The sequence below is a fragment of the Micromonospora andamanensis genome (genome assembly GCF_016863495.1).
Classification (GTDB): domain Bacteria; phylum Actinomycetota; class Actinomycetes; order Mycobacteriales; family Micromonosporaceae; genus Micromonospora; species Micromonospora andamanensis.
This window is the reverse complement of sequence record NZ_BOOZ01000011.1, coordinates 227181-270749: the sequence shown is the minus strand read 5'-3', so window position 1 is coordinate 270749 and position 43569 is coordinate 227181. Positions and strand designations below refer to the sequence as shown.

Sequence of the window (43569 nt, the reverse complement as noted above, 5' to 3'; positions counted from 1 at the left end):
GACCAGAAGTGCAAGATCGACGAGGCGAGGCGGGAGGCGGGTTAGAGGGTAGCGAGGTGGGCGGTTTCGTTTATCGAGCGGACGGCGACGCCGCCGTCGGGCCAGCGGTCCAGCACCGAGACACCTGCCGCGTCGAGGTAGAGGCGGTGCAGGAAGGTGTCGGTGGCGGCGAGCGCGTCGCGCAGCATCAGCTTGATCGGCGAGACGTGCGAGACCACCACGACGGCCTGTCCGGGGTACGCGTCGAGCAGCCGCCGGACCACCCGGTCGCACCGTTCGGCGACCGCGGCGAACGACTCGCCGTCCGGCGGGGCGACCCGGGTGGAGGCGAGCCAGGCGTCGAGTTCGCCGGCCCAGCCCTCGCGTACCTCGGCGAAGGTGCGTCCTTCCCAGGCGCCGAAGTCGCACTCGATGAGTTCGTCGTCGCGGCGTACCGGCAGGTCGTCGAGGGCGGCAGCGATCGCCTCGGCGGTCGCCGTACACCGGGACAGCGGTGAGCTGATCACGGCCACGGCGTCCGGGGCGAGCGCGGCCACCCGCGCGGCAGTGGCCCGTACCTGGGCCTGGCCCTTGCTGCTGAGGGGGATGTCGCCGCGACCGGAGTAGCGGCCCTGCTCGGTGTACTCGGTCTCGCCGTGCCGGACCAGGATCAGCCGGGTGGCGGTGAAGCTGGGTCGGGGCTCCCAGGACACCGGCGCGCTGGTCAGGTCGGCACCCGGTGACTCGGCGCGGGCGGCGACCTCGGCAGCTCCGCCACCGGCGGGCTCCGGGCCACCGAGGCGGCGCGGCGGCTCGACCATCCGGGGCGGCTCGACGGTAGGGGTGGCGACGCCGGACGCTGCCGCGGCGTCCATGGCGGCGTTGGCGAGCCCGTCGGCGTGGGTGTTGCGGTCCCGGGGGATCCAACTGAACCGTACGGCGGTGAACCGGCCGACAAGCTTGGCGGCCTCGGCGGCCAACGGGCGCAGCCCGGGGTGCTTGATCTGCCAGCGGCCGCACATCTGCTCGACGACAAGTTTGGAGTCCATCCGGACCTCGACCTCGTCGGCCCCCAGCTCGGCGGCGGCGGCCAGGCCGGCGATCAGTCCCCGGTACTCGGCGACGTTGTTGGTGGCGGTGCCGATCGCCTCGCTCCGCTCGGCCAGCACCTCTCCGGTCGCCGCGTCGCGGAGCACCGCTCCGTACCCGGCCGGACCGGGGTTGCCCCGGGATCCACCGTCTGCTTCGACCAGGACCGTACGCCTCGCCACCGGCTACAGCCCGGACTCGTTGGTGCGGACCATGATCCGGCGGCAGTCCTCGCAGCGGACCACGTCGTCCGGGTCGGCTTTGCGGATCCGGGCCAGGTCGGCGCCGGAGAGATCCAGCCGGCACCCGCCGCAGCGGCCGGCGGTCAGCAGTGCCGCGCCGAGCCCGGTGTCGGCGCGGATCCGGTCGTAGAGCTGCACCAGGTCGGCGGGCAGGTCGTTGGCGAGTGGCTGCCGGGCGGAGCGCTTGAATTCCTCCTCGCGACCGATCTCCGCGAGGTTGTCGTCGCGCCGCTGCTCGGTGGCGGCCCGCCGCTCCCGTACCTCGGTCAGCCGCTGTTCCACGCCGTCCAGCACCGCCTGGGCGGTCTCCCGCTGCTCCATCAGCTCCAGCTCGGCGTCCTCCAGGTCGCTCTGCCGGCGGTTGAGGGAGGCCAGCTCGTGCTGGAGCGCCTCCAGCTCGCGGGCTGGGCCGGTGCCGGCGGCCAGCCGGTCCTCGTCCTTGGTCTTGCGGGCCCGGACCTGGTCCACGTCCCGCTCCAGCCGGGCGATGTCCCGGTCCAGGTCGTCGACCGCCACCTGGGCGCGGACCCGTTCGTCCTCTAGGGCGGACAGCTCCCGGGCGAGGGCCTCCAACTCGGTGCGCTCGGGCAACGACCGACGCCTGTGGGCGAGCTGGGCGAGGGCGGTGTCGATCGCCTGGAGATCGAGCAGGCGGCGCTGGACCTGGGGGTCAGCCTTCACGGTCGGGCTCCTTGTCGTCCGCTGCGGGGTTCGTCCGGCGCGGGTTCGTCCGGGTGCGGTGAGGCGGCGTGCACGGTCCACGGGTCGGTGTCCAGGTCGGACACCAGGGTCTCGACGCCGGGTGCGGTCCGCAGCAGCGCCGCGAGGTCGTCCAGCCACGGCCGTTCGGTGGCCCAGTGGGTGGCGTCGAGCAACGCCGGCCCGCCGGTGGCGAGGTGCTCGCCGGTCGGGTGGTGGCGCAGGTCCGAGGTGAGGTAGGCGTCCACCCCGGCGGCGATGGCGTCGGCCAGGAAACTGTCCCCGGCGCCACCGCAGACCGCCAGGGTACGCACCGTGCGGTCCGGGTCGCCCGCGGCGCGCACGCCGACGGCGGTGGCCGGCAGTACGGCGGCGGCCCGGCGGGCCAGCTCGGCCAGGGTCAGCGGCTGCGGTAGCCGGCCGATCCGACCGGCCCCGCGCCCCTGCCCGGCGGCGGGGCTGTCGGGCCGGGCCGGGTGCAGTGGGCGCAGGTCGAGCAGACCGAGCCGGGCGGCGAGGGCGTCGGAGACGCCCGGGACGGCCACGTCGGCGTTCGTGTGCGCGACGTACAGCGCGACATCGGCCTTGATCAGTTGGTGGACGATGCGGCCCTTGTAGGTCGTCGGCGCCACCGACGACACCCCCCGCAGCAGCAGCGGGTGATGGGCGATGATCATGTCGGCGCCCACGTCGAGCGCCTCCGCGACCGTCTCGGGAACCACGTCCACGACGCAGAGGATCCGGCGGACGGAGGCGGACGGCTCGCCGAGCACCAGGCCGACCCGGTCCCACTCCTCGGCCCAGGCCGGCGGGTAGTGCCGCGCCACCTCGGCCACCACGTCGGCGACTGTCGGTACGGCTGCGGTTGTGCTCACGGCCGGTGAGCTTACCGGCGTCGGGGCCGCTACCGGACGTCACCCGGCCACACCTGGGCGGGCCGGCAGCCCGACCCGGGGCCGTGGACCGGCGTGGCCGGGTACCGGTCTACGGCCTGCGGACGCCGTGGGCCCGGCCACGGACCTTCGCCGCGGCCGGGCCGTGTCTGCTCCGGCTGCCGGAAACGCCTCCCGTACCCGGACCGGGGGCTTCGACTGTGGGATGCCGGTCAACCGGTCCGGCAGAGGCGGTCGCGGACGGCGGTCAGGGGCAGTGCCCACGGGAAGGCGTGCTGGTGCCGCTCTCCTGTCCCCGGCGGGTGCAGCGGGAAGACGTCATCGCCGAAGAGCACCCCCACCCCCCATTCGGAGAGCCGGGCCAGGCCGGCCCGGAAGGCCGGGTGAGCGGCCATCGCCGCGTTCGTGTACGGCACGGCCACCAGCGGTATCCCCCGGCCCTGGGCCTCCACCAGCAGCCCCAGGGCGAGGGTGTCCGCGATGCCGGCCACCCACTTGTTCACCGTGTTGACGGTGGCCGGGCAGACGATCATGGCGTCGGCGGTGGGCAGCACGTCGGGGTCGCCCGGGTTCTTGTAGTGGGTGCGTACCGGGTGGCCGGTCTGCCGGGCCAGCGCGGTGCGATCGACGAACTTGGCACCGTCGGGCGTGGTGATCACGCAGACGTCCCAGCCGTCCTGTTGGGCCAGGTCGACGAGCCGGCCCACGTCTCGGGCCAGTGGCGAGCCACAGGCGATGATGTAGAGCACCTGGCGGTGCCCGTCATGGCGGTGCGAACCGGTCATGCCGGCTCCGAGGTCATACTCCTACTCCCATGTGCTCAGCCAACTCCGCGATCGGAGAAGGCGGCGCACCACGTGTGCGACGAAGGACGTCCGACATCACCTCGTGGGCGATCGGACGGCAGCGGATCTCGGACGGGGCCAGGCGGTCACCGCGCAACAGCATCTCGCCGGCGTTGGCCACGTCACCGATCAACGCGAAGCCCCGGGCCAGGTCGAGCAGGTGGTGCGCCCGGCGTTCGGGCAGCATCGCGTCGAACGGCGCGGGCTGGATCTTCTGCCGGTGCACCTCGACGGCCCGGCCACCGTCGCCCAGCTCGACGGCGGCCGCCGCCCGGTGCAGCTCCACATTCGTCGGCCCGAACGAGGTCCAGTAGTGGTTGTGGTCGCCGCCCAGCTCGACAGCTGCCGCGTGGGCTCCGTTGAGCAGATCCTCCACGGTGGCGGTGTCACCGATGCGGGAGGCCGCCATCGCGCCCTGGAGCAGCAGCATCCCGTAGACGGAGAGGCGCTCTGGTCGGCTGTCGTTCCCGCCGCCCGGCGCGAGCTGGTTGGCGATCCGTACGTTCAGTTCCAGCGCCGGACGGGGCCGGCCCATCGCCACCAGGGCGTTGCAGACCCGGGTGGTGGCGACACCGGCGAGCAACTGGTCGTCGGCGCGTTGCGCCACGGCGATGGAACGGTCGGCGGCGAGCCAGGCGAGGTCGCACTCGCCCAGCTTGCGCAGCACCGAGGAGGCGAGCTGGTAGACCTGCCCGAGCAGGTGGGCGGCGCGCTGGGCCTGGTCGCCGCCGTACGCCGCGTCGGCCGCCTGGGCGTCGCGGAGCAGCTTCGGCAGAGCCCGGGTGAGCATCCCGTAGCGGCCGTACTGGTAGGTCAGCCAGGCGTGGGTGACCGCCTTGCTCATGTCGGCGAGCGGTGGTGGGCTCGGCGCCGCGTCGAAGTACGCGCTTATCGAGTCGTAGCGCTCCAGGGCGGCCCGGATCTCCTCGACCTCGAACTGGTCGATGCAGTTGAGCGCGTCGGTGCGTCGCTCCGGGTCCTTGCCGAGCAGCAGTTGCACGTCCATCTGGAGGATGTCGGCGATCTCGTAGAGCACGGAGAACTTGTCCAGTCGCCGCACGCCCCGCTCGACCTTGTCGACCCAGCTCTTCGACTTGCCCAACCGGTCGGCGAAAACCTGCTGCGACATCTTTCGTCGGCCACGCCAGTAGGCCACCCGCCGCCCGATGGGTAGCTCGTCCATCTCCCCAGTCCTCCCCTTGCTGGAGCCCTGGCCGGGGGCCGGGGGCCGTTCCGTGGGCGCGGCGATCCGTCCGTATCTCCAGGTTTCCGCTGGTCGCACAGGAGGTGCGTCAGCCTTACGGCCGAACCTCGTACTTTTCGTGCAAGTTGCATCAGCCACTTTGTCAAACAAACGATGACGGGCTACGGCAGTGACGGGTCTCGACGTACGAGCTGACGCCGGTCGGGCGCGGCGAGGGGAGATGGCACCAATGTGGGGGAATGTCGGACCGCACGTGGCGCGTCTGTCGCCGTTGGAACGGGTACGACTGCGCCGGGTCGCCGTGCGCTACGCCCTGCACGGCTGGACGGTGACCCCGGGCGCCTGCCTGGCGCGGAGCCGCTTCGTCTGCGGGCGGGCCGGCTGCCCGACTGTCGGTTGTCATCCGGCCCTGGAGGACTGGGAGCACGCGGCGAGCGCCGATCCGGCGCGAGTGGCCACCTGGTGGCGGTCCCGGCCGCACGGCGTCCTGCTGCCCACCGGGCGCTCCTTCGACGTGCTGGAGATCCCCGCCCACCTCGGAAGAATGGTCCTGGACGCGGTGAGCGCCCACCCGGCCGGTCCGGGGGTACGCGGCCCGGTGCTGGTCACCCCGACCGGTAGGTGGATGTTCCTGGTCCGCCCGGGCGACCCGCTGCGACCCGAGTTGGAGCACTGTTTCGACGTGGTCCTGCACGGTCGCGGGTCGTGGGTGCCCGCGCCACCGACCCGGCTGCCCGAGGGACAGGTCCGCTGGGCCGTCGCGCCGGAGCAGGCCCGCTGGCAGTTGCCGGACTCCTACCTCGTGCAGAACACGCTCGTGGAGGCGTTGCGCGCGACCGGAGTGACGCTCACCTCGGCACTGGTCCCGGGCCATCTGCCGCTGCCTCGACGAGGTCACTGACCGGATGGCGCGAGGTGCGTCGCGCCGGCAGCGAGACCCGGGAGGACCGGCGCTCGTTGGACCCTTCGACGGCGCGCCCGCGCCGGGAGCGGGGATGCGATGTCCACCGACGACACCAGACACCACCCGGGCGGGGCAGAGCCGCCCCGACGACACCGACCCGGGCACCGATGGGCGGCCACCCGTCCCCCGGGTGCCCGGCCCGGCCGTCCCCGGCCGGCCGGATCCCGCCCGGCGATCACCCACCGCCCGGCCCGCTGGCCCTGACCCCGAACCTTCCTGCCCCGAGGTGCCTGGCCCGGTCCCCGCGCAGCCGCGATCCGTGGCAGTGGAGGCGGTTCCTGGCCGGCGTGTCGGCCACCTTCGCTGCCACCGATCGAACCTGGTGGCCAGCGGTCGGCGGGGAGCGATGAGAGGCGGGGCATGGTCAGGGGCGAGGGCATGGTCAGGGGGCTGGGTCGGGGGCCAGCGGGAGGTCGGCGGAGTGCAGGCACCGCGCGTCGTCGGTGATCACCGCGTGCCGGTGCGCGGGCAGCCGGTCCAGCCAGCCGATGCCGGCCACGCCCATGGCCACGGCCGCTGTGGCGTACGCGTCGGCCAGTCCAAGGTCGTGCCCGATCACGGTCACCGACCGCAGCCCCCGCGCCGGTGCTCCACGCCGGGGATCCCGCACGTGGGGGCCGCGTTCGTAGACACCTGACGTGGCGACCGCCAGGTCCGTCCCGGTGAGCACCAGGCAGACCGCCGACGGGTTCCAGGGGTGCCGCACACCGATCCGCCACGGCAGCCCGGTCGACGAGTGGCCACGTACCCGGACGTCACCGCCGGCATTGAGGCAGTGGTTGTCGATGCCCGCGGCGCGCAGCCGGTCGGAGGCCACCTGGACGGCCCACCCCTTGACGTACCCGGACGGGTCCAGCCCGCCGGTGGCGTACGCGTCGAAGAAGCCGTCGGTGGCCCCCCAGAGGTCGGCACAGCGTTCCAGCACCCGACGCAGGTCGGCCGACGCCTCGGAGAGCAGCAGTTCGCCCCGGTCGAAGCGGCACACCTCGCTGTCCGGGCGGTACGTGCTGAACCTCGCGTCCACCTCCCGCAGCCAGGCGAACACCTCGTCGGCCCGCGCGGCCAGCACCGTCGGGGGCCGGTCGTCGGCGATGTCGAGGCTGACCGGGGTGCCCATCACGTGTTCGACGCGCCGCAGACCGGGCCGGATCAACGTGTCCACGCTCATCGTGCCTGGTCGATGGCGGCCTGCAACGACCCCCGGTAGGAGTCGCTCGTCGCGGTCGCGCCCGTGATGGTGTCCAGGTCGGCGCTCTGCCGTTCCACCACCATCCCGACCGTACCGCTGTAGCGGCTGTCGACCTGGTCGCTGCGCTGGTCGGACTGGGCCGTCCGGCGCGGCAGTCGCAGCGCCGCCGCGTTGACGATCCGGTCGCCGACCACAGTGATGCGGACCTGCACCTCGCCGAACTCGTTTGTCGCCACCGGCCCGACGATGGTGCTGGCGGAGGGTTGCGCGGCAGCCGTACCGGTCGGGGAGGCGGCCGGGCGCTTCGGAGCGGCACTCGACGCGGACCGGCTCGCCCCGGCGGCGCTGCGTGTCGGCTTCGGCGAGCCGCTTGGCGTTTTCCGGTCCGGGCCGGCTGCCGGTTCCGCCTTCCCGGCGGCGGTGGGTGCCGGGGCGGGCACCTCCCGGGCGAGCTGACCGGTGCCCGGTGCGGCCTTGAACACCACAAGCGCTGTGGTGCTGGCGGCCAGGCCGGTGATCGCGAGGAGCGCGCGACGCATGCGATGGACCCTCTCAGAGTTCGAAGGTGGCGAGGTGGATCTGGCGGCGACGGACGCCGGCCTGACGCAGCACCCGGCGGCACTGCTCGACCAGGCCGGGCGGGCCGCACAGGTAGACGTCGCGCCGGGCGACGTCCGGAACCAGTTGGCGTATTCCGTCCGGGGTCATCACCTGACGTGGGCCCGGGTCGCCGCGGGAGCCGAGGACGTACCAGACCCGCAGCCCACGATTGCGGGCCAGCCAGTCCAGTTCCTCCCGCAACAGCACGTCGGCCGAGGTGCGGGCCCGGTAGATCAGCGCGGCGTTCGGCGGCAGTTCCTCAAGCATCGCCCGCAGTGGGGTGATGCCGCTGCCGGCAGCGATCAGCAGCGCCCGCTCGCGCGTGCGGTGGGCGGCCGTGCAGGTGCCTGACGGGCCGGCCGCCCAGACCCGTACGCCCGGATCGAGGTTGCGCAGGTCCTGGGTGTGCCGGCCGACCACCTTGACGGTCAGCCGCAGCCAGCGGTCGTTGCCGGCGGCGGAGACCGAGAACGGGTGCGACTGCCACCAGCAGCCCCGGGTCAGGAAACGCCAGCGGAAGAACTGCCCACCCAGCAACTCCAGCCGATCGAGGCGTACTCCGGTCAGGTAGATCGAGACGGCGTCGGGACTTTCGGTGACCAGGTCGCTCACCCGCAGCCGGTGCCGCAGGTTGAACCGCAGTGGTTTGATCACCCGACCCCACAGCCACGCGGCGATCACCAGTACGTACAGGGCGATCCATCCGGTACGCGCCGGGCCGGGCCGGAACAGCTGGCTGCCGTTGCTGAACTGGTGGGCGTAGCCGAGCAGCAGCACGGCGTACGCGGCCAGGTGGGTGGCGTGCCACAGCTCGTACGGCAGCACCCGGCGGACCGCCCGCACACTTACCAGCCCGACCAGCACCAGCAGACCGGCGGCGGCGAACGCGGAGACCATGTCCTGGTACTCGCGCAGCATCACGCCCGCCTGGCGCAGCGGCGAACGGCCCTCCAGCCCGGCGTAACCGACCAGGATCAGGGCCGTGTGGGCGAGCACCGCGACCAGCAGGGTGGCGGCCACGTCGCGGTGCCACCGGGCGATCCGCTCTCCGCCGGCCCACAGCTCCAGCACCGGCAGGCGGCTCATCATCAGCACCTGGACCAGCAGCAGGTAGCCGGCGACCAGGCCGGTGATCTGCCCGGCGGCGGTGGTCATCGCAATGCCGCCGGTCAACGAGCCGGTCGGGGTGTCCAGCCACCACGGCAGCACGCTGGCGACCAGACCGCCGAGGAACAGCACGACAAGCAGTCGCCGGCCACCGGCACCGCGCCGCGGCACGGCCGGCGCCGGCTCGTGCGACCCCGCCCGAAGGGGCGGTCGGGGACCGGAGGCCGGACGGGGGTAGGTAGTCACGCCCGGCCGCCGCGCTCGTCGAGCTGATCGGCCATGCACCGTTTCCGATTCCTGCCGGGCGTCGACCCCAGGGCGTGGCAGGTCTCCCGAGGTACGACGACTGATGCCTGAGAGGTTTGCCCGGGCAAGGTAGTCAACTGTCGTCCGCCTCGACAAGGCCCGCCGGGGGCACTTAAAGGCGCGATCTCACCAGGAGCGAATCTCGGTCGGTCGACGGCTGATCGGGTAATGCACGTCGCAAGCAGGGCGTTCGTCGGCCCCCGGTGATCGGTGGGCGACATTCCCACGCACCACACCCGGCGCGGCAGCACCCACACGAGGAGGAAACTTAAGGTTCGGATAAGCGGTCGCTCAGCTGTCGCCGGCCCCTGCTCCTCGTCTGCCGGGCCAAAGTAGCAACAGGAAGGGCGCGTGAGCCGTCACCCCAGCGGGTATTCCGCCGCACCGTTGCTGAACGCGTGAGGGGAAGGCACATGCTCAGCAAAGAGGATCAACGCAGATTCGAACAGATCACCCGCCACCTGCGGGAAAGTGACCCGGCGTTCTTCGCCCGGCTCGACAACCGGGCCCGGGGGCGGCACGGCCGCTGGCTGCTGCTGTTGACAGTCGTGCTCTGGGCGGCGCTGCCAGCGACCACCGTGCTCGCCGGTCGGCTGGCCGGGGCGATCTTCGCGGTGGTGCTGTTGACGAACGCGGCGCTGATGTGGCGGTTTCGCCAACGTTGGCTGTGAGCGTCAGGGTCGCGCCCCGTCCAGGATCGAGTGACGCACGCAGCGGCGGACGTCGCTCGATCCAGGACCGAGCGTGACCGTGGCGACGGAACGAGGCCTATTCGCCGAGCTGGCGGTAGGCGTGCCGCAGGCGTTCGACGAGTCCCGGTCCACCGATGGCCGGCGCGGGTGCGCCCAGCTGTCGTAACAGCAGGTCGGGCCGGGCGGTCAGGCTCGGTGGGCGGTCCGGCAGTGGCACCGGCGGCAGCCAGAACCTGTCGACCGTCTCGGCCAGCGGCGTGACGGGCAGGTCGGCCAGCGCCCGGGCGGCACCGGCGGCGGGCACGTCAGCCTGGTGGTCGGGCGACCCGCCGACGGCCTCCCGGCCGCTGCCCGCCGGCCCGGTGTCCCGGGTACGGGAGCTGCCACGTCGACGGGTCGGCTCCGGTACCGCACCGTCGGCACCGGCCGCCGGCTCGCCGTCCCCGGTCTGCGCTGTCGTTGCCGGGCGCGCTTCGGCTCGACGGTGCCGCAGTCGGGTGAGCAGGTCGGCCCGGCTGCGGCCACGCCAGTGCAGCAGGGTGAACGGGTCCGCGTCGAACGCCTCGGCGAGCAGGTAGAAGGTGGCCGCGAGGTGCTTGCAGGGCACCGCGACGTCCGGACATGAACAACGCTGGTCCAGGTCGGTGATCGCCACCGGGAACAGCGGTGCCCCGGCCGCGACGAACAGCTGCTCCAACTCGGCAGGCAGGTCGCCGGCGAGCAACCGGGCGCTGAAGAACGCCTGGGCGGCGAGTTCCCCCTCGATCCGGGCCCACAGCGGCGCCGGGAAGGGTGGCAGCGCGACGCTCACCTGGTACGGCTTGGGCCGGGAGCCCTGCACCACTGCGGTCACCACGCCCGGAGCGACGTCAAGGCGGAGCACCTGGCCGGCGCGGGCGTACGACCGTCCCCGGGTCAGCCGGGTGCCGAGCGCGAAGGACTCCAGCACCTCCAGGAACCGGCGGGACCACCAGGAGATCCCTATCGCGCCGCGGGTGCTGCGGGCCCGCAGGCCGCCGTCGACCCGCCGTGGCGGGCCGTAGTCGGCGAACCGGCCTGCGCCGTCGACGCTCACTCGGCCACCGCCCCCGCCTCCAGCGCGAACAACTCCCGTAGCTGGGCGGTGGACAGCTCGGTGACCCACTGTTCACCGGTGCCGACCACCGAGGCGGCCAGGCCCCGCTTGTCGGCGATCAGCGCGGCGACCTTCTCCTCCACAGTGCCGGCGCAGACGAACTTGCGGACCTGCACCCGGCGACGCTGTCCGATCCGGAACGCCCGGTCGGTGGCCTGGTCCTCCACCGCCGGATTCCACCACCTGTCGACGTGCACCACGTGGTTGGCGGCGGTGAGCGTCAGGCCGGTCCCGCCGGCCTTGAGGGAGAGGACGAACAGCGCCGGTCCGCCGTCGGACTGGAAGCGGGCCACCATCGCATCGCGGTCCGCCTTGCCGACCCCGCCGTGCAGGAACAGCACCTCCCGGCCGAACCGGGCCGACAGGTGCCCGCGCAGCATCCCGCCGAACTCCGCGTACTGGGTGAACAGCAGGGCCTTCTCCCCCGCCGCGAGGACCTCGTCGAGGATCTCCTCCAGCCGGGCCAGTTTGCCCGACCGGCCGTCCAGCGGTGAACCGTCGCGCAGGAGCTGCGCGGGATGGTTGCAGACCTGCTTGAGGCGGGTCATCGTGGCCAGCACCAGCCCGCGCCGCTCGATGCCGTCGCTGGACTCGATCCGGGCCAGCATGTCGTCGACGACCACCCGGTAGAGCGCCGCCTGCTCGGCGGTGAGGTTGCAGAAGACCTCCATCTCGAGCTTCTCCGGCAGGTCCGAGATGATCGACGAGTCGGTCTTGAGCCGGCGCAGCACGAACGGGCCGGTGATGCGGCGAAGCCGTTCGGCGGTCTCGGTGTCCCCGTGCCGCTCGATCGGCTCGGCGAACCGCTTACGGAACGTCGCGGCCGGGCCGAGCAGGCCAGGGTTGGCGAACTGCATGATGGACCACAGGTCCGCCAGCCGGTTCTCCACGGGCGTACCGGTGACCGCGATGCGGTGTCGCGCGGGCAGTGCCCGTACCGCTTCGGCCTGCCGGGTGGCGGCGTTCTTGATGGCCTGGGCCTCGTCGACCACCACCCGGTGCCAGTCGACGCCGGCCAGGTCTCCGGCGTCCCGGGCGGCCACCGAGTACGTGGTGAGGACCAGGTCCGCGTCGTGCACGGTGGCGGTGAACTCCGTGCCCCGGGCCCGCTGGGCGCCGTGGTGCACGTGTACGCGCTTGTCCGGGGTGAACCGGGCGGCCTCCCGCTGCCAGTTGCCGACAAGCGACATCGGACAGATCAGCAGGGTCGGACCGGCCTGCGGCGGGTCGGCGGCCAGCAGCGCCAGCAGCTGCACCGTCTTGCCCAGCCCCATGTCGTCGGCGAGGACCCCGCCGAGCCCCAGCGACTGGAGGAACGCCAGCCAGGCCAGCCCCCGCCGCTGGTACGGCCGCAGCGTGCCGTGGAAGGACGGCGGCTCGTCGAGCGGGGCGAGCCGCCGCTCCACGGCCCCGGCGAGCAGCTCACCGAGCGCGCCGTCGGCGCTCACCTCGAGCACCGGCAACGCGTCTGGTTGCTCGGCGTCGGACAGGCCGAGCCGCAGCAGGTCGGCAACTGTCAGTTCGCCGCTGGACCGGAGCAGTCGCAGGCCGGCGGCGAGTCGCTTCGGGTCCAGTTCGACCCAGCGCCCGCGCAGCCGGACCAGCGGGGTCTTCAGCTCCGCCAGGCGGGTCAGCTCGTCGGAGGTCAACGGCTCGTCGCCGAGGGCCAGTTCCCAGCGGTAGTCGACGAGGGCGTCCAGTCCCACCCGGTCCGCCGGGCCGCTGACCGCACCGGGGGCGCTGCGGGAGCGGGCCCGCAGCCGGGCGCCGAGCCGCGACGCGGGTCGCCGCCACCACGACGGCAGCAGCACCGTGAAACCCGCCGCGTGCAGCGTCGGCGCGCCCTCGCGCAGGAACCGGTGCGCCCCCTCGGTGTCCAGCTCCAGCGCCTCCGGCCGGGCGGTACGCAGCGCCTCGTCCAGTTCCGGCCACAGTCGGCTGGCCCGGCCGAGCTCGGCAAGCAGAATCTCCTGAGGGTGGTCACCGCCGACGGTGTCGCCGTCGCCGCGCCACACCTGGCCGGCGTCGACGTGGAGGCCCGGCTCGTCGGTGGCGCGCAGCCCGAACTCGACCCGCCACCGGCCGTCGGCGGCGACGACGGCGTCGGGGTCGGTCGGCACCACAGTCACCGCTTCGGTCAGCTCGTCGGCGGTCGGCTCGACCAGCCGGAAGCTGGCCCGCACCGTGCCGCCGGCGGCGTCGCGCTGCCAGGTGTCCAGTTCGGAGCGCAGCGTACGCAGCACCGCCGGATCGGCGGTGAAGCCACGACGCGGTCCGGTCAACGCGCCCAGCCAGGCCGCCACCGCGCCGTTCGGTCGTACTCCCCGGGCCAGCGTCACCGGTGGCAGCGCGGCGCGGACGGCCGCGTCGGTGAGCGCGTCGAGCGCCTCGGCGACCAGTGGCCCGGGCGCGTCGACCGAGATGTCGGACGGACTCGACCGCCGGGACTGCCGACCGGGGCCGCCGGGTGCCGTCCCGGGCAGTTCCGCCTCGATGACGGCCCGGGTGGCGGGGGGCAGGGCCAGCGCCAGCGACCGGGCCCAGGCGGCGTCCGTGCCGGTCAGCAACGGCCGCCACACCGCCCAGGCGGGCGACTCGTCGGCCGGATCGGCCCGCTCCCGCTCGGTGGCGAGAGGCGGGTCGGCGAGGCTGGGCAGTACCCGACCCCGGGCGGCCAGGTCGGTCGCGAAGTCGGCCAGCTCGGCCAGGTGTCGCAGGCTCGCTCCGGGCGCGGCGGTCAGCCCGGCCACGCCACGCAGCAGCGACAGGGCGGCGTCCGGGGCGTACGCCAGGATCGGGACCTGCCACCCGGCGAGGGTGACCGGGCCACGGGCCGGTGCCACGACGGCGGTCCGCACCAGTTCCGGCGAGTCCAGCGGCGAGCCGGCCCGGGTGGGCAGGCGCAGCAGCGCCGTGCCGAGGTCGTCCGGTTCGGCGGCGTCGGCGAGCGCCGCGACGAGCGTGGCGGGTTCGGCGGCGAACGGGTGCGGGCGGGATCGCGGTGCCCGGCCGGGACGGCGCGGGGCATGGGGTGGCAGGGTGCTGTCCTCGGCCCACACCGCCAGCACCCGACCGGGCAGCCACATCCCATGGACGACAAGCACGCATTCCCCCTCGGACCGGACAGGCCCACCCGGCCCGCCCGTTCGGCACCCGGGCCAGGATAGGCGGCGCCGACCGGCTAGCGTCGCCGCCATGTGCGACCTCCTGGTGATCGGCGGCCTCGGTGTCGATGTGCGGGTGCGGGTGCCCCGGCTGCCGCTGCCGGTGGTCGACTCCGTCACCGTCGACCCGATCGAGTTGCGGGTGGGCAACACCGGAGCCGGTGTGGTGCTCGCCGCACACGCGCTCGGGCTGCGGGTGACGGTGGTCGACACGGTGGGCGTGGACCCGGCCGGTGCCGTCGTCCGGGCCGCGCTGGCTCGTACCGGTGTGCGGACGGTCCTGGCCGACGACCCGGCCGGCACCCGACGGTCGGTGAACCTGGTCGACCCCGACGGTCGACGGATGTCGCTGTACGACCCCCGGAGCTCGGACGGTCCGCCGCCGTTCGCGTCGACGCAGGTGGCGGAGCTGGCCCGGGACGCCACCCACGTGCACCTGTCGATCATGGGGTGGGTGCGGGACCTGTTGCCCGATCTCGGTGAGGTGCTGGGCGAGGGGGTGGGCACCTCGACCGACCTGCACGACTGGGACGGCCGCAACCCGTACCACCGCCCCTTCGCCGAGGTCGCCGAGCTGGTGCTGGTCAGCGGCGCGGCGCTCGACGACCGGGCGGCGGCGGTGGCCGGCACGCTGGCACCGCGCCCGGTGCTGGTGACCCGGGGCGCGGACGGCGCCGAGCTGTACCTGGGCGGTCGCGTCCAGCGGATTCCGGCGGCCGTGCCGCCCGGCCCGGTGATCGACAGCAACGGCGCCGGGGACGCCTTCGCGGCGGGGATCATCGCGGCCCGGTCGCGCGGCGCGACCTGGGCGGAGGCGGCCGGGTACGCGACCCGGGTCGCCGCCGCGGCCTGCACCCACGACGGCATGGAGTACCCGCCGGGGCTGCTGCCCCGCGACTGACCGAGTCTCCGCTTCGCCCTGCGGGTCACCCACGGTCGGGGCAGGATGGGCGCATGGCATCCACGGTTGAGATCCCACTGGTGGGCGGCACGGCCGACGGTGAGCACGTCACCGTCGAGCTGGACCCGAACGGTCGGCCCCCACTGACCCACCATCACCTGGGGCCAGCAGGTCTGGCGGCAGCCGAGATCTACGAGCTGGAGTCCGTCGACGCCGACCGCCAGCAGTGGCGCTACTGCTGGCGGGGGCCGGCGGTCTGAGCCCGACGCCCCCGCCGATCAGGCGCCGACCTCGACAAGGGACCGGTTGCGCAAGCTCTCCAGCACCGCCCGGGTGACCTGAGAGGTACCCCTTGCCTCGTCGCACACCCGAGCCACCCGCTGAGCGGTGACCTCGGCCCGCTGTTCGCGTTCATCCCACAGCTGGTCCACCTCGGCCAGCAGGGGACCTTCCACCTCGCGCTCCACCCCCCGCAACGCCGGCACCCCGAGTCGCTGGGCGAGGTCGAAGACCTTGCCGGCGTACGGCAGGGGCAGAAACGGCGTACCCATCATCGCGGCGAAGATCAGGAAGTGCAGGCGCATACCGACCGCCAGGTCGAAGTGCCGCATCAACCCGAGCACCTGCTGCGGGGAGTAGGTGCCGTGCAGGATCCGCCCCCGCTCGGCGGCGATCATGTGCGACAGCACGCCGTGGGAGTGCCGGATGTCGTCGCGTTCCATCGGCACGAACAGCACGTGCGCGTCGATCCGGTGCACCAGGAAGTCACCGATCTGCGCCAGCAGCCGGTGGTATCCGTCCACGTCGAGCCGTTCCGCGGCCCGACCCGGCTCCCGCACGCTCATCCCGACCAGCCGCTTACCGGCCGGCACGCCCTCCTCACGGAGGAACTGCGCGGGAAAGTCCTCAGGTTCCAGCAGGAACGCCGGGTCACCGGTCACCGTGATCGGATTGAGCAGTCCCGCCTCCTCCAGCACCATCCGCGACTCCTGGTCGCGTACGGTCACCTGGACCGCGCCGGCAAGCGTCTCCCGGACCATGCCGGTGTCCACCATCTCGTTGAGTGGCCCGACGCCGACGGCGTACGTCAGCAGCGGCAGACCCCGCTCCTGCGCCACCCGAACGACCCGCAGGTAGCGGCGGGCCTCCCGGTCGTAGAGGATGCCTCCACCGCCCAGGATGAGCAGGTCGAGTTGGGACAGGACGAGGGCGGAGTCGGTTCGGCTGACTCCCTCCCACGGCACCGCCTCCACGTCCGGGTGGGCGACCGCGGTGTGCGCGGGATTCCGCGAGAACACGATGATCCGCGCGTGCGGCTCCTGTTGACGCAGATCGGTCAGCAGCCCGGTGAGGATCGCCTCGTCGCCGAGGTTTCGCCCACCGTACGAGCCGAGCACGCCGATGGTCAGTCCGGCACGCGTCATCCGTCGCTCCTCCCCAGGTGCGTCCGCTCCGCCGTTTCCCCGCTGCGGTGGTGAACAGTCCTCGCGGGGCGGTCGGCGTACCCACGCCCACCGGAAACGGCTTGCCCGCCCAGGTGTCCGGCGGGCAGCGTGAACGCCATGCAGACGAATACGAGGAATCGGCTACGGTGGCGGGATCTGCCAGTGGATGTCCGATCCGCCGTCGAGAAGATCATCGGCGACCGGGTGGTCGACGCGGTGTCGCAGCCGGGCGGCTACTCCCCCGGCACCGCCGACCGGGTGCTCACCGCCAACGGGCGTCGCGCCTTCGTCAAGGCGGCCAGCCCGGCGCAGAACCCGGACACCCCGGACATGCACCGGGCCGAGGCGCGGATCACCGCCGCGCTGCCCGGGTACGCTCCGACGCCCCGACTGCTCGGCTGTCACGACGACGGCCACTGGGTGGCACTGGTGCTCAGCGACGTCGACGGGCGGCACCCGGTCACCCCGTGGCAGGCCGAGGAACTCGACGCGGTACTGGGCGCCCTGGAACGGATGGCGACAGCGCTCACGCCCAGCCCGGTGGCAGAGGTACCGGTCATCGCCGACCGGCTCGCCGACGAGTTCGCCGGCTGGCGGCGGGTCGTCGACGACCCGCCGCCGGAGCTGAACCCGTGGGCCCGCACGCACCTCGACCAACTCTGCTCCTGGTCGGATCATGGCCTCGCGTCGTTGACCGGCGACACCCTGTGTCACGTGGACGTCCGCGCGGACAACCTGCTCGTCGACCGGGCCGGCCGGGTCGCGGTGGTCGACTGGCCCTGGGCAGCGCGCGGCCCGGCCTGGCTGGACACCGCGATGCTGCTGCTCGACGTACGCCTGCAGGGCGGACACGACACCGAGGCACTGCTGCGTCGGCTGCCGCTCACCGCCGCAGTCGACCCCGACGTGGTGACCGGCCTCTACGCCGGTCTGGCCGGCTTCTTCACCGACCGGGCCCGCCTGCCTCCGCCGCCGGGCATCCCCACCCTCCGGGCGTTCCAGCATGCCCAGGCCGAGGTCCTGCTCACCTGGCTGGCCGAGCGCACCGGCAGCTGACGCTCGCCGCCCCCGCCCTCGCCCCGCACAAGCTTCGAGGCAGCAACAACCCCGAAACTGCTGCCTCCAGCGGCGGCGACCCCGCAACATCCCCGAGACTGCTGCCTCCGAGCAGCCGTGACCCAGCGGCACTCCCGAAGGTGCCGGGGGCGGGGCGTCAGGTGGGTGGGGTGGACGGGTGGGTGAGGAAGGGCAGGACCGTTGCGGGGAGGGCGGGTGAATCGACGATGTCGTAGTGGGTGAGTCCAGGCAGGACGGCCAGCCGGGCGGCCGGACGGTCGGTGCCGTCCCACCCGGCGTCCCGATGACCGCCACCGAGCAGGCCGAAGAACTCCACCATGTGTGCCGGGCGGACCGAGTCGGCGTCGGCGAAGACGAGCATCGTCGGCGTGGTGATCGCGGCGACCTCCGATGACCAGTCGTAGTCGCGGCGCAGCAGCTCACCGGTCCTGACCCAGAGCCGGGGCCAGTCCTCCGGGCGGGGCGCGACGCGCCGGTAGAGCTGCTCGGGCGGGGTGCCGCGCATCCGCTCGGCAGCCGCCTCGTCGGGCTCGGGCATGCCGGCGAGCACCTCGGGAAACCAACCCTGTCGACGACACGGCGCGGAGACCACCACCAGCCGGCGGAGCAACTGCCGGTGCTGAACCGCCAACCGCAGGGCGACCCCACCGCCGAGGGAGAAGCCGAGCACCTCGGCCTCGGCCAGACCGAGATGATCGATCAACGCCGCCACGTCGTCGGCCATCGACTCGTACCGCAGGGGACGGCCGGCGTCGGCGGTGCGGCCGTGGCCCGGCAGATCGACGCTCACCACCAGGCGACGCCGCGCCAGCGCCGGCCGGATCGCGGCGAAGGTCTCCACCGAGCCGAACCCGCCATGTAACAGCACAAGCGGTCGACCGTCGCCGTGCGTCTCGTACCAGAACCGAACGCCGTCGATCAGCGCGTAGCCCATCTGATTCCTTCCTTCGCCGACCCGACCCCGCCCGACCACGCCGCACCGGTTCCCGTCCGCGCGCAGCAGTGCCGACGTTGCCGACACCGATACGATCAGCGGGTCTCGATGCCCTCGGTGGGTGCCCACTCGGGTGAGGTGAGGTGCGGTGGCCGTCGTCGTCGACCTGCTCAACATCACGATCATCCTGCACGGGCTGCTGAAGGTGACCGCGATCACGAACGCGATCCGCTGGATCAGCGAACGTGGCCGGGACTACCGGCTCGCGTACGACCGGAGGCCACCCGCCGACGACGAGGCCAAGCTGCGCCTGCTGATCGAGTGCGGCGGCACCTTCTTCCCGTTCGGGGCCAAAGATCACCGAATCCGGCGACGGTACCTGCTGTGGCAGCGACGGTCCCGGCGGTGGCGGACGGCGGCCATGGCACTGCGATTCTGGGCCACTGTCTGCTTCACCGCTCCCGGGCTGGTCGCGCTCACCGTTTTCGGCACAGCCGGACCCGCCTTCTTCCTGTCCCGGCCGCCCGGTGCCCGCTGGCTCACCCTCGGTGCCGCACTTGTCGCCGCCGCCATCGTCATCGCGATGTTCTTCGAGGCACTTACCTGGTATCTGACCGTCCGTGGCTACGCCCGCCGGTTTCTCACCACGGGTTTTCACCGCACCCGGGTGGACTCCACCGGCGAGAATCTCGCGGAACTTCGGGTCTACATCTACCTCGCGGCCTCGATGGTGCTGGCCAACTCCATGCTCTGCCTGACGGCAGCCGTCTCCTTCGGCTCCTACCGATACCTCGACGGCAGCGAGGTCGGCTACGGTCCCAGCGCCATTGCCGCAGCCTGCCTGTACACCGCGTCGAGCATGTCCTTCCTGGGAGAGTCGCCCTTCACCACCCACAACTCGCTGGGCAGCCTGATCGGCGTGCTCGACCTCGGGTCGGGCGTGATGCTGATCCTGTTCGGGTTGACCCTGCTGCCCGCGATACTCAACCTCAGCGGACGTAACGAGTAGCTGGTGCGTGGTGGGCGCGGCAGGTTTCGAACCTGCGAGTCTCGGGACGTGCGTTACATGCCGGGCTAGATGACGTCTCGCGAGCGGGGCCGACAGCCGTGCGGGTTCGTGATAAACCGCCATGGTGTGCAGCCGTGATGAACCACGCCTCGGACGGAGATGGGCATGCCTGAACCCCGAGCCTTCTGGCTCGATGAGCAGTTCGACCGGGAGCACGGCGCAGAGGGGCGCGGTCGCTACGAGGCCGAGGCGCTGAGGCGTATCGATGAGTTTGCCGACACGTGGGGCGACATCGCGCCCGTTACCTTCGCTGCCACAGCGTGGCGGCTGGCTACCGAGCTGTCACCTGGCTACGTCCGCTGGAACAGGCGGATCATCTCCGCGACCTGTACGCCGCGCCGGTGGGACGGGAGTATGACCTGCGCCGTATCGGTGATCTCGCGGTGGCCCGCCGAACTGACGTGGACCAAGCAGTGGCAGCGTGACCGTGGTTGGCGTGACTGGCCGCAGTTGTTTGGCCAATACACGACACCCTCGGATCAGGACCTGACGCGCAGTCCCCATCTGCGCGCGATGCTGCAGGTGGAAGCCCCGGTCCCCCTTGATGATCTGCCTCCGGCTCCCGACGGTCCGGACAAGTCCGTAGCGCCCACTGCCCGTAGAGCCGTGATCGTGCTGGCTCGGGAACTCAACGAACTCCTCGCTCCGATGATCGGCCAACTGGAAGCCGGCGTACCAGCGGACTCCTGACCGTCACCCAGGTCCTGACACTGCCTCGATCGCTCGGACCCGGCGGATCAGCGCTCGGGAAGCTCGGCCGCCGGCTGTCGTGACCGCCGTTGCTGTCACGGCCCGGGGAATTGATCTCCGGGCCGTCGTCGGTGCTGGTGGTGCGGGGTGGGCGCGGCAGGTTTCGAACCTGCGACCCCTCGCTTGTAAGGCGAGTGCTCTCCCACTGAGCTACGCGCCCGGAACGCCGTACGGCGGGCCGGCGGTTGGCAAGCTTACCCTGCCACCCGCCGGCCCGGGCGGACGCCTCGCACCTGTCGACAGGTCAGGCCACGGCCTCCGCCAGGGCCTTGCGCCAACCCTGCTGGTCACGGGCTTCACCGGGCATGTTCATCTCGGCGAAGCGGACCACGCCGGCCCGGTCGATGACGAAGGTGCCCCGGTTGGCGATGCCGGCCACCTCGTTGAAGACGCCGTACGCCTGAGCGACGGCGCCGTGCGGCCAGAAGTCGGACAGCAGCGGGAACTTGTAGTCCTCCCGGTCCGCCCAGACCTTGTGGGCGAATACCGAGTCGACGCTGACGGTCAGCACCTGGACCTCGTCGTTGACGTACTCGTCGAGGTTGTCCCGTATCTCGGTCAGCTCACCCTGGCAGACCCCGGTGAACGCCAGCGGGTAGAAGACCAGCAGGACGGTGCGCCGGCCCCGGAAGTCGGAGAGCCGGACCTCCTGGTTGTTCTGGTCCTTCAACACGAAGTCGGGCGCCTCGGCGCCAACCTCGACGGGCATGCCAACTCCTCGGATCGGTTCGGGGACGGCCTCGGTCGCCGTGGGGACAGGGCTACTTCTTGCCCTTGGCACCGCGACGTAGCACGAGTCGGGCACCGCTCCAGTCCTTGCCGGCGTTGATCGTGGAAGTCTGCTGGAGGCCGGCGGTGGGTGCCGACTCGGCGACCTCGCTCGGCTCGACGTGGCCCTCGCGGCCGGCCTTGGGCGTCAGCAGCCACACGACCCCGTTGTCGGCCAGCGGGCCGAGGGCGTCGACGAGCAGCTCGAAAAGATCACCGTCGCCGTCCCGGTACCAGACCAGCACCGCGTCGACGACCTCGTCGGTGTCCTCGTCGACAAGATCTCCACAACGGTCGGTCAGGGCGTCCCGGAGATCGGAGTCGACGTCGTCGTCGTAGCCCATCTCCATGACGACCATCCCCGGCTCGATGCCGAACCGGTCCGCCAGGCTGCGTACCCCGTCAGCAGCCTGACCAGCGGTCGCGCTCACTGTCGCGTGCCTCCTCATCTCGTCCGAGCCGGCGTCTGCTCGACGCCGTCAGGCAAAGTCCACACAGTTGTGCCCTCCTGCGCAAGTGGCGCACCGGGTGGAACGAAATTTACCGTGCCAGCAGCGTACGGGCACCCTGGGTGATGGCCTCCTCGGACACCAGCACCTGCCGGGCAGCCGGACCCAGCGGCACGAAGGAGTCAACAGCCGCCACCCGGCGTGCCGCACCGACATATCCGGCATCCACCAGCGCGGCGATCACTCCCTCGCCCACTCCGCCGGACCGGCGGGTCTCGTCCACCACGAGCACCCGGCCGGTCGCGGCGGCCTCCCGGATGAGGTCGGCCACCGGCAGCGGCGCGAGCCAGCGCAGGTCCACGACCCGGGTCCCGATCCCCTCGTCGGCAAGTGCCGACGCGGCCCGCAGCGACATCCGGACACCGTTGCCGAAGGTGATGATCGTGACGTCGTCGGCCGAACCGACCCCGTACACCCGGGCCCGTCCCACCGGCACGTGGCCGCCGGCCCAGGCACCCGGCTCGGCATAACCGGCAAGCCACTCACCGTCACCGTCGGTGTAGAGGTCGCGGGTGTGGTAGAGCGCGATCGGCTCCAGGAACACGCAGACGCTGCCGTCCACCGCCGCGCTCGCCAGGCAGGTCCGCAGCATCGCCGCCGCGTCGTCGGGCCGGGCCGGTACGGCGATCACCAGACCCGGTACGTCCCGCAGCACGGCCACCGAGTTGTCGTTGTGGAAGTGGCCCCCGAAGCCCTCCTGGTACGCCAGCCCGGCCACCCGCACCACCATCGGGTTGCGCCACGCGCCCTGCGAGAAGAACCGCATGGTCGCCGCCTCGCCGCGCAGCTGGTCCTCGGCGTTGTGCAGGTACGCCAGATACTGGATCTCCGGCACCGGCAGCATCCCGGCCAGGCCCGCGCCGAGACCGAGGCCGAGGATCGAGGTCTCGTCGAGCAGCGTGTCGAACACCCGGGCGGCACCGAACCTGTCGCGCAGCCCCTTGGTCACCCCGTAGACCCCGCCCTTGGCGGCGACGTCCTCCCCGAAGACCGCCATCTGCGGATGGTTGAGCAGCCCGTCGGTGAGCGCCGCGTTGATGCTCTGCGCGAGGGTGAGCGGCCCGGCCAGTTCCGGCGGCTTGCCGCCGAACGCCTCGGCCCGTGTCGCGGCGTCGGTACCGGCGGCGCGGGCGCCCGCGTCGGCGACCGCCAGGGCGACCCGGACCGGGCGGCGCGGTGCCAGCGGGGCGATCACCTCGGCGGCGTCGGCCAGCTTCGGCTCGTCGAGCACCTCCTCGGCGATCCGTCGGACCTGCCAGCCGATCTCGTCGTAGCGGTCCAGCAGCTCCGGGCCGCTGGCCAGACCCGCGTCCACCAGCCGCCGCGCGGTGGCGACCACCGGATCGCGGGCCACGTCGGCGGCGATCTCCGAGGCGGGACGGTACGCGCTCTCGGCGTCCGCGCCGGCGTGGCCCATCAGCCGGACCGTGGTCAGGTGCAGCACCGCCGGGCGTCGCTGCCGGCGTACCCAGGCCGCCGCCTCGACCGCCACCTCGTACGTGCCGACCAGGTCGGCACCGTCGGCGGCGAAGTACCGGATGCCGGGCTTGGACCGCAGGGCCGTGGCCACCCACCCCTGCGGCGACCGGACACTGATGCCAAGCCCGTTGTCCTCGCAGACGAAGAGCACCGGGATGCGCAGGCCGGTGTGGTCGTACCAACCGGCGGTGTTGAACGCGGCCGTGGCGCTGGCATGGTTGATCGAGGCGTCCCCGAACGAACAGACCACGATGGCGTCGGCGGCCCCGGGCGCCGGTTCGGGTTCCGCGCCGGGTCGGTTCGCCTCCCCTCGGGCGTCCAGCCGGCGGAGCCGCTCCACGGCAAGGCCCATCCCGACGGCCCGGGGCAGGTGCGAGGCGATTGTCGAGGTCGTCGGAACCACCGCGAGGTCGGCCCGGCCGAAGACCTTGTGCCGGCCACCGGCGATCGGTTCCTGGCTGGAGGCCACCATGCCGCGCAGCACGTCCCGGGCCGCGTCGGTGTACGCCCGGGGCACCGGCCGCTTGACCCCCGTCATCCGAATCCCGCCGTCGCCGGCGGCGGGCCTGGTCGTGGTGACCGGCGCGGTCACGGTGGCCGGCCTTGAACCGGCAAGTGGTACCGCTGCCGCCGGGTCGTCGGCTGCGGGCACCTCCGCCGCCGGATTCACGCCGGGTTCGACAACACCCGCACCGTCGGTCGAGTCGCGTCCCGCCGCGACCGCGTTTGTCGCCGGCTGGTCCGACCCAGCGGGGGTCTCCCGTTCGAGGGTCCCCGCCCGGTCCGGGGCGACGGACAACCCGCCGGTGGGCCGGCCGGCCGGCCCGACCGCGGCGGAAGGCCCGGTCTCGGTGGAAGGGCCGGTCTCGGTGGAAGGGCCGGTCTCGGTGGCGTCGGCAGCCTCGCCGGCCCGGGCGACCTGAACGGCACTGCCGTCCGGCGGCGTGGGCGGGACAGCCGGCGCGGACGATTCAGCCGACCCGACCGACGGAGACGACGACGATGAGGCAGCCGGCGGCACAGCGGTCGGTGGCACGAGGGACGGCGCGGACGGGTCGGCCTGGGCGGCGCGGACGCAGTAGAAGGCGCCGGAGCGGTAGTGCAGCAGGGCCGGGTCGGTGGGCCGCAGGGCCGCCGCCACCGCCGCGTTGCCCTCGTGACCGGCGGAGCCGATCGTGTAGTAGCCCTCGCCGAAGCTGCGCAGCCAGCGGCCGGCCAGGTCGAGTTGCCGGCTGGTGACCTGGGCGTCGAAGAGGTCCAGCAGTTGGGCACCGGTCAGCGCACCGCCCTCGGTCACCTGCCTTGCCGGGTCGGTGCGGTGCGGCGGTGTCGCGAGGGCGGCCAGGGACTCGCGGAACCGGTCGTCGAGATCCTGCGGGGTGGTCACGTCCGACAGCATTACCGACAGGCGCACGCCTCGCACAGTCGAGGACGTTTCACGCCGGCCCCGTCGGGCCGCAGTCCTCTGGGCAGCCACCGTCGGAGACCTTCCACACGAGGTCTCGCAGCGCGGCGAGTTCCTCGTTGTTGAGCGGGGTGAGCAGCCGGGAGTCGGAGAGCACGAGATGGACCCGGTCGCGCATCCGTCGGCCGGCATCGGTCACCACCAGCGTCTTCTGCCGTCGGTCGGTCGGCGCGACCCGGCGCTCGACCAGCCCCGCCTGCTCCAGCTTGTCGACGAGGGCTGTGACGTTGGACCTGTCACAGCGCAGCTGGTCGGCCAGCTCGCGGGCGGGCAGCGGCCGGTCCGGGTCGAGCTGGTACAGCGCGCGGGCCACGGCCGGCGTCAGGCCGAGCGCGGCGATGTCGAGATCCTGGTGGTGTCGCAGGGCGGAGGCGACGTGCATGATCCGGCGGACCGCGTCACCGGCCAGCCCGGCGCGGTCGGCCGGTTCCGGGCCGACCGGGGCGATGATCGGCCGTGACATGGTCACATCCTAGGCTCGCGGACCGCCGTCGACCGCGCCTGCGAGGGCGGCCGGGAGTACTTCTACCGGTTCCGCGTCCAACGGCACCTGTCGCCTGTCGGTCGGACCCGCACCGCTCCCGCACCGTGGAGCCTGCCCGCGACGCTGGCCATGGCGTTCGCGTCCTGCTCGCAGTACGAGCACGGGTACTTCACGGCGTACCGGCGGCTGGCCGAGTCCGAGCCGGAGATCGTCCTGCACCTGGGCGACTACCAGTACGAGTACGCCCGTGACACGTACACCGCACCGGGTGGGAACCCGCGTGACCACGAGGGTCCGGAGACCCGGACGCTCGCCAACTACCGGCAGCGGCACGCCCAGTACAAGACCGACCGGGATCTTCAGGCGGCCCATGCCGTCGCGCCGTGGGCGGTCCACCGGGGCGACGCGGTCACCGGCGGCGGCGTGACGGAAGGCGGGCGAGCCGTTACCGGGTGACGGGTGGGACGGACGGGAGCGGTCAGCCCGCCAGGAAGGAGAAGCGGACCTGCCGGGTCGGGTTGTCGCCGTTGGTGTCGACCAGGCAGATCGACTGCCAGGTGCCCAGGGCAAGTCGCCCACCGAGCACGGGCAGCGTCGCGTACGGCGCGACGAAGGCCGGCAGCACGTGATCGCGGCCGTGTCCGGGCGAGCCGTGCCGGTGCCGCCACCGCTCGTCGGTGGGCAGCACCGCGTCCAGCGCGGTGAGCAGGTCGTCGTCCGAGCCTGATCCGGTCTCGATGATCGCCACGCCGGCGGTGGCGTGGGGCACGAACACGTGCAGCAGCCCGTCGCCGCTGCCGGCGACGAACTGCTCGGCCTCGGCCGTGATGTCCCGGACGGTCGGCCGGGAACCGGTCCGGACGGTGATCAGCTCACTGCGCACCCTCGCATTCTTCCCCACCCGGCCGGGGCCCGCCGCGACCGCCGCCGACCGGCATAGTTACTGGTGGGTACGTGTGTCGCGCGTCGCCCTTCGGCCGGGTGGACGTGACGCCGAGTGCCGCGACGGGGCAGGATGGCGCTAGAGACCTATCCCACAACACAACCGAGGGAACGCCTGTGGCTACGGAACGCAAGCGCCCGGTGATCACGGCCGGCCTGCCGAGCCAGCTTCCGGACATCGACCCCGAAGAAACCAGCGAGTGGGTCGAGTCGCTCGACGGTGTCATCGACGACCGTGGCACCAAGCGAGCCCGCTACGTCATGCTGCGGCTGCTGGAGCGCGCCCGGGAGCGTCAGGTCGGCGTGCCGTCGCTGACCACCACCGACTACATCAACACCATTCCGCCGGAGCGCGAACCGTGGTTCCCCGGCGACGAGCACGTCGAGCGCCGGATCCGGGCGTACGTGCGGTGGAACGCGGCGATGCTCGTGCACCGCGCGCAGCGGCCGGAGATCGGCGTCGGTGGCCACATCTCGACCTTCGCCAGCTCGGCGTCGCTCTACGAGGTCGGCTTCAACCACTTCTTCCGGGGCAAGGAACACCCGGGTGGCGGCGATCACATCTTCTACCAGGGGCACGCCTCGCCCGGCATGTACGCGCGGGCGTTCCTGGAGGGCCGGCTCAGCGAGAACCAGCTCGACGGTTTCCGGCAGGAGCTGTCCCACCCCGGCGGCGGTCTTCCCTCGTACCCGCACCCCCGGCTCATGCCGGACTTCTGGGAGTTCCCCACGGTCTCCATGGGTCTTGGTGGCCTGAACGCCATCTACCAGGCCCGGTTCAACAGGTACCTCCAGCACCGGGGCATCAAGGACACCTCCGACCAGCACGTATGGGCGTTCCTGGGCGACGGCGAGATGGACGAGCCGGAGACCCTCGGCGCGATCGGGGTGGCCGCCCGCGAGGAGCTGGACAACCTCACCTTCGTGATCAACTGCAACCTGCAACGGCTGGACGGGCCGGTACGCGGCAACGGCAAGGTCATGCAGGAGCTGGAGGCGTTCTTCCGGGGGGCCGGCTGGAACGTCATCAAGGTGGTCTGGGGCCGGGAGTGGGATCCGCTGCTCGCCGCCGACACCGACGGCGCGCTCGTCAACCTGATGAACACCACGCCTGACGGCGACTACCAGACCTACAAGGCGGAGTCCGGGGCGTACGTGCGGGAGCACTTCTTCGGCCGCGACCCGCGTACCCGCAAGATGGTCGAGGGGCTCACCGACGACGAGATCTGGAACCTCAAGCGCGGTGGGCACGACTACCGCAAGCTGTACGCGGCCTACAAGGCGGCGACCGAGCACACCGGCCAGCCGACGGTGATCCTGGCCAAGACGATCAAGGGCTGGACGCTCGGCTCGCACTTCGAGGGCCGCAACGCCACGCACCAGATGAAGAAGCTGACGCTTGAGGACCTGAAGACCTTCCGCGACCGGCTCTACCTGGACATCCCGGACTCGGCGCTGGAGGAGAACCCCTACCTGCCGCCGTACCTGCGGCCGGACGACAAGTCCGACGAGATGCAGTACCTGCACGAGCGGCGCAAGCAGCTCGGCGGTTACCTGCCGACCCGGCGGACCAGCGCCAAGAAGCTGGCCATCCCCGGCGCGGAGCGCTTCGCCGACGTCAAGCGCGGCTCGGGCAAGCAGAAGGTGGCCACCACGATGGCCTTCGTCCGGCTGCTCAAGGACCTGATGAAGGACAAGGAGTTCGGCAAGCGCTGGGTGCCGATCATCCCGGACGAGGCGCGCACCTTCGGCCTGGACTCCATCTTCCCGACCGCCAAGATCTACTCGCCGCACGGCCAGCGGTACACCTCTGTCGACCGGGAGCTGTTCCTGTCGTACAAGGAGTCGACAGTCGGGCAGATCCTGCACGAGGGGATCAACGAGGCCGGCTCCGTCGCCTCGTTCACCGCGGCCGGCACGTCGTACGCCACCCACGACGAGCCGATGATCCCGATGTACATCTTCTACTCGATGTTCGGGTTCCAGCGCACCGGTGACGGCTTCTGGGCCGCCGCGGACCAGATGACCCGGGGCTTCGTGCTCGGCGCCACCGCCGGACGCACCACGCTCAACGGTGAAGGGCTCCAACACGAGGACGGGCACTCGCTGCTGCTGGCCGCCACCAACCCGGCGGTCGTCGCGTACGATCCGGCGTTCGCGTTCGAGATCGCGCACATCATGGAGAACGGCCTGCACCGCATGTACGGCGAGAAGCAGGAGAACGTCTTCTACTACCTCACCGTCTACAACGAGCCGATCCACCAGCCGGCGGAGCCGGAGGGAGTGGACGTCGAGGGCATCGTCAAGGGCATCCACCGCTACTCCCCCGCCCCCTCGCTGGACGGGGACGCTCCCCGGGCGAACGTGCTGGCCTCCGGCACCGGGATGCAGTGGGCACTCAAGGCGCAGCAGTTGCTGGCGCAGGACTGGGGGGTCGCCGCCGACGTCTGGTCGGTGACCTCCTGGACGGAGCTGCGCCGCGACGCGGTCGAGTGCGAGGCGTACAACCTCCTGCACCCGGGCGCGGAGCAGCGGGTGCCGTACATCCAGCACAAGCTGGCCGACGCGGACGGCCCGAAGATCGCGGTGAGCGACTGGATGCGCGCGGTGCCGGACCTGATCTCCCGGTGGGTGCCGGGCGACTGGACCTCGCTGGGCACCGACGGGTTCGGCCTGTCCGACACCCGCCACGCCCTGCGCCGGCACTTCCACGTCGACGCCGAGTCGGTGGCGGTGGCGACCCTGCGCCAGCTCGCGCTACGCGGGGCGGTACCGGCCCACGTGCCGGCCGAGGCGGCCAAGAAGTACGCCATCGACGACGTCAACGCTGCCCCGGTCGGCGAAACCGGCGGCGACAGCTGAACCTGGGACGACGTCCCCGGCCGAGGGGCCCGGCGCGGTACGACACCGCCGCCGGGCCCCTTCGCGTGCGGCGTTCGTCTCCGGTCGCGAGCCCGCAGGTATGACTCTTCCGGTATCGACGCATGTCTTTTTCGTGTAACACAGCGCATCCACAATTGCCGATAGGTGTTTCAGCTCTACCCCGGGACACCAGGCCGGCCGGTGGATCCACCCCGTCGCGCCCGTCCGCCGCCGGCCGGGACGTCACCGCCGCCTCCGCGCGCGACGGGAGGGAGCCTTCATGCGAATCGTTCGGATCGGTCTGTCCCTGGCCGTCGGCGTCCTGGTGGTGTCGATGGTCCCGGCGGGCTCGCCCTCGGTGGCGCACGACCCGGCCACCCCGGCCGGGCGCGCGTCGGCACAGGAGTTCATGGCGCAACGCGAACCCACCCAGCAGCTTGTCGCAGCCGCCGCCGCGACCTGCACCAACGGCCAGGCGGCGGGCTATCCCTGTCGCAACGTGGACCTGCTGTCGTTCATGCCGCTGTCCAGCATCGGCGGCAGCCAGGCCAACGACATCTGGGGTTGGACCGACCCGCAGACCGGCAAGGAGTACGCGCTCGTCGGACGCCGCAACGGCACCTCGTTCGTGGACGTCTCCAACCCGACCGCCCCGGTCTACCTGGGTAACCTGCCCGCCTACCAGAACCGCACCGCGATCTGGCGCGACATCAAGGTCTACCGGGACCACGCGTACGTGGTGGCGGACGTCTCCGGGCACGGCATGCAGGTGTTCGACCTGACCCGGTTGCGTGGCGTCACCGCGCCGCAGACCTGGACGGCGAACGTGCACTACAGCCAGTTCGGCAACTCGCACAACATCGCCATCAACGAGCAGACCGGGTACGCCTACGCGGTCGGCACCAACACGTGCAGCGGCGGTCTGCACATGGTGGACATCCGCACCCCGAAGTCCCCGGTGTACGCGGGCTGTGTCAGCAACGACGGCTACACCCACGACACCCAGTGCGTGGTCTACCGGGGTCCGGACACCACCTACACCGGGCGGGAGATCTGCGTCAGCTCCAACGAGGACACGGTGACGGTTGTCGACGTGACCACCAAGTCGGCTCCCCGGCAGCTGTCCCGCATCGGCTACACCGGGCGGGCGTACACCCACCAGGGCTGGTTCACCGACAACCAGCGGTACTTCCTGCTCGACGACGAGCTGGACGAGACCCGGCGCGGGGTGCGGACGCAGACCTACATCTGGGACCTGGCCGACCTGGACGCGCCCCGGCACATCGGCACCTACAGCGCGCCGTCCGGGGTACAGGCCACCGACCACAACCAGTACGTCAAGGGCAACTACAGCTACCAGGCCAACTACCGGGCCGGGTTGCGCATCCTGGACCTGCGCAACGTGGCAAGCGGGCAGGCCACCGAGGCCGGCTTCTTCGACATCTACCCGTCGAGCAACAGCGCCTCGATGAACGGGGCGTGGAGCACCTACCCGTACTACCCGAGCGGCATCGTGGTGGTCAGCGGCATCGAGCAGGGGCTGTTCGTGCTCCAGCCCCGCTTGTCATGACCACCATCGACCGTCGGGCGGCGACGTCCGCCAGCCAGGTCGAGGGGGCGTCCCGGCCGGGGCGCCCCCGCCCCGACCCGGTGCTGCCACCACCGGCCGGCGGGGCTGTGTGGCGGTACGCCGCCGCCGCGCTGGTGCTCGGCCTGACCCTCACCGTCGGGTTCTTCGCCGGGCGCGCCGGTGCCCCGGCGCCCGCTCCGGTTCGACCGGCGACCGCCGACCCACATGCCGGCCACGGCCCGGGTGGGCTGGAGGTGTCCCGCGACGGCTGGACGTTGGCCCTGGACACCCCGGCGCTGACCGCCGGCCGGCCCGGCGAACTGGCCTTCCGGATCACCGACCCGACCGGGGCCGCGCTCACCACGTTCCAGGAGAGCCACGAGCGCAGGATGCACCTGATCCTGGTCGGCCGGGACCTCTCCGGTTACCAGCACGTGCACCCGGAGATGTCGGCCGACGGCACCTGGCGGGTCACTGTCACGCCGAGCTCACCCGGCCCGCTACGGGCCATCGCGGACTTCTGGCCGCAGGGTGCGGCGGCCGGCGTCACGCTCGGGGTCGACGTGCCGGTTCCCGGCCGGTACGCCGCCGGTCCGCTCGCGCCACCCGAGGAGACGATCCTGGTGGACGGCTACACGGTGACCCTCGACGGTGGGCTGCGCGCGGGCGAGTCCAACCAGGTGCTCGTCTGGCTCGGCCACGACGGGCGGCCGGTGAACGACCTGCAACGCCACCTGGGCGCGTACGGGCACCTGGTGGCGCTGCGCCAGGGCGACCTGGCGTACCTGCACGTGCATCCGGCGGCGGCCAGCCAGCCCAGCTCGGTGGTGGCGTTCGGCGTCACCGTGCCGTCGGCCGGCACCTACCGGCTGTTCTTCGAGTTCCGGCACCTCGACGAGGTGCGCGTCGCCGCGTTCACCGTGATCGTGTGAGCCGCCGCCCGCGCCCGGGCGCGACGAGCGGTGGCGGCCCTGGTGCCTCTGGAAGGGACACCGGGGCCGCCACCGTCGCGGGTGACGCCGGGACGCGGCCCGTCAGCCGACGGCGGCCAGATCGGTCAACCGGGCCAGCGAGTCCTCCAGGTCGGCGCCGACCCGACGCAGGCCGAGCCGGAGCAGGGCGGCCTTGACCGGGCCGGCCGGCCAGCGCACGACGATGAGCCGTACGACCGTCCCGCCCTCCTGTTCGTCGGGCGTGAGCTGGACGTATATCTCGGTGCGCGCCTCCGCTCGGGCACCGGCGCCCTTGGCGCGTTCGCGCCAGCCGATAAGTGTCGGTTCCTGATAGGCGATCACCTCGGCCTCATGCGCGGCGCCGCGTCCAGCCTGGACCAGCTGCCGCCGACCGAAGCCCTCCCCCGAGAGGACCTCGGCCGCACGGACCCCGGCCAACCAGGCCGGCAACTGCTCGGCCCGCTGCACCACGTCCCAGACCGCTTCCACCGGCGCCGCCACGTGCGCGCTGCGTTCCACGAGGATCATTTCCGTCTTCCTCCAGTGAGGACATCCCACGATATTCGGCACTCTATGCGCAAAAACGGACGTATATGGACGGGTTCGTAAAAGACACGCCGAAAGGTATTGCGCTACGCGGACCGGCAGCCTATGGCGTCCGGCCGTCGCGCCCCCTAAAGTTCCGAACACATTTCGCGTTCACCGGGAGGGCGCATGCCGACCGCTCCGATGCCCGAGTTCCCCACCGGCTTCCGCTGGGGCGTCTCCACCTCCGCGTACCAGATCGAGGGCGCCGCCGGCACCGACGGACGCGGACCGTCCATCTGGGACACCTTCGCCCACACCCCCGGCCGGATCATTGACGGCAGCAGCGGCGACGTGGCCTGCGACCACTACCACAGGTACGCCGAGGACGTCGCCCTGATGGCCGGGCTGGGCGTCACCGCGTACCGCTTCTCGATCTCCTGGCCCCGGGTGCTGCCCAGCGGAACCGGCCAGGTCAACCCCGCCGGGCTGGACTTCTACGAACGGCTCGTCGACGAACTGCTCGCGCACGGCATCGACCCGGTCGCCACCCTCTTCCACTGGGACCTGCCCCAGCCGCTCGAGGACGCCGGAGGCTGGCTGAACCGGGACACCGCGCACCGCTTCGCCGAGTACGCCGACCTGGTCGCCGCCCGCCTCGGCGACCGGGTCCGGCTCTGGATCACCCTCAACGAACCGTTCATCCACCTGAGCCTCGGGCACGCCACAGGCGTCCACGCCCCGGGCCGGATGCTGCTCTTCGACGCCTTCCCGGTCGCCCACCACCAGTTGCTCGGCCACGGTCTCGCGGTCGCCGCGCTCCGCGCCCGCAGCACCAGCCCGGTGGCCATCGCCAACAACTACTCCCCGGTGCGCGTCGTCGGTGGCAGCGAGGCCGACGTCGCCGCGGCGGCGACCTACGAGGCGCTGCACAACCGGCTCTTCACCGACCCGCTGTTCGGTCGCGGGTACCCGACCGAGCTGGGTTTCGACACCACAGCGGTACGCGACGGCGACCTGGACGTGATCGCCGCACCGATCGACGTGCTCGGCGTCAACTACTACAACCCCACAGCGGTACGCGCGCCCGAGGAGGGCTCACCCCTGCCCTTCGAGCTGGTTCCCCTCACCGGCTACCCGCGAACCGCCTTCGACTGGCCGGTGGATCCGGCCGGACTGCGTGAGCTGCTCGGCTGGCTGCACGACCGCTACCGGACGACGCTGCCCCCGATCCAGATCACCGAGAGCGGATGCGCCTACGACGACGCGCCCGACGCCGACGGGTGGGTCCCCGACCCGGACCGGATCGCCTACCTGGACGGCCACCTACGGGCGGTACGCGCCGCGATCGACGACGGGGTGGACGTCACCGGTTACTTCGTCTGGTCGCTGCTGGACAACTGGGAGTGGGCCGAGGGCTTCACCAAGCGGTTCGGCCTGGTGCACGTCGACTTCGAGACCGGGCAGCGCACGCCCAAGTCGTCGTACGCCTGGCTGCGCGAGGTGATCGCGACCACCCGGCGGGAACCACGGCGGTGACCACCGTCGACCCCACCCCGGCCTCGCTGCCGGCCGCGCTCGCCGAACCGACGGTCCCGGTACGCCGAGGGTGGATCGCGCTGCTCTTCGCCGCCAACCTCGGCGTCTGGATGGCCTTCTTCACGCCGATCCAGGTGCTGCTGCCCCAGCAGCTCGGGCAGATCGCACCGGCCGACAAGGAGACGATGCTGGCGGTGGTCACCGGGATCGGCGCCCTCGCGGCGGTGATCGCCAACCCGCTGGCCGGGGCGCTGTCCGACCGGACCTGCCTGCGGATCGGCCGACGGCAGTTCGGCCGGCGGCACGTCTGGACACTCGGCGGCGCGGTGCTCGCCGCGTCGGCCCTGGTGCTGCTCGCCCAGGCCCAGACCGTGCTCGGGGTGGCGGTCGGCTGGGTCGCCGCGCAGGTCTGCCTCAACGCGATGCTGGCCAGCCTGACCGCCGCCGTACCGGACCGGGTTCCGGTCGTGCAGCGTGGCGGCGTCTCCGGTTGGGTCGGCATTCCGCAGGCACTGGGGTTGGTGCTCGGGGTGGTCCTGGTCACCGCCGTGTTCACCGGCACCACCGCCGGTTACCTGGCGATCGCCGGGGCCATCCTGCTGCTGGCGGTGCCGTTCGCCCTGCGGACGGCTGACGACCCGCTGCCCCGCTCGCACCGGCTGACACTCCGTGGCCTGCTCCGCTCGATGTGGGTGTCGCCGCGCCAGCACCCCGACTTCGGCTGGGCCTGGATCACCCGGTTCCTGGTCCAGCTCGGCAACGCCCTGGGCACTCTGTACCTGCTCTACTTCCTCACCGACGAGGTGCAGGTGGCCGACCCCGAGGGTGGCCTGCTGGTGCTGATCCTGCTCTACACCGCAGGTCTGATGGCCACCACTGTGGTCGCCGGTCGGCTGTCCGACAGGTCCGGCAGGCGGAAGGTCTACGTGATCACGTCCGGGATGGTGATCGCGCTGGCGGCGCTAATGCTCGCCGTCGCGCCCACCTGGCCGATGGCGATGGCCGCCGCACTGCTGCTCGGTGCCGGCTACGGGGTGTATCTGTCGGTGGACGCCGCTCTGATCACCCAGGTGCTGCCCAAGGCCACCGACCGGGCCAAGGACCTCGGCGTGATCAACATCGCGAACTCCGCGCCGCAGGTGCTCGGCCCGGCCATCTCCGCGCCGATCGTGGTGTACCTCGGCGGTTACCCGGCGTTGTACGCCACCACCGCGGCGGTGACCGTACTCGGCAGTGTGCTGGTGCTGAAGATCCGCTCCGTGCCGTGAGCCGCACCCCTTGGCCGATTGCGGTCGCGCGCCGCCGTAGGCTGGGGGCCGTGACGGTACGTGTGCGCTTCGCCCCTTCCCCGACCGGTATGTTCCACGTCGGCGGTGCCCGCTCGGCACTCCAGAACTGGATCTACGCCAGGCAGCAGGGCGGTGTGTTCGTGCTGCGTATCGAGGACACCGACGCGGCCCGCAACAAGCCGGAGTGGACCGAGGGCATCCTGTCGGCGCTCGACTGGATCGGCATCGAGCGGGGCAGCTACGAGGGCCCCTACTTCCAGTCCTCGTACGCCGCCGAGCACCGGGCCGCCGCGCAGCGGCTGTACGAGGCCGGCCGGGCGTACTACTGCGACTGCACCCGCGAGGCGGTGCAGGCCCGCACCGGCAACCAGTACACCGGCTACGACGGCTTCTGCCGCGACCGGGAGCTACCGCCCGGCGAGGGCCGCGCGCTGCGCTTCCGCACCCCGGACGAGGGCGTCACGGTGGTGACGGATCTGATCCGGGGCGAGCCGACGTTCGAGAACAAGCTCATCGAGGACTTCGTCATCGCCCGGGGCGACGGCTCGCCGGTCTTCCTGCTGGCCAACGTCGTGGACGACATGACGATGGGCATCACCCACGTGATCCGCGCCGAGGAGCACCTGCCCAACACCCCGAAGCAGCAACTGCTCTGGGACGCGCTCGGGGTCAAGCCGCCGATCTGGGCGCACGTGCCGGTGGTGGTGAACGAGAAGCGGCAGAAGCTCTCCAAGCGCCGCGACAAGGTCGCCCTGGAGGCGTACCGGGACGAGGGATACCTCGCCGAGGCGATGCGCAACTATCTGATGCTGCTCGGTTGGGCACCCTCCGGCGACCGGGAGATCGTGCCCTGGTCGGTGATCGAGGACGAGTTCCGGCTGGATGAGGTCAACCCCTCGCCGGCGTTCTTCGACGAGAAGAAGCTGCGTGCGTTCAACGGCGAGTACATCCGGGCGCTGCCCGTGGCCGAGTTCGTTGAGGCGTGCCAGCCCTGGCTGACCGGCACCGGCACGATCGCGCCGCCGCCCTGGCAGCCGACGGAGTTCGACCCGGCCGTGTTCGCCGCGGTGGCCCCGCTGGCGCAGACCCGGATCGCGGTGCTCAGCGAGATCGTGCCGAACGTCGACTTCCTCTTCGTCGACTCCCCGCTCATCGACGAGGCGGCCTGGAACAAGGCGATGAAGGAGGGGTCGGCGGAGCTGCTCGACGCCGCCGTCGCCGCCTTCGAGGCTGTCGATTCGTGGGACGCGGAGACGCTCAAGGCCACCCTGGAGGCGGTCGGCGCGGAGCGCGGCCTCAAGCTCGGCAAGGCACAGGCACCGGTACGCGTCGCGGTCACCGGCCGTACCGTCGGCCTGCCGCTGTTCGAGTCGCTGGAGGTGCTCGGGCGCGAGCGCGCCCTGACCCGGATGCGCGCCGCCCGGGTCCGCCTGGTCTGACCCGCCGCGCCGCCCTGGCGGCGCTCAGCCGCGACGCGCGGCGCGGCGGCGGATCAGCCGGGCCGCGACCAGGATCGCCAGCAACGGCAGGACGGCAACGACCGCCCACCACAGCCGTTCCCGCCGGACGACTCGTCCGACCGGGGTACCGGGGTGACGGCCTCGGACGTGGTCGGCGGCGGGGTGGTGGTGGCGGGGATCGTCGGGGCGGCGGCTGTGGGTTCCGGGGTCGGGTCGGCGGGGGTGTTCGTGGTCATCGTGAACCGCACCTCGCCGGAGATCGGATGGCCGTCGTCCGACACCAGCCGGTAGCCGATGATGTACAGCCCCGCCGCGCCGGGTGTGAACGGCACACTGACCCGGTTACCGGCGAAACGCGGCTGCCCACCAGCGGCGTCGACATTGTCCGGCCCGGTGATCGTGACGGTCGTCGTCTGCTCGTTGAGCCGGGCCAGAAACCGCAGCTCGACGCGCTCGGGCGCGTCGGCCACCCGGGCACCCGCACGCGGCGTGCTGCCGGTCAGCTGGTTGTGCGCGGCGGCCGGTGCGGCAGGCATCAGCAGCGACGCGCCGAACGCCACGCCGATCACCGCTGTCCAGGAACGCGCCATTCGCGCTATCCTGCCCCCCATCATGGCCTCCGCAAAGGTAAGATCCGCCCGCTGCTTCGCGGCTGGTCGTTTGTCGAGTCGCGATCGCGCATAGTTCCAATTAGTGTTCCATCAGCTGCAACCGATCGGCGTTCCGCGGAGTCTTTTGAGTGGGTACCTGTCCTGTGGACACGGTCACCACCGTCGGCCTTCCAACGTGTGACCCCTGCAGCACAGCCACCCATCGAACGGGGCGAGGAGGCGGCATGGTCCGACGGATGAGGCGAATCGCCACGGTGACGGCAGGTGCGGTAGCGGCGGTGCTGCTGTCGTTCAGCTCCGCCGAGGTGGCCCGGGCGGCGCCGAAGACGCCGCCGGCCGGCGTGGACATCACCGGGCACGGGCTGGCCGAGCCGTTGCGGCTGCGCTCCGACACCCACCCCGCGCATGTCGTCGCCGTCATCGAGCAGGTCAACCACCGGGGTCTGGTCCGTCAGTCCGGCGGTCCAAAGAAGGCCGACCTCGGTCCGAAGTACACGGTCGTGGTGCTGGCCGGTGACGCTCCGAAGCAGACCTACGACCTGTACCCGAAGGCGGTGGGTGGTCCCCGCGTCTTCCGCCCCGCCAAGCAGCCCGACCGCAAGGTCAGCGCCTCCTGGTACCTCGGACGAGTAAGCATGTCCGAGACGCTGCGGACCGCCGGTGTCCCGCTCGAACGGACCTACGAGGCGGTGAGCGGAGGCGTCGGCGGAGGCGAGCGCATCATCCCGGAAGAGGCGCTCAACCCCGCTCAGGACATCAACGAGGCGTTCAACGATCTGCAGCGGCTACTCCTGCTGAACGTCGCGGTGGTACTGGTGATCACCGTCGGGCTCGCCGGGATCGCGCTCCTGATCCGCCGCCGTACCCACTGAACTCCGACCCGCTCGCGGGCCCGCGCCCGGCCAGCGGGTCCAGGATTCCGACTGGGCCGTCCCGGTCTGTTCAGCACCAGCGACCCGGCGGGCGCTGCCGCCGTGGATTGCGATGAGCCGGACGGACCGGGCCGTGCCGGTGTGCCCCGGCCCAGCCGGGCAGGTCACTGCGGCAGGCCCCGGCCGTCGGCTCGACCTGCCCCGGGGTGGACGGCTCGACGGCCCGCTGACGGGGCACCGCGGGCTCGCCACCGCGCGGCCGGACGGACGTGGGATCGTCCTCAGGGCGCTCCGGCACCCGACCCGTGGCCGGCTCGACCGGATGCGCCAGGCCGGGCGGCCGGCGGTGGTGCTTGGCGAGGGCCGGCTGCTCGTGCGGGCCCGGTCGGCACGGCTCCCCCTGGGCACAGCCGTGGTCGGCCTCCCCGTACGCCATCGGCGTCTCCTCACGCTCGCCCTCACCCGCCGGTGCCCACCCGACGTGCCCTGTCACCGTACTGGCCGGATCTGACCGGCCGCGCAGCGCGTACCGGTTCCCGGTCAGCGGTGCGGTGCCGACGCCTGCCGTCAAGGTCCAGGTCAGGGCATGTCAGGCTAGGCGGGTGAGCGAGTCGGGCAGCACGGACCTGTCAGCCACGCTGCGCCGGATCGAGCGGGCGGCCGGTGCGCTGGCCACTGCGAGTGTGGTCCGGATGGACGAGACCCTGCCGTGGTTCCGGGAGTTGCCCGCCGACCAGCGCTCCTGGGTGATGCTCGTGGCCCAGGCCGGCGCCCGCTCCCTGGTCCAGTGGCTGCGCGCCGGCGGCGGGGCCGGCGAGGGCACCCAGGAGGTCTCCGACGAGGTCTTCGCCACCGCGCCGCAGGCGCTGGCCCGCTCGATCACCCTCCAGCAGACCGTCGCGCTGATCAAGGTGACCATCGACGTGGTCGAGGAGCAGGTCGGCGAACTGGCCGCTCCCGGCGAGGAGCCGCAGCTCCGGGAGGCGGTGCTCCGGTACTCCCGGGAGATCGCCTTCGCCGCCGCCCGGGTCTACGCCCGGGCCGCCGAGTCACGCGGCTCCTGGGACGCCCGGCTACAGGCCCTGCTGGTGGACGCGCTGCTGCGCGGCGACTCGCCGGACGTGCTGGCCAGCCGGGCCGCCGCGCTCGGTTGGACGGACGCGCCGCCGGTCGCGGTGGCGGTCGGCCCCTCCCCCGGCGGCGAGGTCGCCGCCGTCCTGCACACCGTCTACCGGCAGGCCCGGCGGATCGGGGTCGAGGTGATCGGCGGCGTGCACGGCGACCGCCTGGTGATCGTGCTGGGTGGGGCGGCGGACCCGGTCGCGGCCACCGGCAAGCTGCTCACCGCCTTCGGTGACGGGCCGGTGGTGGTCGGTCCGGCGGTGCCGAGCCTGGACGAGGCGACCGAGTCGGCCCGGGCGGCGCTGGCCGGATACCGGGCCGCCCCGGCATGGCCGGCGGCGCCGCGCCCGGTGCACGCCGGTGACCTGCTGCCCGAGCGGGCCCTCGCGGGTGACGCCGAGGCCCGCCGTCGGCTGCGCCATGACGTGTACGCGGTGCTGGTCCGCGCCGGCGGCGAGTTGCTGGAGACGTTGGACGCCTTCTTCGCCGCGGGCGGCACGCTGGAGAGCGCCGCGCGGGCGCTGTACGTGCACCCGAACACCGTGCGCTACCGACTGCGTCGCATCTCCGAGGTGACCGGGTTCAGCCCGCTGGCGCCCCGGGACGCGTTCGCCCTGCGGGTCGCACTTACCGTCGGCCGGCTCGATCCGGTGGTGCCGACCCAGACATTGACCCCACCGGTAAGTAAAAGATCACAGCATGGCGATGACCAGCGTCAGTCTTTGTAGGATCCCTCCAACTGTCCTAGTGCGGTTTGGTGCCAGCCGGCACAGCGCAACCCATGGGTATCCAGGAGAGTCATAGACGTGCTCGCCGTACTCTGCCCCGGCCAGGGTTCCCAGAAACCTGGCTTTCTGACCCCCTGGCTCGCCCTGCCCGACGCCGAGGCCCGACTGCGCTCGTGGTCCGAGCTGGCCGGCGTCGACCTGGTGCACCTGGGCACCACAGCCGACGCCGACGAGATCCGGGACACCGCTCGCACCCAGCCGCTGCTGGTCGCCGCGGCGCTGCTCGCCGCCGAGCACCTGCCGATGCCGGAGGTCACGCTGACCGCGGGGCACAGTGTCGGAGAGCTCGGCGCGGCGGCGCTGGCCGGGGCGCTGTCGGCGGAGGCGGCGATCACCCTCGCCGGCGTACGCGGCCGGGAGATGGCCGCCGCCTGCGCGCTGGAGCCGACCGGCATGGCCGCGGTGCTCGGTGGCGACCCGGACGAGGTGACCGCCGCGATAAGCGCCCACGGGCTGCACGCCGCCAACCGCAACGGCAAGGGTCAGGTCGTCGCCGCCGGTGCGCTCGACGGGCTGGACAAGCTGGCCGCCGAGCCTCCGGAGCGGGTCCGGGTCGTCAGGTTGCAGGTGGCCGGCGCCTTCCACACCCCGTACATGGCTCCGGCGGAGGCGGCGCTGGCCACTGTCGCCGCCGGGATCACCCCTAACGACCCGGACCGCATCCTGCTGTCCAACCTCGATGGGACCGCCGTCGACAACGGCGGCGAACTGCTCGAACGCTTGGTCCGCCAGGTCACCGCCCCGGTCCGTTGGGATCTCTGCATGGCCACGCTCGCCGCACTCGGCGTGACCGGCGTGATCGAGCTGCCGCCCGCCGGCACGCTCGCCGGGCTGGTCAAGCGCGAACTCGCAGGTGCCGGCGCGCCGGAGATCGTCACCCTGAAGACCCCGGACGACCTGCCCGCCGCCCGGGATCTCATCGCCCGGCACGGCAGCACGGCGGGTGGCCCGGTCCACGGAACCAGTCCGCACACGTCTCGCGCCAACACCGACGCTGGGGAGGCCTCGTCATGACGGGCAGCCGGATCCTGTCCCTCGGGCACTACCAGCCGTCCCGGGTGGTGACAAACGACGAGATCGCCCAACTGGTGGAGACCAGCGACGAGTGGATCCGCGACCGGGTCGGCATCGCGACCCGCCGGATCGCCGGTGACGAGACGGTCGCCGACATGGCCGCAGCCGCCGCCGACAAGGCGCTGGCGAGTTCCGGCCTGACCGCCGCCGACATCGACCTGGTCGTGGTCGCCACCTGCACCTCGATCGACCGCAGCCCGAACGTGGCCTGCCGGGTCGCCGCCAAGCTGGGGATCAACGCCCCGGGTGCGTTCGACGTCAACACCGCCTGCTCCGGTTTCGCGTACGCGCTCGGCACCGTCGACCACGCGATCCGCGCCGGTGCGTCACGCAATGCGCTGGTGATCGGCGCGGAGAAGCTGTCCGACTTCACCGACTGGACCGACCGCTCCACCTGCATCATCTTCGGCGACGGCGCGGGCGCGGCAGTGGTCACCGCCGCCGCCGAGGACGAGCCGGCCGGCATCGGCCCGGTGGTCTGGGGCTCGGTGCCGGAGCGCGGCGACGCGGTACGCATCGAGGGTTGGCGACCGTACGTCGCCCAGGAGGGCCAGACGGTGTTCCGTTGGGCCACCACGGCGCTGGCACCGCTGGCCCTGCAGGCGTGCGAACGGGCCGGTGTCGACCCGTCGGAGCTGGCCGCGTTCGTTCCGCACCAGGCCAACGCACGGATCATCGACGGCATCGCGAAGCGGCTGAACATCCCACAGGCGATCATCGCCAAGGACATCGTCGAGTCCGGCAACACCTCCGCGGCCAGCATCCCGCTGGCCCTGTCCAAGCTGGTGGAGCGCCGCGAGGTGCCCTCCGGCGCACCGGTGCTGCTGTTCGGCTTCGGCGGCGGTCTGACCTACGCCGGTCAGGTCGTCCGCTGCCCCTGATACCCCCACGGCGCGCGGCGCCGAGGAGCGACGGGTGGCGTCGCCGCCCCGTCGAGAGAACCCGATGAGAGGAACCCACCGCAATGACCCGTGACGAGATCACCGCCGGCCTCGCCGAGATCCTCGAAGAGGTTGCCGGGGTGAACCCGGACGACGTGGCCGAGGGGAAGTCCTTCACCGACGACCTGGACGTCGACTCGCTCTCCATGGTGGAGGTCGTGGTCGCCGCCGAGGAGAAGTTCGGCGTCAAGATCCCTGACAACGAGGTGCAGAACCTCAAGACCGTCGGGGACGCCGTGAGCTACATCGAGGCGCAGTCCTGATATGAGTCGCATCGACGTCGTCGTCACCGGGCTCGGCGCGACCACCCCGCTGGGCGGGGACGTCGCGTCGACCTGGGACGCCATGCTCGCCGGCCGCTCCGGGGTGAGTCCGCTCGCCCAGGAGTGGGCCGCGCAACTGCCGGTCCGGATCGCCGCCCAGCTCGCGGTCGATCCGACCGGCCTGCTGGACCGGGTCAAGCTGCGCCGGTTGGACCGCTCCGAGGCGATCGCCCTGATCGCCGCCCACCAGGCCTGGTCGGACGCGGGCCTGGCCGACTCCGGGCTCGACCCGGAGCGGCTCGGCGTGAGCGTCGGTTCGGGCATCGGCGGGGCGCTGACCCTGCTCGCCCAGGACGACATCCTGGAGACGTCCGGCCCACGGCGGGTCTCCCCGCACACCATCCCGATGCTGATGCCGAACGGTCCGGCCGCGTGGGTCGGCCTGGAACTGGGTGCCCGCGCGGGTGTCCACTCGGTGGCCAGCGCCTGCGCCACCGGCGCGGAGGCGATAGCGCTCGGCCTGGACATGATCCGTGCCGGCCGCGCCGACGTGGTGGTGGCCGGCGGCACCGAGGCGGTCATCCACCCGCTGCCGATCGCCGGCTTCTCCTCGATGCGGGCGATGTCGACCCGCAACGACGAGCCCGAGCGGGCCTCCCGCCCGTGGGACAAGGGTCGCGACGGCTTCGTGCTCGGCGAGGGCGCCGGCGTCATCGTGCTGGAACGCGCCGACCACGCCGCAGCCCGGGGTGCCCGGGTGTACGCGCGGCTCGCCGGCGCGGGCCTCACCTCCGACGGCTTCGACATCGTCCAGCCACACCCGGAGGGTGCCGGCGCGATCCGGGCCATCGCGAAGGCGATCTCCGACGCCGACGTGGCGAAGTCGGACATCGTCCACGTCAACGCGCACGCCACCTCGACCCCGGTGGGTGACCTGGCGGAGATCACCGCGCTGCGGGCCGCGCTCGGCGACCATCCGGTGCTCACCGCCACCAAGTCGATGTCCGGGCACCTGCTCGGCGCGGCCGGTGCGTTGGAGTCGATCGCCACCATCCTGGCGATCCGCGACGGCGTGGTGCCGCCGACGATCAACCTGGACGACCCGGACGACGGTCTCACCCTCGACGTGGCGACCAACAAGGCCCGACACATGGACGTGCCCGCCGCGCTGAACAACTCGTTCGGCTTCGGCGGTCACAACGTGGCCCTCGTCTTCACCCGCCCCTGAGCCAGCCCACGTTGATCATGAGGTTGGCGGCAGTCCAAAGATCAACCATTGCCGCTAACCTCATGATCAACCGCCCCGGGTGGGGTCAGTCCGTGCAGGTGGTGGGGGGTAGGGCGGGGATCTTGACTGGGGAGCGGCCGGTGGGGCGGGCCTTGCCGGCGAGCACGTCGGCGAGCGCGGTCATCGAGGCGCGGCTGGACGAGTAGGTGGCCAGCAGGGTGGGCGACTTCGCCGAGGCCAGCACGTACGGGGTGTCCATGGCGACGGTGACGGCGGCGTCGGATCGCAGGTCCTTCGCGCCGTCGCCGTAGCCGACCAGGTGGACGACGGTGCCACCACTGGGCACCACCTTCACGCCGGCCGAGGTCAGCGCCTCGGTCAACGCCGCCCGGGTGTGCGCCCGCCCGCCCGACGAGGTCACGGTGACCGGGCCACGGACGCCCGTGGTGTCGCACCGGCCGCGCAGCACGGTCACCGCTCCGGCGGCCAGCGCCCTGGCCGCCGCACGGTGCGCCGGCGCGCCGAGCGTGGACAGCTCCGG

40 protein-coding genes, 1 tRNA gene and 1 pseudogene (1 of these 42 cut by a window edge) are annotated in these 43569 nt (G+C 72.2%); 20 read left to right on the top strand and 22 right to left on the bottom strand.

Annotated features, from left to right (window positions below; all coding sequences use genetic code 11):
* Nucleotides 1-41: 41 nt before the first annotated feature.
* The 5 genes from Van01_RS12560 to Van01_RS12540 all read right to left on the bottom strand — a co-directional run bounded on the left by Van01_RS12560 (nt 42) and on the right by Van01_RS12540 (nt 4930).
* A complete protein-coding gene (locus Van01_RS12560; RefSeq protein WP_204006120.1) occupies nt 42-1250 on the bottom strand; it encodes a bifunctional RNase H/acid phosphatase in 1209 nt (402 codons plus the stop codon).
* Nucleotides 1251-1253: 3 nt separating this feature from the next.
* Nucleotides 1254-1991 (bottom strand): zinc ribbon domain-containing protein, encoded by a 738-nt coding sequence (locus tag Van01_RS12555; protein ID WP_204006118.1) that lies wholly within the window; start codon nt 1989-1991, stop codon nt 1254-1256.
* Complete coding sequence (locus tag Van01_RS12550; RefSeq protein ID WP_204006116.1) at nt 1988-2884, bottom strand: Nif3-like dinuclear metal center hexameric protein; 897 nt, start codon at nt 2882-2884, stop codon at nt 1988-1990. The genes Van01_RS12555 and Van01_RS12550 overlap by 4 nt, the downstream gene beginning before the upstream one ends.
* A gap of 230 nt (nt 2885-3114) precedes the next feature.
* Nucleotides 3115-3687: a flavoprotein gene (locus Van01_RS12545; protein ID WP_099850746.1), complete on the bottom strand. Its 573-nt coding sequence runs from the start codon at nt 3685-3687 to the stop codon at nt 3115-3117.
* A gap of 13 nt (nt 3688-3700) precedes the next feature.
* On the bottom strand, nt 3701-4930 hold the full coding sequence (locus Van01_RS12540; protein WP_204006108.1) for a helix-turn-helix domain-containing protein: 1230 nt from the start codon (nt 4928-4930) through the stop codon (nt 3701-3703).
* A 250-nt stretch (nt 4931-5180) separates the two neighbouring features.
* On the opposite strand from Van01_RS12540, the gene Van01_RS12535 reads away from it, so the two are divergent.
* The gene (locus Van01_RS12535; protein WP_204006106.1) at nt 5181-5852 is read left to right on the top strand and encodes a bifunctional DNA primase/polymerase; all 672 of its coding nucleotides are present in this window, start codon (nt 5181-5183) and stop codon (nt 5850-5852) included.
* A 445-nt stretch (nt 5853-6297) separates the two neighbouring features.
* Here the strand turns inward: Van01_RS12535 and Van01_RS12530 are convergent, their stop codons facing one another.
* Genes Van01_RS12530 through Van01_RS12520 form a run of 3 tightly spaced genes read right to left on the bottom strand, consistent with a single transcriptional unit; the run spans nt 6298 to nt 8982 of the window.
* Nucleotides 6298-7032, bottom strand: coding sequence for an FAD:protein FMN transferase (locus tag Van01_RS12530; RefSeq protein WP_204006207.1), 735 nt, complete (start codon nt 7030-7032; stop codon nt 6298-6300).
* A gap of 47 nt (nt 7033-7079) precedes the next feature.
* On the bottom strand, nt 7080-7643 hold the full coding sequence (locus tag Van01_RS12525; RefSeq protein WP_204006104.1) for an FMN-binding protein: 564 nt from the start codon (nt 7641-7643) through the stop codon (nt 7080-7082).
* Between the two features lie 13 nt (nt 7644-7656).
* The gene (locus Van01_RS12520; RefSeq protein WP_239099022.1) at nt 7657-8982 is read right to left on the bottom strand and encodes a ferredoxin reductase family protein; all 1326 of its coding nucleotides are present in this window, start codon (nt 8980-8982) and stop codon (nt 7657-7659) included.
* Between the two features lie 548 nt (nt 8983-9530).
* Here Van01_RS12520 and Van01_RS12515 point away from each other — a divergent pair.
* On the top strand, nt 9531-9788 hold the full coding sequence (locus tag Van01_RS12515) for a DUF3040 domain-containing protein (protein WP_204006085.1): 258 nt from the start codon (nt 9531-9533) through the stop codon (nt 9786-9788).
* 97 nt (nt 9789-9885) lie between these two features.
* Here the strand turns inward: Van01_RS12515 and Van01_RS12510 are convergent, their stop codons facing one another.
* Nucleotides 9886-10884, bottom strand: coding sequence for an SWIM zinc finger family protein (locus tag Van01_RS12510; protein WP_204006083.1), 999 nt, complete (start codon nt 10882-10884; stop codon nt 9886-9888).
* Nucleotides 10881-14048 (bottom strand): DEAD/DEAH box helicase, encoded by a 3168-nt coding sequence (locus Van01_RS12505; protein ID WP_204006081.1) that lies wholly within the window; start codon nt 14046-14048, stop codon nt 10881-10883. The genes Van01_RS12510 and Van01_RS12505 overlap by 4 nt, the downstream gene beginning before the upstream one ends.
* Nucleotides 14049-14139: 91 nt before the next feature.
* Here Van01_RS12505 and Van01_RS12500 point away from each other — a divergent pair, with 91 nt between their 5' ends.
* Nucleotides 14140-15009: a carbohydrate kinase family protein gene (locus Van01_RS12500; RefSeq protein ID WP_204006079.1), complete on the top strand. Its 870-nt coding sequence runs from the start codon at nt 14140-14142 to the stop codon at nt 15007-15009.
* A 53-nt stretch (nt 15010-15062) separates the two neighbouring features.
* Nucleotides 15063-15269: a DUF8847 domain-containing protein gene (locus tag Van01_RS12495; RefSeq protein WP_204006078.1), complete on the top strand. Its 207-nt coding sequence runs from the start codon at nt 15063-15065 to the stop codon at nt 15267-15269.
* Nucleotides 15270-15287: 18 nt separating this feature from the next.
* Here Van01_RS12495 and Van01_RS12490 read toward each other — a convergent pair whose 3' ends face one another.
* Nucleotides 15288-16433, bottom strand: coding sequence for a polysaccharide pyruvyl transferase family protein (locus Van01_RS12490; protein ID WP_204006076.1), 1146 nt, complete (start codon nt 16431-16433; stop codon nt 15288-15290).
* Nucleotides 16434-16571: 138 nt separating this feature from the next.
* Here Van01_RS12490 and Van01_RS12485 point away from each other — a divergent pair, with 138 nt between their 5' ends.
* Nucleotides 16572-17510 (top strand): phosphotransferase, encoded by a 939-nt coding sequence (locus Van01_RS12485; RefSeq protein WP_204006067.1) that lies wholly within the window; start codon nt 16572-16574, stop codon nt 17508-17510.
* A 157-nt stretch (nt 17511-17667) separates the two neighbouring features.
* Here the strand turns inward: Van01_RS12485 and Van01_RS12480 are convergent, their stop codons facing one another.
* Complete coding sequence (locus Van01_RS12480) at nt 17668-18465, bottom strand: alpha/beta fold hydrolase (protein WP_204006057.1); 798 nt, start codon at nt 18463-18465, stop codon at nt 17668-17670.
* Nucleotides 18466-18613: 148 nt separating this feature from the next.
* Here Van01_RS12480 and Van01_RS12475 point away from each other — a divergent pair, with 148 nt between their 5' ends.
* Together Van01_RS12475 and Van01_RS12470 are read left to right on the top strand one after the other, a co-directional pair.
* Complete coding sequence (locus tag Van01_RS12475; protein WP_204006055.1) at nt 18614-19474, top strand: hypothetical protein; 861 nt, start codon at nt 18614-18616, stop codon at nt 19472-19474.
* A 165-nt stretch (nt 19475-19639) separates the two neighbouring features.
* Nucleotides 19640-20224 (top strand): hypothetical protein, encoded by a 585-nt coding sequence (locus Van01_RS12470; RefSeq protein ID WP_239099021.1) that lies wholly within the window; start codon nt 19640-19642, stop codon nt 20222-20224.
* A 148-nt stretch (nt 20225-20372) separates the two neighbouring features.
* On the opposite strand, the gene Van01_RS12465 is transcribed toward Van01_RS12470, so the two are convergent.
* The 5 genes from Van01_RS12465 to Van01_RS12445 form a co-directional block, all read right to left on the bottom strand.
* Nucleotides 20373-20444 (bottom strand) — tRNA-Val (locus Van01_RS12465).
* Between the two features lie 84 nt (nt 20445-20528).
* Nucleotides 20529-20993, bottom strand: a complete 465-nt coding sequence (locus Van01_RS12460; protein WP_204006051.1) for a peroxiredoxin — start codon at nt 20991-20993, stop codon at nt 20529-20531.
* 52 nt (nt 20994-21045) lie between these two features.
* Nucleotides 21046-21483, bottom strand: coding sequence for a DUF3052 domain-containing protein (locus Van01_RS12455; protein WP_204006050.1), 438 nt, complete (start codon nt 21481-21483; stop codon nt 21046-21048).
* Nucleotides 21484-21592: 109 nt separating this feature from the next.
* A complete protein-coding gene (locus tag Van01_RS12450; protein WP_204006205.1) occupies nt 21593-24439 on the bottom strand; it encodes a thiamine pyrophosphate-dependent enzyme in 2847 nt (948 codons plus the stop codon).
* 37 nt (nt 24440-24476) lie between these two features.
* Complete coding sequence (locus tag Van01_RS12445; protein ID WP_204006048.1) at nt 24477-24968, bottom strand: MarR family winged helix-turn-helix transcriptional regulator; 492 nt, start codon at nt 24966-24968, stop codon at nt 24477-24479.
* Between the two features lie 48 nt (nt 24969-25016).
* On the opposite strand from Van01_RS12445, the pseudogene Van01_RS12440 reads away from it, so the two are divergent.
* A pseudogene (locus Van01_RS12440) lies at nt 25017-25382 on the top strand (alkaline phosphatase D family protein); the annotation flags it as partial.
* An 85-nt stretch (nt 25383-25467) separates the two neighbouring features.
* Here Van01_RS12440 and Van01_RS12435 read toward each other — a convergent pair.
* Nucleotides 25468-25872, bottom strand: a complete 405-nt coding sequence (locus Van01_RS12435; protein ID WP_204006046.1) for a YjbQ family protein — start codon at nt 25870-25872, stop codon at nt 25468-25470.
* Nucleotides 25873-26048: 176 nt separating this feature from the next.
* On the opposite strand from Van01_RS12435, the gene aceE reads away from it, so the two are divergent.
* The 3 genes from aceE to Van01_RS12420 all read left to right on the top strand — a co-directional run bounded on the left by aceE (nt 26049) and on the right by Van01_RS12420 (nt 31295).
* Entirely contained in the window at nt 26049-28793 is a 2745-nt protein-coding gene (aceE, locus tag Van01_RS12430; protein ID WP_204006044.1) for a pyruvate dehydrogenase (acetyl-transferring), homodimeric type, read from the top strand.
* Between the two features lie 280 nt (nt 28794-29073).
* Nucleotides 29074-30363 carry a choice-of-anchor B family protein gene (locus Van01_RS12425; protein WP_204006042.1) on the top strand — a complete coding sequence of 430 codons (1290 nt, stop codon included), beginning with the start codon at nt 29074-29076 and terminating at the stop codon, nt 30361-30363.
* Entirely contained in the window at nt 30360-31295 is a 936-nt protein-coding gene (locus tag Van01_RS12420; protein WP_204006040.1) for a DUF8832 domain-containing protein, read from the top strand. Before Van01_RS12425 ends, Van01_RS12420 begins: the two co-directional genes overlap by 4 nt.
* Nucleotides 31296-31397: 102 nt before the next feature.
* On the opposite strand, the gene Van01_RS12415 is transcribed toward Van01_RS12420, so the two are convergent.
* Nucleotides 31398-31844: an SRPBCC family protein gene (locus Van01_RS12415; protein ID WP_093401307.1), complete on the bottom strand. Its 447-nt coding sequence runs from the start codon at nt 31842-31844 to the stop codon at nt 31398-31400.
* A gap of 186 nt (nt 31845-32030) precedes the next feature.
* Between Van01_RS12415 and Van01_RS12410 the strand changes: the two genes are divergently transcribed.
* From Van01_RS12410 to gltX, 3 genes are read left to right on the top strand one after another with little or no spacing between them, the layout of a single operon-like run.
* On the top strand, nt 32031-33380 hold the full coding sequence (locus tag Van01_RS12410) for a GH1 family beta-glucosidase (RefSeq protein ID WP_239099020.1): 1350 nt from the start codon (nt 32031-32033) through the stop codon (nt 33378-33380).
* A complete protein-coding gene (locus Van01_RS12405; RefSeq protein WP_204006038.1) occupies nt 33377-34648 on the top strand; it encodes an MFS transporter in 1272 nt (423 codons plus the stop codon). Before Van01_RS12410 ends, Van01_RS12405 begins: the two co-directional genes overlap by 4 nt.
* A gap of 50 nt (nt 34649-34698) precedes the next feature.
* Entirely contained in the window at nt 34699-36108 is a 1410-nt protein-coding gene (gene gltX / locus Van01_RS12400; RefSeq protein WP_275410311.1) for a glutamate--tRNA ligase, read from the top strand.
* A gap of 53 nt (nt 36109-36161) precedes the next feature.
* Here the strand turns inward: gltX and Van01_RS12395 are convergent, their stop codons facing one another.
* The gene (locus Van01_RS12395) at nt 36162-36719 is read right to left on the bottom strand and encodes a copper resistance CopC family protein (RefSeq protein ID WP_239099019.1); all 558 of its coding nucleotides are present in this window, start codon (nt 36717-36719) and stop codon (nt 36162-36164) included.
* Between the two features lie 245 nt (nt 36720-36964).
* Here Van01_RS12395 and Van01_RS12390 point away from each other — a divergent pair, with 245 nt between their 5' ends.
* Nucleotides 36965-37612 carry a hypothetical protein gene (locus tag Van01_RS12390; RefSeq protein WP_204006036.1) on the top strand — a complete coding sequence of 216 codons (648 nt, stop codon included), beginning with the start codon at nt 36965-36967 and terminating at the stop codon, nt 37610-37612.
* A gap of 70 nt (nt 37613-37682) precedes the next feature.
* Here the strand turns inward: Van01_RS12390 and Van01_RS12385 are convergent, their stop codons facing one another.
* Nucleotides 37683-38048 (bottom strand): hypothetical protein, encoded by a 366-nt coding sequence (locus Van01_RS12385; RefSeq protein ID WP_204006034.1) that lies wholly within the window; start codon nt 38046-38048, stop codon nt 37683-37685.
* A gap of 115 nt (nt 38049-38163) precedes the next feature.
* On the opposite strand from Van01_RS12385, the gene Van01_RS12380 reads away from it, so the two are divergent.
* The 5 genes from Van01_RS12380 (at nt 38164) to fabF (ending at nt 43028) form a co-directional block, all read left to right on the top strand.
* A complete protein-coding gene (locus Van01_RS12380) occupies nt 38164-39462 on the top strand; it encodes a PucR family transcriptional regulator (RefSeq protein ID WP_275410310.1) in 1299 nt (432 codons plus the stop codon).
* A gap of 78 nt (nt 39463-39540) precedes the next feature.
* Nucleotides 39541-40536: an ACP S-malonyltransferase gene (locus Van01_RS12375; RefSeq protein WP_204006031.1), complete on the top strand. Its 996-nt coding sequence runs from the start codon at nt 39541-39543 to the stop codon at nt 40534-40536.
* Entirely contained in the window at nt 40533-41477 is a 945-nt protein-coding gene (locus Van01_RS12370; RefSeq protein ID WP_204006029.1) for a beta-ketoacyl-ACP synthase III, read from the top strand. Before Van01_RS12375 ends, Van01_RS12370 begins: the two co-directional genes overlap by 4 nt.
* A gap of 83 nt (nt 41478-41560) precedes the next feature.
* The gene (locus Van01_RS12365) at nt 41561-41800 is read left to right on the top strand and encodes an acyl carrier protein (RefSeq protein WP_007072348.1); all 240 of its coding nucleotides are present in this window, start codon (nt 41561-41563) and stop codon (nt 41798-41800) included.
* Nucleotide 41801: 1 nt separating this feature from the next.
* The gene (fabF, locus tag Van01_RS12360; RefSeq protein ID WP_204006027.1) at nt 41802-43028 is read left to right on the top strand and encodes a beta-ketoacyl-ACP synthase II; all 1227 of its coding nucleotides are present in this window, start codon (nt 41802-41804) and stop codon (nt 43026-43028) included.
* An 85-nt stretch (nt 43029-43113) separates the two neighbouring features.
* Here fabF and Van01_RS12355 read toward each other — a convergent pair whose 3' ends face one another.
* Nucleotides 43114-43569, bottom strand: the 3' portion of a protein-coding gene (locus Van01_RS12355) for a glycoside hydrolase family 3 protein (RefSeq protein ID WP_204006018.1). 1278 nt of this gene lie beyond the right edge of the window; only the last 456 of its 1734 coding nucleotides appear in the window; its start codon lies beyond the right edge, outside the window; the stop codon is at nt 43114-43116.

Coding starts and splice junctions, on each gene's coding strand:
- Van01_RS12490 (WP_204006076.1), bottom strand. CDS start 16,433: ATGACGCGTGCCGGACTGACCATCGGCGTGCTCGGCTCGTACGGTGGG.
- Van01_RS12535 (WP_204006106.1), top strand. CDS start 5,181: ATGTGGGGGAATGTCGGACCGCACGTGGCGCGTCTGTCGCCGTTGGAA.
- Van01_RS12450 (WP_204006205.1), bottom strand. CDS start 24,439: ATGCTGTCGGACGTGACCACCCCGCAGGATCTCGACGACCGGTTCCGC.
- Van01_RS12545 (WP_099850746.1), bottom strand. CDS start 3,687: ATGACCGGTTCGCACCGCCATGACGGGCACCGCCAGGTGCTCTACATC.
- Van01_RS12395 (WP_239099019.1), bottom strand. CDS start 36,719: ATGGCGCGTTCCTGGACAGCGGTGATCGGCGTGGCGTTCGGCGCGTCG.
- Van01_RS12410 (WP_239099020.1), top strand. CDS start 32,031: ATGCCGACCGCTCCGATGCCCGAGTTCCCCACCGGCTTCCGCTGGGGC.
- Van01_RS12515 (WP_204006085.1), top strand. CDS start 9,531: ATGCTCAGCAAAGAGGATCAACGCAGATTCGAACAGATCACCCGCCAC.
- Van01_RS12500 (WP_204006079.1), top strand. CDS start 14,140: ATGTGCGACCTCCTGGTGATCGGCGGCCTCGGTGTCGATGTGCGGGTG.
- Van01_RS12415 (WP_093401307.1), bottom strand. CDS start 31,844: ATGATCCTCGTGGAACGCAGCGCGCACGTGGCGGCGCCGGTGGAAGCG.
- fabF (WP_204006027.1), top strand. CDS start 41,802: ATGAGTCGCATCGACGTCGTCGTCACCGGGCTCGGCGCGACCACCCCG.
- Van01_RS12370 (WP_204006029.1), top strand. CDS start 40,533: ATGACGGGCAGCCGGATCCTGTCCCTCGGGCACTACCAGCCGTCCCGG.
- Van01_RS12365 (WP_007072348.1), top strand. CDS start 41,561: ATGACCCGTGACGAGATCACCGCCGGCCTCGCCGAGATCCTCGAAGAG.
- Van01_RS12460 (WP_204006051.1), bottom strand. CDS start 20,993: ATGCCCGTCGAGGTTGGCGCCGAGGCGCCCGACTTCGTGTTGAAGGAC.
- Van01_RS12390 (WP_204006036.1), top strand. CDS start 36,965: ATGGTCCGACGGATGAGGCGAATCGCCACGGTGACGGCAGGTGCGGTA.
- Van01_RS12425 (WP_204006042.1), top strand. CDS start 29,074: ATGCGAATCGTTCGGATCGGTCTGTCCCTGGCCGTCGGCGTCCTGGTG.
- Van01_RS12530 (WP_204006207.1), bottom strand. CDS start 7,032: ATGGGCACCCCGGTCAGCCTCGACATCGCCGACGACCGGCCCCCGACG.
- Van01_RS12480 (WP_204006057.1), bottom strand. CDS start 18,465: ATGGGCTACGCGCTGATCGACGGCGTTCGGTTCTGGTACGAGACGCAC.
- Van01_RS12495 (WP_204006078.1), top strand. CDS start 15,063: ATGGCATCCACGGTTGAGATCCCACTGGTGGGCGGCACGGCCGACGGT.
- Van01_RS12485 (WP_204006067.1), top strand. CDS start 16,572: ATGCAGACGAATACGAGGAATCGGCTACGGTGGCGGGATCTGCCAGTG.
- Van01_RS12385 (WP_204006034.1), bottom strand. CDS start 38,048: ATGGCGTACGGGGAGGCCGACCACGGCTGTGCCCAGGGGGAGCCGTGC.
- Van01_RS12420 (WP_204006040.1), top strand. CDS start 30,360: ATGACCACCATCGACCGTCGGGCGGCGACGTCCGCCAGCCAGGTCGAG.
- Van01_RS12540 (WP_204006108.1), bottom strand. CDS start 4,930: ATGGACGAGCTACCCATCGGGCGGCGGGTGGCCTACTGGCGTGGCCGA.
- Van01_RS12445 (WP_204006048.1), bottom strand. CDS start 24,968: ATGTCACGGCCGATCATCGCCCCGGTCGGCCCGGAACCGGCCGACCGC.
- Van01_RS12525 (WP_204006104.1), bottom strand. CDS start 7,643: ATGCGTCGCGCGCTCCTCGCGATCACCGGCCTGGCCGCCAGCACCACA.
- Van01_RS12470 (WP_239099021.1), top strand. CDS start 19,640: ATGCCTGAACCCCGAGCCTTCTGGCTCGATGAGCAGTTCGACCGGGAG.